Annotated in this window: 52 protein-coding genes (1 of these 52 running past the window's edge); 45 read left to right on the plus strand and 7 right to left on the minus strand. The window is 47.2% G+C overall.

Annotated elements, in window-relative coordinates; translation table 11 throughout:
• The first annotated feature begins 923 nt into the window (after nt 1-923).
• The 12 genes from BLP63_RS06345 (at nt 924) to BLP63_RS06395 (ending at nt 13,539) form a co-directional block, all read left to right on the plus strand.
• Nucleotides 924-1,517 carry a type IV toxin-antitoxin system AbiEi family antitoxin domain-containing protein gene (locus BLP63_RS06345; RefSeq protein WP_170829332.1) on the plus strand — a complete coding sequence of 198 codons (594 nt, stop codon included), beginning with the start codon at nt 924-926 and terminating at the stop codon, nt 1,515-1,517.
• Nucleotides 1,514-1,876, plus strand: a complete 363-nt coding sequence (locus BLP63_RS17180; RefSeq protein WP_278278125.1) for a nucleotidyl transferase AbiEii/AbiGii toxin family protein — start codon at nt 1,514-1,516, stop codon at nt 1,874-1,876. Before BLP63_RS06345 ends, BLP63_RS17180 begins: the two co-directional genes overlap by 4 nt.
• 23 nt (nt 1,877-1,899) lie before the next feature.
• The gene (locus tag BLP63_RS17185) at nt 1,900-2,343 is read left to right on the plus strand and encodes a nucleotidyl transferase AbiEii/AbiGii toxin family protein (protein ID WP_330387118.1); all 444 of its coding nucleotides are present in this window, start codon (nt 1,900-1,902) and stop codon (nt 2,341-2,343) included.
• A gap of 299 nt (nt 2,344-2,642) precedes the next feature.
• Nucleotides 2,643-4,658 carry a sigma-54 interaction domain-containing protein gene (locus tag BLP63_RS06355; RefSeq protein ID WP_170829333.1) on the plus strand — a complete coding sequence of 672 codons (2,016 nt, stop codon included), beginning with the start codon at nt 2,643-2,645 and terminating at the stop codon, nt 4,656-4,658.
• 219 nt (nt 4,659-4,877) lie between these two features.
• Nucleotides 4,878-6,299, plus strand: a complete 1,422-nt coding sequence (locus BLP63_RS06360; protein ID WP_242870822.1) for a YfcC family protein — start codon at nt 4,878-4,880, stop codon at nt 6,297-6,299.
• Nucleotides 6,300-6,369: 70 nt separating this feature from the next.
• Complete coding sequence (locus BLP63_RS06365) at nt 6,370-7,548, plus strand: M20 metallopeptidase family protein (RefSeq protein WP_092590079.1); 1,179 nt, start codon at nt 6,370-6,372, stop codon at nt 7,546-7,548.
• A 350-nt stretch (nt 7,549-7,898) separates the two neighbouring features.
• Complete coding sequence (locus BLP63_RS06370) at nt 7,899-8,693, plus strand: class I SAM-dependent methyltransferase (RefSeq protein WP_092590080.1); 795 nt, start codon at nt 7,899-7,901, stop codon at nt 8,691-8,693.
• 45 nt (nt 8,694-8,738) lie between these two features.
• Entirely contained in the window at nt 8,739-9,323 is a 585-nt protein-coding gene (gene rbr / locus BLP63_RS06375) for a rubrerythrin (protein WP_092590081.1), read from the plus strand.
• Nucleotides 9,324-9,599: 276 nt separating this feature from the next.
• Nucleotides 9,600-9,824 (plus strand): hypothetical protein, encoded by a 225-nt coding sequence (locus tag BLP63_RS06380; RefSeq protein WP_092590082.1) that lies wholly within the window; start codon nt 9,600-9,602, stop codon nt 9,822-9,824.
• Nucleotides 9,825-9,871: 47 nt separating this feature from the next.
• Nucleotides 9,872-10,747, plus strand: a complete 876-nt coding sequence (locus BLP63_RS06385; protein WP_092590083.1) for a sugar phosphate isomerase/epimerase family protein — start codon at nt 9,872-9,874, stop codon at nt 10,745-10,747.
• 476 nt (nt 10,748-11,223) lie between these two features.
• Nucleotides 11,224-12,129: a cysteine synthase A gene (gene cysK / locus BLP63_RS06390; protein ID WP_092590084.1), complete on the plus strand. Its 906-nt coding sequence runs from the start codon at nt 11,224-11,226 to the stop codon at nt 12,127-12,129.
• A gap of 168 nt (nt 12,130-12,297) precedes the next feature.
• On the plus strand, nt 12,298-13,539 hold the full coding sequence (locus BLP63_RS06395; RefSeq protein ID WP_092590085.1) for a glycosyltransferase family 4 protein: 1,242 nt from the start codon (nt 12,298-12,300) through the stop codon (nt 13,537-13,539).
• A gap of 115 nt (nt 13,540-13,654) precedes the next feature.
• On the opposite strand, the gene BLP63_RS06400 is transcribed toward BLP63_RS06395, so the two are convergent.
• A complete protein-coding gene (locus BLP63_RS06400; protein ID WP_092590086.1) occupies nt 13,655-14,950 on the minus strand; it encodes a glutamate-5-semialdehyde dehydrogenase in 1,296 nt (431 codons plus the stop codon).
• 317 nt (nt 14,951-15,267) lie between these two features.
• On the opposite strand from BLP63_RS06400, the gene BLP63_RS06405 reads away from it, so the two are divergent.
• The 18 genes from BLP63_RS06405 to BLP63_RS06490 all read left to right on the plus strand — a co-directional run bounded on the left by BLP63_RS06405 (nt 15,268) and on the right by BLP63_RS06490 (nt 35,809).
• The gene (locus tag BLP63_RS06405) at nt 15,268-16,032 is read left to right on the plus strand and encodes an IclR family transcriptional regulator (RefSeq protein ID WP_170829334.1); all 765 of its coding nucleotides are present in this window, start codon (nt 15,268-15,270) and stop codon (nt 16,030-16,032) included.
• 201 nt (nt 16,033-16,233) lie between these two features.
• On the plus strand, nt 16,234-17,280 hold the full coding sequence (locus BLP63_RS06410; RefSeq protein WP_092590088.1) for a TRAP transporter substrate-binding protein: 1,047 nt from the start codon (nt 16,234-16,236) through the stop codon (nt 17,278-17,280).
• A 149-nt stretch (nt 17,281-17,429) separates the two neighbouring features.
• Entirely contained in the window at nt 17,430-17,858 is a 429-nt protein-coding gene (locus tag BLP63_RS06415; RefSeq protein WP_139159790.1) for a TRAP transporter small permease, read from the plus strand.
• Nucleotides 17,859-19,169 carry a TRAP transporter large permease gene (locus BLP63_RS06420; protein ID WP_092590090.1) on the plus strand — a complete coding sequence of 437 codons (1,311 nt, stop codon included), beginning with the start codon at nt 17,859-17,861 and terminating at the stop codon, nt 19,167-19,169.
• Between the two features lie 62 nt (nt 19,170-19,231).
• Nucleotides 19,232-20,056 carry an alpha/beta fold hydrolase gene (locus BLP63_RS06425; protein WP_092590091.1) on the plus strand — a complete coding sequence of 275 codons (825 nt, stop codon included), beginning with the start codon at nt 19,232-19,234 and terminating at the stop codon, nt 20,054-20,056.
• Between the two features lie 22 nt (nt 20,057-20,078).
• Nucleotides 20,079-20,864, plus strand: coding sequence for a 2-keto-4-pentenoate hydratase (locus BLP63_RS06430; RefSeq protein WP_092590092.1), 786 nt, complete (start codon nt 20,079-20,081; stop codon nt 20,862-20,864).
• 19 nt (nt 20,865-20,883) lie between these two features.
• The gene (locus BLP63_RS06435) at nt 20,884-21,762 is read left to right on the plus strand and encodes an acetaldehyde dehydrogenase (acetylating) (RefSeq protein WP_092590093.1); all 879 of its coding nucleotides are present in this window, start codon (nt 20,884-20,886) and stop codon (nt 21,760-21,762) included.
• On the plus strand, nt 21,755-22,771 hold the full coding sequence (gene dmpG / locus BLP63_RS06440; RefSeq protein ID WP_242870823.1) for a 4-hydroxy-2-oxovalerate aldolase: 1,017 nt from the start codon (nt 21,755-21,757) through the stop codon (nt 22,769-22,771). Before BLP63_RS06435 ends, dmpG begins: the two co-directional genes overlap by 8 nt.
• Nucleotides 22,772-23,246: 475 nt before the next feature.
• The gene (locus BLP63_RS06445) at nt 23,247-23,942 is read left to right on the plus strand and encodes a DUF5058 family protein (RefSeq protein ID WP_092590095.1); all 696 of its coding nucleotides are present in this window, start codon (nt 23,247-23,249) and stop codon (nt 23,940-23,942) included.
• A 21-nt stretch (nt 23,943-23,963) separates the two neighbouring features.
• A complete protein-coding gene (locus tag BLP63_RS06450; protein ID WP_092590096.1) occupies nt 23,964-24,662 on the plus strand; it encodes a hypothetical protein in 699 nt (232 codons plus the stop codon).
• 16 nt (nt 24,663-24,678) lie between these two features.
• The gene (locus BLP63_RS06455) at nt 24,679-25,857 is read left to right on the plus strand and encodes a M20 family metallopeptidase (RefSeq protein WP_092590097.1); all 1,179 of its coding nucleotides are present in this window, start codon (nt 24,679-24,681) and stop codon (nt 25,855-25,857) included.
• A gap of 12 nt (nt 25,858-25,869) precedes the next feature.
• Nucleotides 25,870-27,051: a M20 metallopeptidase family protein gene (locus tag BLP63_RS06460; protein ID WP_092590098.1), complete on the plus strand. Its 1,182-nt coding sequence runs from the start codon at nt 25,870-25,872 to the stop codon at nt 27,049-27,051.
• A 129-nt stretch (nt 27,052-27,180) separates the two neighbouring features.
• Entirely contained in the window at nt 27,181-28,806 is a 1,626-nt protein-coding gene (locus tag BLP63_RS06465; protein ID WP_092590099.1) for a PucR family transcriptional regulator, read from the plus strand.
• Nucleotides 28,807-28,928: 122 nt separating this feature from the next.
• Nucleotides 28,929-30,161, plus strand: coding sequence for a tetratricopeptide repeat protein (locus tag BLP63_RS06470; RefSeq protein ID WP_092590100.1), 1,233 nt, complete (start codon nt 28,929-28,931; stop codon nt 30,159-30,161).
• 412 nt (nt 30,162-30,573) lie between these two features.
• Nucleotides 30,574-31,797: an ester cyclase gene (locus tag BLP63_RS06475; RefSeq protein WP_092590101.1), complete on the plus strand. Its 1,224-nt coding sequence runs from the start codon at nt 30,574-30,576 to the stop codon at nt 31,795-31,797.
• Nucleotides 31,794-33,077 (plus strand): MFS transporter, encoded by a 1,284-nt coding sequence (locus BLP63_RS06480; protein WP_092590102.1) that lies wholly within the window; start codon nt 31,794-31,796, stop codon nt 33,075-33,077. Before BLP63_RS06475 ends, BLP63_RS06480 begins: the two co-directional genes overlap by 4 nt.
• Before the next feature lie 26 nt (nt 33,078-33,103).
• Nucleotides 33,104-34,123 carry a nuclear transport factor 2 family protein gene (locus tag BLP63_RS06485; protein ID WP_092590103.1) on the plus strand — a complete coding sequence of 340 codons (1,020 nt, stop codon included), beginning with the start codon at nt 33,104-33,106 and terminating at the stop codon, nt 34,121-34,123.
• 87 nt (nt 34,124-34,210) lie between these two features.
• Entirely contained in the window at nt 34,211-35,809 is a 1,599-nt protein-coding gene (locus BLP63_RS06490; protein ID WP_092590104.1) for a sodium:solute symporter, read from the plus strand.
• Nucleotides 35,810-35,992: 183 nt separating this feature from the next.
• On the opposite strand, the gene BLP63_RS06495 is transcribed toward BLP63_RS06490, so the two are convergent.
• The gene (locus BLP63_RS06495) at nt 35,993-37,453 is read right to left on the minus strand and encodes a YfcC family protein (protein ID WP_092590105.1); all 1,461 of its coding nucleotides are present in this window, start codon (nt 37,451-37,453) and stop codon (nt 35,993-35,995) included.
• 415 nt (nt 37,454-37,868) lie between these two features.
• Here BLP63_RS06495 and BLP63_RS06500 point away from each other — a divergent pair, with 415 nt between their 5' ends.
• Nucleotides 37,869-38,711, plus strand: coding sequence for a radical SAM protein (locus tag BLP63_RS06500; protein ID WP_092590279.1), 843 nt, complete (start codon nt 37,869-37,871; stop codon nt 38,709-38,711).
• A gap of 305 nt (nt 38,712-39,016) precedes the next feature.
• Here BLP63_RS06500 and BLP63_RS06510 read toward each other — a convergent pair whose 3' ends face one another.
• A complete protein-coding gene (locus BLP63_RS06510; protein ID WP_092590107.1) occupies nt 39,017-39,670 on the minus strand; it encodes a hypothetical protein in 654 nt (217 codons plus the stop codon).
• A 370-nt stretch (nt 39,671-40,040) separates the two neighbouring features.
• On the opposite strand from BLP63_RS06510, the gene BLP63_RS06515 reads away from it, so the two are divergent.
• The 6 genes from BLP63_RS06515 to chrA all read left to right on the plus strand — a co-directional run bounded on the left by BLP63_RS06515 (nt 40,041) and on the right by chrA (nt 45,849).
• Complete coding sequence (locus BLP63_RS06515; RefSeq protein WP_242870824.1) at nt 40,041-41,345, plus strand: MFS transporter; 1,305 nt, start codon at nt 40,041-40,043, stop codon at nt 41,343-41,345.
• A gap of 256 nt (nt 41,346-41,601) precedes the next feature.
• Complete coding sequence (locus tag BLP63_RS06520; protein WP_092590108.1) at nt 41,602-41,949, plus strand: PadR family transcriptional regulator; 348 nt, start codon at nt 41,602-41,604, stop codon at nt 41,947-41,949.
• On the plus strand, nt 41,942-42,580 hold the full coding sequence (locus BLP63_RS06525; RefSeq protein WP_092590109.1) for an ABC transporter ATP-binding protein: 639 nt from the start codon (nt 41,942-41,944) through the stop codon (nt 42,578-42,580). The genes BLP63_RS06520 and BLP63_RS06525 overlap by 8 nt, the downstream gene beginning before the upstream one ends.
• A complete protein-coding gene (locus BLP63_RS06530) occupies nt 42,577-43,353 on the plus strand; it encodes an ABC transporter permease (RefSeq protein ID WP_092590110.1) in 777 nt (258 codons plus the stop codon). The genes BLP63_RS06525 and BLP63_RS06530 overlap by 4 nt, the downstream gene beginning before the upstream one ends.
• Before the next feature lie 44 nt (nt 43,354-43,397).
• The gene (locus tag BLP63_RS06535; protein WP_092590111.1) at nt 43,398-44,642 is read left to right on the plus strand and encodes an MFS transporter; all 1,245 of its coding nucleotides are present in this window, start codon (nt 43,398-43,400) and stop codon (nt 44,640-44,642) included.
• A 34-nt stretch (nt 44,643-44,676) separates the two neighbouring features.
• Complete coding sequence (chrA, locus tag BLP63_RS06540) at nt 44,677-45,849, plus strand: chromate efflux transporter (RefSeq protein ID WP_092590112.1); 1,173 nt, start codon at nt 44,677-44,679, stop codon at nt 45,847-45,849.
• A 178-nt stretch (nt 45,850-46,027) separates the two neighbouring features.
• Here the strand turns inward: chrA and BLP63_RS06545 are convergent, their stop codons facing one another.
• The 4 genes from BLP63_RS06545 to BLP63_RS06560 form a co-directional block, all read right to left on the minus strand.
• Nucleotides 46,028-47,737, minus strand: a complete 1,710-nt coding sequence (locus BLP63_RS06545) for an FAD-dependent oxidoreductase (protein WP_092590113.1) — start codon at nt 47,735-47,737, stop codon at nt 46,028-46,030.
• Nucleotides 47,738-47,777: 40 nt separating this feature from the next.
• Nucleotides 47,778-48,017, minus strand: a complete 240-nt coding sequence (locus tag BLP63_RS06550; protein ID WP_092590114.1) for a 4Fe-4S dicluster domain-containing protein — start codon at nt 48,015-48,017, stop codon at nt 47,778-47,780.
• A gap of 53 nt (nt 48,018-48,070) precedes the next feature.
• Entirely contained in the window at nt 48,071-48,892 is an 822-nt protein-coding gene (locus BLP63_RS06555) for a DAPG hydrolase family protein (protein ID WP_242870825.1), read from the minus strand.
• 459 nt (nt 48,893-49,351) lie between these two features.
• Nucleotides 49,352-50,893 (minus strand): sigma-54 interaction domain-containing protein, encoded by a 1,542-nt coding sequence (locus BLP63_RS06560; RefSeq protein WP_170829335.1) that lies wholly within the window; start codon nt 50,891-50,893, stop codon nt 49,352-49,354.
• Nucleotides 50,894-51,184: 291 nt separating this feature from the next.
• Between BLP63_RS06560 and BLP63_RS06565 the strand changes: the two genes are divergently transcribed.
• The 8 genes from BLP63_RS06565 to BLP63_RS06600 form a co-directional block, all read left to right on the plus strand.
• Nucleotides 51,185-52,777 carry a sigma-54 interaction domain-containing protein gene (locus tag BLP63_RS06565; protein ID WP_242870826.1) on the plus strand — a complete coding sequence of 531 codons (1,593 nt, stop codon included), beginning with the start codon at nt 51,185-51,187 and terminating at the stop codon, nt 52,775-52,777.
• Between the two features lie 266 nt (nt 52,778-53,043).
• On the plus strand, nt 53,044-53,697 hold the full coding sequence (locus BLP63_RS06570) for a CoA transferase subunit A (RefSeq protein ID WP_092590116.1): 654 nt from the start codon (nt 53,044-53,046) through the stop codon (nt 53,695-53,697).
• Nucleotides 53,697-54,362: a 3-oxoacid CoA-transferase subunit B gene (locus tag BLP63_RS06575; protein WP_092590117.1), complete on the plus strand. Its 666-nt coding sequence runs from the start codon at nt 53,697-53,699 to the stop codon at nt 54,360-54,362. Before BLP63_RS06570 ends, BLP63_RS06575 begins: the two co-directional genes overlap by 1 nt.
• Nucleotides 54,363-54,377: 15 nt before the next feature.
• Complete coding sequence (locus BLP63_RS06580) at nt 54,378-54,719, plus strand: cupin domain-containing protein (RefSeq protein WP_092590118.1); 342 nt, start codon at nt 54,378-54,380, stop codon at nt 54,717-54,719.
• 21 nt (nt 54,720-54,740) lie between these two features.
• Nucleotides 54,741-55,529, plus strand: a complete 789-nt coding sequence (locus tag BLP63_RS06585) for an SDR family NAD(P)-dependent oxidoreductase (RefSeq protein ID WP_170829336.1) — start codon at nt 54,741-54,743, stop codon at nt 55,527-55,529.
• 10 nt (nt 55,530-55,539) lie between these two features.
• The gene (locus tag BLP63_RS06590) at nt 55,540-56,469 is read left to right on the plus strand and encodes a 3-hydroxyacyl-CoA dehydrogenase family protein (RefSeq protein ID WP_092590119.1); all 930 of its coding nucleotides are present in this window, start codon (nt 55,540-55,542) and stop codon (nt 56,467-56,469) included.
• A gap of 48 nt (nt 56,470-56,517) precedes the next feature.
• Entirely contained in the window at nt 56,518-57,456 is a 939-nt protein-coding gene (locus tag BLP63_RS06595; RefSeq protein WP_092590120.1) for a cyclase family protein, read from the plus strand.
• Nucleotides 57,457-57,588: 132 nt separating this feature from the next.
• Nucleotides 57,589-57,671: the 5' portion of a BKACE family enzyme gene (locus BLP63_RS06600; RefSeq protein WP_092590121.1), read on the plus strand. 754 nt of this gene lie beyond the right edge of the window; only the first 83 of its 837 coding nucleotides appear in the window; its start codon is at nt 57,589-57,591; its stop codon lies off the right edge, out of view.

Genomic DNA, 57,671 nt, shown 5'->3' on the forward strand with positions numbered 1-57,671 from the left:
GTTGACGAGATCAACGGCTGGCTTTCTGCCTTTTTGAGGCTTGGTGCTTGATATTGTGCTTAAATCCATCCTTTCGATAATTTTGCACGCCAGTCTGACCTTGCTATCTTCTGGTATTAATGTGCCCACACTAAAATTCATAGGCAGTTGCCAAAAGTGGACTTTCGGGGTATTATGATTTAGGGTTATTTGGTTCTGCATAAATCAATTATACCCTATCGGGACTGGCTCTTGGAGCCGGTCCTGATTAATTTTTTTGAACTAAAAAAGACAGATGGTCATCAAAAATTGATTTCCATCTGTCCCTTCTATTGGGGACTATTATGCAACAGCCCCAGGCTATTAACGAAGGATGTAGTGGAGCGGATAATTGTACGTTGTGGGGATGAAAAAGTTATGAAAGTATAAAAACGACGAAAGTTGAATAATTCGTAGAGCGTAACGGAATCCGAGGGATTGTAACTCTGACAAGAGAGCAGGCAGAAATGCATGCGCGCCTTGCTTTTTTATGCCCTTTGGGCATAAAAAACACCAGGCTGGAGGCCTGGTGGGGTCACTCACGAAGGATAGCGCGTAGTGGTATCCGAGGGATTGTAGGTCTTACGAGAGAGTTGGTAGAAAAGGGGTGGACCCTGCCTTTTTCTGTCCGTAGGACAGAAAAACCCACCAAGTTATACTTGGTGGGAGGCTATTCACGAAGGAATCATAGGGGACGGTTCCTTTTGTGCTCCAAGAAGGATTGCGCTGAGTGGAATTTTCTGGAGTTCAGGTTTTAAAGGGATGAAAGATTCATAACAATTGAGGAAGAAAAAGAGTATAAGCCCTGCAGTATCCGAAGTATTTTAACCCCTACGAGAAATGTATTTACAAATATACTTAAGTCGTCTACAATATAAGTATAATTGTAAAGTGAGATGATGATCATGAATTACGTTGAAAAGCTTGAAGAACTCATAAAAAAACAACATGGGACAGTTTTGAGCGCTGACCTCGATTCATATGAAATTCCAAGGGTCTATCTACAAATGATGGTTGCTGAAGGAAAACTTGAGAGAGTTGACCGGGGTGTTTATGTGTCACTTGATTCGATTGAGGATGAAATGTACTCTATGCAGACGAAGTATCCTAAATTGATTTATTCACATGAAACAGCTCTGTATATGCATGGCCTTTCGGATAGGACACCCTTTGAGTATTCAGCTACTGTGCCAAGCGGTTATAAAGTGGTTCGAAATGTCGCAGATCGATTTAAAATCTACTACATCAAAAAGGAGTTGCATGAACTTGGCGTAGTTACAGTAAAAAGTACTCATGGTAATCCGATTAGAGCTTATGACATTGAAAGAACGATCTGTGACCTGATCAGAAGCAGAAATCGCATCGATGTACAGATTATCAATGATGCACTAAAACGATTCGTTAAGTTAAAGTCGGCAGATTTCACGATTCTTATGGATTATGCCAAGAAGTTCAAAGTAGATGCTATACTCAAAAACTATATTGAGGTGTTGCTATGACTGGAAATGCCATGCGCTTGAAAGCAAAAATTAGAAATCTTGCCAGGAAGAAAGATATGTCAGCACAGGTTGTACTCCAAAATTTCATGTTCGAACGGTTTCTGGAGAGGCTTTCCAAATCTGAATACAGGGAAAAATTCATACTAAAAGGTGGAATTCTAATCGCTGCACTCGTAGGCATTGCTAATAGAGCCACAATGGACATGGATGCCACGATCAAAAATTATCCGATAAATGTTGAATCGCTGACAAAAGCCATCAAAGAAATCTGCAGTATTACAATTGATGATGAGGTTGAGTTCACTTTTTCTGGAATTGAAGCAATTAGAGAAGATGATGTCTATGGTGGTTTCGGGTAAGTGTTATCTCTAATTATGATACGATCAAGACCCCCATGCAGATTGATATTACAACGGGTGATGCCATTACGCCGAAGGAAGTCCTGTATCTGTATAAAAAGATTTTCGAAGAAGGAAGTTTCGGAGTTTGGGCTTATAATGTTGAGACTGTATTGGCAGAAAAAGTGGAAACCATTTTGAGGAGAGGAGAGCTGAATACAAGACCCAGGGATTTTTATGATGTTTATATCTTGACTAAAACCCAGAGCATTGATCATTCGATATTCTTGGATGCGCTGAAATCAACGGCTGCGCATAGGGGCACGACTCATATTTTTATAAATATCAGCAATCGACTGGCAGAAATCAGTGAAAGTGAAGCGCTAATATCCCGTTGGTCGAAGTACACAAGAGATTATAGGTATGCTGAGGCGATCACTTTCGAAGATATCATGGATTCTATGACGACATTGGTGTCCACTGTCTAATTTGAGGGCTTGATTTATAAAAATACGTAATGCTTGAGTTGGCCACTCTGGCTTGAAGGGATGGCGACAATGCGCTTGCGCGTCTTTATTAAGATCTCCGGATCGGCAAATTACACATGGTAATTTTTGCGTTTTTCTGTCCAAAGAGCTTGGCACAGTTTGGGCTGGAACTGTGGGGATCGCTTCGTATATTACGTATCATTGGATACGAAGACCCGAGAGTCCTGTAACTACGGTCATGGGTGGTTCAATAAAAATACTATAATGACCAGCAACATTCTAGACGGGAGTAGATGATTATGAAGCTGCATGTCAAGTTTTTTGTATTATTCGAGGAATCAGGCATCCATTATAAAACCCTTTGGAACCGCCTGATGGAGGACAACCTCAACCTTGAAATAATCCAGGTCAGTCAGAATTCCAAAATTGAGCCTTTCAACTGCGACATTGTCCTTTATACGATCCCTTTTATAGAACCTATCGTCCGGGAAAAATGTCTCAACCCAAACGCAATGTTCTTCAACATTGGCTTGCCCTTTGATCCCGAAAAACTTGAAGTCCTCAAGAGTATCGAACGAGGTACAGATGTACTGCTGCTTGGTGAAGGCAAGGCCATTCTTTGGGACTCCAAGCTAACACTGAAGTCTCACGGAATCGACAACATAAATTTTATTCCTTACACTAGTCCAAACCTGCAAGTTGACCATGTAAAAACCGCCGTCTACATGGGCATCAAAACGGTGGACCTGCCTCAGATCGAACGATACATAGACATAGGCGGTCGCTTGATCCACCCCTATGTGATTCGTAAAATCGGCGAAGCCGCGAATCTTTCGAAGGAATACTTGGACAAGAAGCTTAAAGAGTACATCTCAAACGAGAGCAAAGTCATGGATTATACCACCTGCATATCGCTCTCGACCGCCAGCGAATTCACTGAAGAAAGGATTTCTATGCTGAATTTGTTTGACTTCCCGGCGGTCATCCTGGCTAATCAGGAAACTATTGCAGCGATCAACAACGCCTTCAGAAATGAATTTCATTTCAATTACGAGACCATCATTGGGAATAAGATCTATTCCAATGCCTTAATCTCAGAACTGCTCAGTGTTTGCGATCCGGCCACTGGCAACGGCATTTGGCATGCTGAGAGCGGAAAGAGCTACAATGTGCAGCGCAAATGTATCGAGACCATTGGCACTGACATTATACACCGTGAACTGGTCGAGATTGTACCGCTTCGTGGCGACAAGCCGAGCAACACGACCCGTTATGGATTTGACGACATCATTGGCAAAAGCCAGGCCATGAAGTCTGTTCTCAGTCAGGCCCGGAAACTTTCTGCTATTGACGTCACGGTTCTCATCGAAGGCGAATCTGGTACCGGCAAAGAGCTTCTGGCTCAGTCCATCCACTCCGAGTCTCCCAGGGCAGACAAACCCTTCATTGCAGTGAACTGTGGCTCCTTTTCCGAGAGCCTCCTGGAATCAGAACTCTTTGGTTACTCGGGCGGTTCCTTCACTGGCGCGAAAAAAGAAGGCAAAAAAGGCCTCCTGGAGGCTGCTCATGGCGGCACCATCTTTTTGGATGAAATTGCCGAAGCCACGCTGAAAACACAGGTACGGCTGCTGAGATTTCTCCAGGAAAAAGAAGTACAGCCCATTGGCTCCAACATTGTCAAACGGGTTGACGTCCGCGTCATCTGCGCCGCTAATACGGATATGGAAGCGGCCATGCGCTGCGGCACCATCCGAGAAGACCTGTTCTACCGGATCAGTCCCATTACCTTGACTGTCCCGCCGCTGCGTGCCCGCTGCGAAGATATTCTGCCCCTTCTCCGCAGTTATCTGGGAAACGACGTCATCCTTGACAGCGATCTCATCCGCTTCGTAAAAGGCTACGAGTGGCCAGGCAATGTCAGAGAGCTGAAAGGCCTGGCTGAATATCTGCACTATTTCGGGGGCCAAATTCTCAGCTACGTTCATTTGCCTGAACGTTACAAAAAAAAGTACAGCGACTTATTCTGTTCGAATTTGCAGCATACAGCTGATGAGGAACACATCGCTATAAAAACAGGCCTTTTACCGAAAGCCGCTTCACTCGAACAAGCGCTTCTGCAGCTTTTGTCGATCAAGAGTGCCGGACGCAGAGCGTTGGTCCGGTCGTTAAGGCAAAATGGCACACCAACAACGGAATATGAAGTAAAAATATTACTCGACCGTTTCAGGTCATTGGGATGGATCGAGCACAGCAGCAGTGGTAGAGCGGCAAAGCTGACTGAGTTGGGCCGACAGCAGATCACGCGGCCCATTTAAATCAAAAGCGGTATGATCTAAAGTTAAGATCATACCGCTTTTGATTTTATTTTTAACTTCTTCTGACGCTAAAATCTGAAAATTTCGAACGTTCGACGCTGTAACCCTTAATTCAAGCGAATTTGGGAACTCAATTCAGCACTTAATTGAGATTGGCACGCTTCTTGCTCTTTTACATAATCGGAATCATTTACAAACCATTTGAAGGAGGGATTTTTCATGAATAACGAAAACAGTAAACCCGACAAAATGAAAAGATTTAAAGCACCAGATGCACTTGTACTAATCGTCATTTTGATGGTAGTTGCGGCGATCATGTCTTATGTGTTGCCGGCGGGAGAGTACAACCGAGTTGAAAATGCAGCAACAGGAAGAATGGTCGTCGATCCGACATCCTATCACGCTGTAGAAAATTCACCGGTTTCCATTTGGGGAATACTCAAAGCCATACCGGAAGGCATGGGACAGGCGGCGACCGTTATTAATTTCCTGCTGATCATCGGCGGCGTATTCGGTATTTTGGAAGCTACTGGTGCCCTTATGTCTCTGATTGGGTTTACGGTAAAAAAGCTTTCCGGCAAGGAGCGTTTAATCATTCCTGCAGTCTTGATTGTTTGGGGACTCGGCGGTGCTCTAGTCGGCAACTTTGAGGAGTCCTTGGCATTTATTCCACTTCAAATTTCTCTAAGCCTTGCTTTGGGATTTGACTCTGTTACAGGCATGGCAATGGCGCTGCTGGGCGTTGCTTCCGGGTATATGGGTTCAATCATCAACCCATTTAATGTGGGCGTCGCGCAAGGTATTGCCGAGCTTCCGTTGTTTTCAGGCATTGCATTCCGTATTGTCGCTTTTTCCTGTCTTCTGGGCGCTGCGATAATCTACCTTTATTGGTATGCAGGAAGAATTCAAAAAAATCCAAAACTCAGTCCTGTCTATGAAGAGGATCAAACCAGTCCTTATAGACATGCAAATCTTATGGATCAGATAAATTTTACTCAAAAGCATAAGTTTGTATTATTTGTTTTTGTGCTTGGCATCGCTTATATGGTATATGGCGTGACACAAAAAGGGTATTACCTGACGGAAATCGCAGCAATTTTTGTCGCCATTGGCGTTTTAACGGGGATAGTTGGCGGATTAAAGCCAAATACTATCATTGATAATTTTGTCAAGGGGGCAGGTAACTTACTCTATGCATCCTTGGCAGTAGGATTTGCCCGAGGGATTGTCGTTGTGTTGACCGACGGAAAAATAATGGATGTAGTCATACATGGCGCAGCAACGCTCGTCGCAGGACTTCCTGTCAGTGTCAGTGCAATTGGGATGTTTTTAGTTCAGAGTGTAATAAACGTCGTTGTACCTTCGGGCAGTGGTCAAGCGGCTGTGACTATGCCGATCATGGCGCCAATAGCAGACGTTATTGGCATCACTAGACAAACGGCAGTTCTGGCATTTCAGCTTGGAGATGGTATTACCAACCTTGTAGCTCCAACTTTTGGTACGCTTATGGCAGCCCTGGCGTTATGTAGAATTTCATGGGGGAAATGGATCAAATGGCTTGCGCCATTACTCGTTGTATGGTACATCATTTGTGCAATTCTGCTGGTTGTTGCGGTTCAGATAGGATACGGGCCGTTCTAATATAATGTTATTAAATTATCGTATTGAAGTTAGTTACTTATGACACAAAATTTTCATTGGAGGCATCTCTTTGACGAGTTTAGACGACGCAATGAATATAAAAGAAGATATTATCCAGTGGCGCAGGGCACTGCACCGCATCCCCGAAACGGGTCTGATCCTGCCTAAGACAGCTGCTTATGTCAAAGCCCAGCTCGATGAAATGGGCATCCCCTACGAGACCTTCGAAGGTCATTCCGGCATCCTCGCCATGATTGGCGATCCGGCAAGAGGCAAGACTATTGCTCTCAGAGCGGATATGGACGCCCTGGAAATTCAAGAGGAAACCGGCGTGACCTTTGCTTCGGAAAATGACAAGATGCACGCTTGCGGCCACGACGCTCACACCGCTACCCTCCTTGGGGCTGCGAAGCTCCTCAAGAGACGCGACGCTGATCTGAAAGGATGCGTCAAACTCATCTTCCAGCCCGCCGAGGAAGGTCCCGGCGGCGCGGCGCCCATGGTTCGAGACGGCGTTCTGGAAAACCCAAAGGTCGACGCTATCTTTGCCATGCACGTCTATAACCTTGAGAATGCAAAGATTCCCGGTATGATAGGGCTGCGCCACGGTACCATGTTCGCTTCCGATGATCAACTCTACCTAAAAATCACCGGTAAAGGCGGTCACGGCTCTGCGCCCCATGAAACCGTAGACCCAATTGTTATCTCGGCTCAAGTTATTCTAGCCCTCCAAAATATCATCAGCCGGGAAGTCAAGCCATCCAGTCCTGCCGTGCTGACCATAGCCAGCCTGAACGCCGGCCGAGGTACCACGAATATTATATCGGACTCTGCTGAAATGCTTGGCACAATCCGTACACTGAGCTTCGAGACGCGGGCATTCGTCCTCCAGCGGATTGAGGAAATTGTGGCCGCTGTCACCAAAGGCTTCCGTGCAGATTATGAACTGAGGTTTTTTGATTCGTACCCACCTGTCATCAACGACCGAGATGTAACCAATATCTTCCTTGAGTCCGCCCGAAAAGTGATCTCTGAAGATGACATTATCATGCTTGGGGATTCCCTGATGGGCGGTGAGGACGCGGCATTTTTCTTCGAAAAGGTCCCAGGCACTTACTTCCTGCTCAACACCGTGATGCCAATAGACGGCATTGTCTATCCAATCCACAATTCCAAGTTCATGTTGGATGACTCGGTGCTTTACAAAGGCGCAGCTGTGCTGGTTCAGGCTGCGATGGACGCTATGTAGGTTGAATGATTAGAATTGAAGCGTTATGATCATTGGCTGAGAAAGTCTTTGTTACCGAAATATCGCCTTCGAGCTGATGAGGGCTTTTGAGAATCAGGCGAGAGCGTTTGGAAGCTGATTTGGTGGGATTCGAAGACCATCGGCAAAAGTTTTTTTGCTCTCTTAGGGATAAAGCTTTGCCGATGGTGATTTTTATCTAAAATTTAGATTAATCCAAAAGACTATCTTTTAGTTTCAATATAATAGATTTGTTGATACATTCACCTGTTTAGGGTAACCATAAGATGGAATATAGTTCTTGTATAAAGTATTTAACCAGAGGACTGAGATCGCCCAAATGAGGTGAAAAAGTGAAACAATGGTACGAAACACTTTTCGAAAATTATGGGAACCAGTACGACCACGAGCCCTTCACTCAGGGAACCAGTGGGGAGTGCGACTTCATTGAGGCGGAGCTGGGTTATGACAAGAGTCTTAAGCTCCTGGACATTGGCTGCGGCACGGGGCGGCATGCTATTGATCTGACCAGGCGGGGGTATTCGGTCACAGGGGTGGATCTGTCGGAGGCTCAGCTGAAGAAAGCCAGGGAAAAGGCTTTGGAAGAGGGACTTGAAGTGCGCTTTATAAAGGCGGACGCCCGGGAACTGCCCTTTGAGGAAGAATTCGATGCCGCCCTGATGCTGTGCGAGGGTGGCTTTCCGCTCATGGAGACGGACGAGATGAACTTCGAAATTCTCAGGAATGCCGCCAAGGCGTTGAAGCGGCCAGGTAAGCTGATCTTTACCACGTTGAATGGGCTTTTTCCGCTGTTTAATTCAATTGACCGCTTTCACGAAGAGGGTCGGGAACAAAGGGAAGAAAGCAGGCAAGACGATCAAGGCAATGAGATCGCGAGCTATAAAAGTGAACATTTCGATCTGATGACCTTCAGGGATCACAACGTCACGACGTTTACGGATGATGACGGCGTCGAGCATCAGCTGGTGTGCAGTGAACGGTATTATGTGCCATCAGAGATTACTTGGCTGCTGAAGAGTCTTGGTTTTAAAACTATTGAAATTTTTGGCGCCAAGCTGGGCGCGTTTTCGCGGGCGGACAAGCTGACGAAGGATGATTTTGAAATGCTGGTCATAGCAAGTATTTGACATCATTCCAAAGTTTTGATAGATTTTTAGTGGGAGGTGTTTTAAATGCCAAGCTTAAAAGGAACTAAGACAGCAGTGAACTTAATGGCTTCATTTGCGGGAGAGTCGCAGGCAAGGACCAGATATACATACTACGCGTCAGTGGCGAAAAAGGAAGGCTACGTCCAGATTTCAAACATTTTCACTGAAACGGCTGAAAACGAAAAGGAGCATGCTAAGCGTTTTTACAAATTCCTGAATGAGGAGCTTTGCGGGGAAACGATTGAAATCACGGAATCCTTCCCGGTTTCATTTTCGGACACAAAGACTAATCTGAAGTCAGCAGCGGAAGGCGAAAACGAGGAGCATACGAAGGTGTATCCGGAATTCGCAAGAATTGCTGAGGAAGAGGGCTTCAAGAGAATAGCGCTTGTTTTCACGGAGATTGCTGAAGTTGAGGAGCGCCATGAAAGAAGGTTCCGCAAGCTGCTTGAAAACATTGAGAAGGATCAGGTTTTCAAAAAGGATGAGGTCGTGGAGTGGAAGTGCAATAACTGCGGCTATGTCCATAAGGGGAAATCCGCGCCGGTGAAATGTCCGGCTTGTGACCATCCGCAGGGGCACTTTGAGGTCTTTAAGGAGACTTATTAGAGGGGTGCCAGCGCGTTTGAAGCTTGACGCTTGAAGTTATAATTGAAAATAGTATGTACGTGAATAAACATTACCCGTTGTCAGTCCGTTGACAGCGGGTAATTTTGTTTTGGGGTATGACGAAATGTGGCGGAGGGGAGGGGTTTGGGGGATGGGGGACCATCGGCAGAAAAAGCGCGGGGAAGTGAGTTTGCAAATGCTGTATATCAGGTATAAATAGGAAGACCGTTACAAAGCATGATAAGGCGCATAATTGAACGCAGAAGGGGTGTTGACATGGCAGTCTTGGAACTCAATATTGAAGACGAAACACTGTATGAAGCGGAGAGAATTCTTCAGTCGCTTGGATTGAGCAGTGAAATTGCGGTAAGTATTTTTTTAGGCGGTCCGTACCTTATTGGAAAGAGAAGCTGGCCGGCAGCTTTGGAGACAGGGTTGAGGCGTACTGCAGGAAGTATCCGGATTAGGACTAAGCGGGTGAAAGTGAGATTTAAGGTGTGAATGGGGGACCATCGGCAGAGCTCTGCAGCGTTTAAGAGCTGTAAGGTATGCCGATGGTCATTTGGTATGACAATGCTAAAATATTGAAGCTTGAGGTGACCAAATTGATCAAGAGCGTTGTAATTTCTGATGATGTGACCCAGAGCAGGCTGTCGCCGCTGGTGGGCGAGCTGGGGGCGATGATTGCCGAGGCTGCGCGGCTTGGATTTCAAGCGGTGCAGATCGCGGTGAACAACCCCGCGGAGTTGGACGGGAAGAGGCTGCGGGGCCTGCTTGAGGCCCATGGCATGAAGGTTTCTGGGATTGCCACGGGGAAGTCTTTTATTGTGGACGGGCTTTACATGGGCGCTGAGGATGAGAGGATCAGGCGTCAGGCGGTGGACAGGCTGCTGGGGCACATTGATCTGGCGGCCGAACTTGGCGGGGCCAATGTGATTATTGGGGCGATCCGGGGAAGTGCGGACCTGGTGGGCAGCCCTGCCCGGCACGAAGAGAATGTGACGAAAAGCCTTAAGGAGGTCCTGCCCTATGCCGAGGAAAAGGGCGTGGTGATCACAATTGAGGCGATCTGCCAAAAGGATTTGGCGGGGGCTGATAGTTTTTCCGACATCAAAGCGCTTGTGGCGTATATTAAAGCCTTCAATTCCAGGTGTTTGAGACTGCATCTCGATACCTACCATATGCTGCTTTCCGGTCAGGAGCCCTATAGGTCCATCATGGAAACTGAGGGGCTGCTTGAGCAGGTGGATTTATCAGATGCGGACCGGGGGTATCCGAGTGGGGCGCATTTTGACTTTGCGGGCTTGATGAAGGCTTTGAAGGCGATTGACTACCGGGGGATACTGACTTTTGAGTATGCGAACAGTTCCGAGGAGAATACGGCTGAGCTGGGGCTGAGGTATGTTGAGGGGTTGATGGGGTGAAGGGATGAGGGCGTTAAAAACGTGACGGATATCATGCGCGGTGCAGCCCGTCCCAGTCCCGCGTCATCTGGCCCTGTCCCGCACCACGAGTCCCTGTCCCGCACCACTCAAATAATTAAGTGGGTATACAGTACTCAATGAAAAAGACTATTGGCGCTCTTTTATGTGAAGAGATTGCCGATAGTCTTTATCATTCATTTGAGTGGAGATAGGCTGAAAAATGGGGGATGACTGGGTGTTCGTGCAACGAAAAGCTTATCGTTGTATTTTGCAACGATAATTGAAGGATCGTTGCATTGGGGCTTTCCAATGGTCATTTTCGTACGCCTCTTGACAGCCATGGTTTGACGCCATTTCATGATCATAGGTATACCAGATAATTTTATCGACTAAGAGGCTTGGTTTGTGGTATTAATCACATAAATATAAAGAACGCCCAATAACAATGCATGTAAGACCCTAAGGAGTGTATATTTATGATTACGGAAAGCATTCTGGACATTATTGGGAACACGCCTCTTTTGAATATGAGGAAATTGACTGGGTTAAAGATTTACGCGAAGGCAGAGTTTTTGAATCCTGGCGGCAGCATCAAGGACCGGGTCGCTAAATATATGATTGAGCAGGCGGAGTTCAAGGGGCTGCTTAAGCCGGGCATGACCATCATGGAACCAACCTCGGGAAACACTGGCATTGGCATTGCGCTTGTGGGGGTTCAGAAGGGTTACAGGGTCGTCATTGTCATGCCGGAAAACATGAGCGAAGAGCGCAAGCTTATGATCCAGGCTCTGGGAGCGGAGCTGGTGCTGACGAAAGCGGAGGACAGCATAGAAGGCGCTGTGAAAGAGGTTGAGAGGCTGGCGGCAGAAGCCTCCGGGATTTTTGTGCCTCAGCAGTTTAAGAATGAGGACAATCCGAGAATTCACAGCCTCGAAACCGGGCCGGAAATATGGCGTCAGCTTGAGGGTGATATTGACGTTTTTGTATCTGGGCTGGGCAGCGGCGGTTCGCTCCAGGGGATTGGGCAATTTTTGAAAAGCAAGAACCCCGGCATAAAAGTTGTGGCCGTTGAGCCAAAAGGCGCCTCGGCGCTTCTGGGACACAAGGCCAGCGCCCACCGCATACAGGGCATTGGGGACGGCTTTATCCCGGATGTACTGGATTCCAAACTGATTGATCATGTCATTGAAGTGGATGACGAGGCTGCGATTAAGATGATGAAAGCCATGATCCGTGGTCAAGGTGTTCTCGCGGGGATTTCTTCGGGCGCAAATCTTTGGGCTTCTGTGGAAATTGCACGCCAGCTGGGAGAAAAGAAAAGTATTGTCACACTGCTACCAGACCGGTTTGAAAGGTATTTCAGCGTTTGCCTTGAGGAATGATGTGTGGTCCGGCCCAGTCCCCCACCGCGCGTCCCTGTCCCCCACCAGAAATCCTCTTGTTTCCCGCTTTTCATTTTCTCTTCCCCATTAAAAATGATATAATCAATTTGTCCTATCTCGTACAAAAGAACGACTCGCCACTAATTTCAGGCTGGAGTGAATTAAAATATGAACATTGGACTTTTTACAGACTGCTATTATCCGCAGATCAACGGCGTTGTCACCTCGGTCATGGCCCTCCGGGAAGAGCTCACCCGGCGGGGGCACAACGTGACCATTGTCACTGTCCAGGTCCCCGGATACAAAAGCTCCTCAGAGGGCATCATTCGCATAAAGGCAATCCCCAAGGTCAAGCTCCTGGACTTCAGGATGGCCATGCCGCTGTTTTACCAGGATTACCAGCGCATCAAGGAACTGGACCTCGACGTGATCCACACCCATACGGAGTTTACCATAGGCCTTTTCGGCCAGTTCATGGCTAACCGTCTGAAAATCCCTATGCTCCACACCTACCACACCATGTATGAGGACTACACCAAGTACCTCCTGCGGATCCGCCGCGGCCAGGGGCTGGCCAAGCGCTTTATGCGCCACACCAGCAAACGTTACGTCAGACGCTATGACGCCGTCGTGGTGCCCTCCCTTAAGACCGAGAAGGCCCTGCGCAGCTACGGCATTAAAAACAACATTCACATTTTGCCAACGGGCATAGACCTCGAGAAATTTACCCGCTATGAGAAGGACGACCCAAGGCTGGACGCGCTGCGCCTGCGACTTGGGCTCGCGAAAACAACCAAGATCATTCTGTCCCTGGGACGCGTCTCAGAGGAAAAGAGTGTGGATACCATTGTCCTTCAAATGAAGGACCTCATTACACAGGTTAAAGACGCCAAGCTCGTAATTGTGGGCGACGGACCTTTCATGCCAACGCTCAAGCGCTTGTCTCATGACATGGGCCTTGAGGACTGCGTGCTGTTTGTGGGGCGCGTGCCTTGGGAAGAGGTGCCCCTATATTACAGCATCGCGGATGTGTTCGTCAGCGCCTCAAAGACGGAAACCCAAGGACTGACCATCCTTGAGGCCATGGCGAGCCAGGTACCGGTGATTGTCTACGAGGATGACAACGTGGCGGATATTGTGAGGGACGGCGAAACGGGCCGCGTGTTCAAGACGCCGGAGGCGCTGACCCATTGTCTCGAGAGCGTGCTGTCAAATCCTGATGAGGCTAAGCGTCTTGCGGTGCAAGGCTTCCATATGGCGGCGTCCCTGTCTCTTGAAAAGTTTGGAGAAATGGCCGAGAAGCTCTACGTGACCTTGCTGGAAAAGGAAGCTGAAAAAGCCGCTGAGAGGGATGCTGAAAAGTCGGCGTCGCGCTTTGGGAATTTTTTTGCTAACGGAACGAATCGATAATTTGGCTGGGCCCAGTCCCGCCCTGCATCTTCCAACAAAAAATAAAAAACTGCCTCCCGGAATAGGAGGCAGTTTTTTCCGTTCAAACAGTTTCAAAAACAGGTTGCCGATGGTCTTAAAGCGGACAATCCCGATCCAGTGGCGCATGAGTGTAGCTCAGCTTTCCTGACGAAAACTCGCCCACCGTCTGGCCATGGCCAATCAGCTTGTATTTGTATATCATCAGCCCGTCGAGCCCAACTGGACCCCTCGCGTGAATCTTGCTGGTGCTGATGCCCACCTCGGCGCCAAAGCCATAGCGGAAGCCGTCACTGAAGCGGGTGGAGCAGTTCCAGAACACATTGGCGGAATCCACCAGGGCCATAAAGGTCTTCGCTGCAGCTTCGTCCTCTGTCAGAATAGCATCCGTATGGCCGGAGCCGTACGTGTTGATATGCACAATGGCCTCCTCGAGGCTGGAGACGACCTTTATTGAAAGCTTGTAATCCACGTACTCTGTGCGCCAGTCTTTTTCAGTGGCTTCGCCAATCTGGAGGACCTCTCGAGTCTTGGCGCAGCCAACAAGCTCAACATTCTTGGCTTCCAGAGCCGCTTTAATCTCCGGCAGCTGCTGCGCCGCCACGCTCTCGTGAACCAGCAGCGTCTCCATGGTATTACAGGCGGCGACGTACTGAGTTTTCGCGTCCACAAGGATTGGCAGGGCTTTGGCAGCGTCCGCGTCCTCGTGGAGATAAATGTGGCAGACCCCGTCTGCGTGGCCCAGGACCGGAATGCTGGAGTTGTCCATGATATATTTGACAAAGTCGTTGGAGCCCCGTGGGATCAACAGGTCAATGTCGTCGCTGAGCTTGAGCATTTCATTGACGTCCGCCCGGGTTTCAATAAGCTGGATCCAGCCGTCCGGAATGCCGGCCGCCACGGTAGCCTCAGAAATGATCTCCGCCAGGATTCTATTCGTGCTGGCGGCTTCGGAACCGCCCTTGAGCAGCACGCAGTTGCCGCTTTTGAGGCAGAGGCTCGAAATTTGAACCAGGGCGTCCGGCCGGGATTCAAAAATAACCCCTATAACCCCAATAGGGCAGGTGACCCTGTACAGGTCGAGGCCATTATCTAACTGGGTCGCGAGCCTGGTCTGCCCAACCGGCTCCGGCAGCTTGATGAGGCTGCGGATCCCTTCTATGACTTCCGAAAGCTTCTCATCTTCAAAGCGCAGGCGCTTCAGCAGCGGCGCATCCAGCTTTTCAGCCTCGCTGCGGGCGCAGTCTTCACGGTTGGCCGCAATGATCTCCGCTTTTCGCGCTTCGAACTTTAAGGCAATAGCCTCCAGGGCCTTGTTTTTTGTTTCGGCGTCCAGTGCCGCCAGCTGGATAGAGGCGGTTTTTGAAGCCTTGGCACGGTTTTGAATGGTCATGTCCGGATCTCCTTTACTATGATAGAGTTTTTATATGCCGATGGTTGTCCAATATAATTCCTCACAGATAAATTCCATTTTGGGTCGTTAGCATTAGTTAGTACCTCATTTTATCACATCGAATATGGGAATGAAAGTCAGAAGGCTGAGCGAGAGAAATACAGGATCATTGAAAAGTGTGACCGGACGGTTAATATATACAACAAAAACGAGAACGTTGTGCGATAATGTAGAATTTTTTCGGAAAATCTATTTACAGGCATGCTTCTTTGTGTTAATATTCAGAAAACAGCACATTGATGAGGATGTGGCAGCAAATGGATAACGGAAAAAGGGTACAGGCAATAGATCGTGCGGTTATGATTCTCAAACTTTTTTCTGAGAATACACGTGAACTCAAATTAACCGAGATTTCGGAGCACCTTGATTTACATAAGAGTACAACGTTTGGTATTTTAAATACACTTAAATATCATGGTCTGATCCGGCAGAATGAAGAAAACCAAAAGTATTGTTTAGGCACTTATCTTCTTGAACTTGGGAATTTGGTGCTCAATTCAATGGACATTCACCAGATTGCATCACCGGTGCTAAGTGAACTTCGAAATGCTATCGAAGAGACGGTTCACCTTGGTATGCTGGATGGCCTGGAAGTCATCTATATAGACAAACAGGAATCTTACCAATCCATGAGAATTTTTACGACGATTGGGACTCGAAATCCGGCATACTGTACAGGTGTGGGAAAAGCAATGCTGGCTTACCAAGATCCGGAGATCATCACTCATAAATTACCGGATGAACTCAGGGCATATACAAACTATACTATAACCTCTAAAGAGCTCTTGATGCAGAATCTTGAAGAAATTAAAGCTAAAGGGTATGCTATGGATTTCGAGGAGCGCATTGAAGGTTTAACCTGTGTGGCAGCTCCAATATTTGACTATATGGGTCAAGTCAAATACGCGATCAGTGTTTCTGGACCTACCATTCGAATGACGGAAGAAAAGATTGAAAATACAATTGGAATTCTCAGAAGAGCTGCAGATGAAATATCAAAAAAACTTGGGTATAGAGGTTGAATAAAAAGAATTGAATAACTTGGAGGAGCCATGAAAGGATAATAAAGAAAGTGTATTATCCATCCAATCAATTATTAGGGTAGAAATACCCTTTTAATAAACTCAATCGAGAGAACGCTGTGCGACATTGTCGTACAAACGAGATTGAGGGCCTTATATTAGTCGCAAGGGGATTCAAAAAAAGATTAAGGAGTGTGTCAAATGAACAAACGTATGATGTTGGCTGTTAGTGTATTACTTATCCTGTCAATGCTGTTAACTGCTTGCGGAGGAAATGCCGCGCCAGCTGCCAGCGCCCCTGCCGCAAATGAACCTGCATCCAGTGAACCTGCTTCAACGGAAGCCAAAGTTTTAAAATTAGGACATATCGCTGCGCCAGAAACCGCTTATGACAACTTCGCAAAAGAGTTCGCCCGCTTGGTCGAAGAACGTTCAGAAGGCAGATATACCATTGACGTCTATCCTGCCGGGCAGCTTGGGGTTGACAGAGAATTGATGGAGTCGCTCCAGATTGGCAACGTTGATTTTACAGTCATCACCGCTTCAGACATCAATCAATTTGTCCCTGAAATGGCAGTCCAAGATCTGCCTTACCTTTTCAGAGACTGGGATCATGTTGAAAAGTTTCTCGACTCAGAGGCTGCGCAGGAGCTATTTGGGTTGACAGATTCTGTCGGTATGACAACTTTGTCCTTTATGCCGCGGGGCTTCAGACACGTAACGAGCAATATTGCTCCAATCATGACACCGGATGACCTTAAAGGTCTTAAAATCAGGGTCGCAGAAAGTGAAACCTACATTGATACATTTAAAGCGCTCGGTGCAAATGCACAGGCGATGGCATGGAGTGAGGTCTTTACAGCGCTTCAGCAGAAAACGATTGACGCTCATGAAAACACGGTTGTCACAACACGCGATTACAAAATTGACGAAGTTCAGAAATACATGTCTGAGACAGGACACTTCTTTGCCTTCGCAGCGCTTCAGATGAACAGCAATCTTCTGAACGGTATGAGCGCTGAAGATCAGGAGCTCTTCCGTCAAGCAGGTTTGGAAGCTGCAAAGACATTAGGTCTCGAGCAAAAGGAGAACGAAGCCTCGGCTAAAGCGGAGCTTGAATCCAAAGGTATGGTCTTCAATGCTGTTGAAGATAAAGCCGCATTTGAAGCGCTTATGACCCCGGTTTATGACAAATTCCTCAAAGATCATTCCGGTGAGTACCTTGAAGCCATAAAAGCTATTCAATAAAAAAACCTTAAACACAATAGGTGGAGGGGATTCCATTTCCCGAATCACCTCCACTTATTCCTTTTTAAGCAAACCAACACAAGGGAGATGATAACTTGAAAACACTGAATCAGATCAGCGAGTTCCTCAATAAGGTCTGTGGTTGGTTTTTGATTTTCGCCTTTGCTTTAATGACTGTGACTTATTTTGGGCAGATTGTCTTGAGATATGTATTTCAAACTGGTCTGAGATGGACAGAAGAATTGACGAGATATACCAATATTGCACTGGTCATGGTTGGCTCAGCGGTAATGGCCGGGAAAGGCGCTCATATTAATGTCAGCGCCCTTGAAATGGCAGTTTCATTTAAAGCAAGAAAGTGGCTGGTAATTTTTCAACAACTTCTCACGGCTGCGTTTTTCGGATTTGCGATCTTTATTGCTGTGGATATGATGAACTTGGCAGGTACCCAAGTTTCTACCAATATGAGAATACCGATGAAAATCGTTTATGGAATTTTTCCGGTTGCATTTTCAATACTTGTTTTTCAAACCTTTGTATTTATCATGAATCAGATCTTTGGCAAGGAGGTCGAATAAATGGGTGGGCTATTATTTGGAACAGCACTGCTTCTGCTCGTTGTCGGCGCGCCTATAGTAACAGCACTTGGTCTTTCCTCATTAGTTTTCATTTATGCAAATGATATCCAGCATGTTGTTGTCATACAAAAATTATTTGCTGGAATCGATTCAGCTGCGCTCCTCGCCGTCCCTTTCTTTATCCTTGCAGGAGATCTCATGAACCAAGGGGGCATCGCAAAGAGGATTGTCAATATGGCTGCAGTGGCCGTTGGGAATATTCACGGTGGTCTCGGGGTCGTAGCTATTATCTCATGTATGTTCTTTGCTGCAATTTCCGGCAGCGGCATTGCTACAGCTGCAGCAATTGGCGGCGTCATGATGGCTGGTATGCTCAGAGCGGGCTACAGCAGATCCTTCAGCGCAACTATTGTCGCCGCTGCCAGTCCTATAGGGATTATCATTCCGCCGAGCATTGCGTTTATTATTTACGCTGTTTTGTCTAAAGTCGCAGTGTCGGATCTTTATAAAGTCGGCTTCCCTGCAGGCTTCATTGTAGGTATAGCCCTTATAGTGCCTACAATCTTAATTGCAAAAAAACGCGGCTATAAAGATACTGCTGATCAAATTGCTTCTGGTGATCTCGAAGTAATAGGCTTAGCACCTGAAGAACAACGCAAAAAACTTAAAGGGCTGCATTATTTTCTGGATTCTTTATGGGCACTTGGTACCCCGGTCATCATAGTTGGCGGTGTCTTTGCCGGAATTTTTACACCGACCGAATCTGCCGTAGTTGCAGTCATCTACTCCATTATCATTGGGATATTTGTCTATAAAGAGATGACGTGGAAAGACATCCCGAGGATTTTTCTTTCATCGGCAATTTCTACTGCCGGTATTATGGTAATCATGGCAGCCGCCGCATTATTTGCATGGGTCATGGTTTATGTAAAAATCCCACAGACAATTCTGGACAGTGTCTTAGCACTGACCACCAGCAAATATTTGATTCTGTTAATCATCAATGTCATTGTTTTGATAGCGGGCATGTTTATGGAGTCTGGCTCTATTCAGTACATTTTAGTACCAATCGCTTTGCCAATTGCCTTAACATTGGGTATCGATCCGGTTCACTTCGGCATTATGCTGACGACGAACCTGGCAATTGGGATGCTGACGCCACCTTTCGGCATTACATTATTTACATCAGCCCGAGTTTTTGGTGCGAGTATACAAGATGTAACGCGAGAAACATTGCCATTCCTGGCGGCCTTACTGGTGGCACTGGCAATAATTACATTCATTCCGCAATCTGTTATGTGGATTCTTTAAAGAGATAATTAAAGGAAAAGGATTAGCTAAATAAACTTGAAAAGTCAATAGGAGGGTGTTTTATGTCATCAGCTAAACCGGAAATTGCAAATCAAGTTAAAACAGGTGCGTTCCAAACAAATTACCACGACCAAGGTCAAGGCTTTCCTGTAATGCTGCTTCATGGTTCAGGCCCGGGGGTCACAGCATGGGCAAACTGGCGCCTTGTTATACCAGAATTAGCAAAAAACCGACGCGTTATTGCGCCGGACTTAGTAGGCTTTGGTTACACTGAAAGACCAGAACACGCTGAGTACAACATGACAAACTGGACAAAGCAAGTGATTGAATTGATGGATGCACTTAATCTTGAACAAGTGGATCTCGTGGGCAATTCTTTTGGAGGCGGTCTGGCAATAAAGCTGGCCATTGAATATCCAGAGAGAATTCGAAGGATTGTTTTGATGGGGAGCATGGGCATTAGCTTCCCTATCACGCAAGGACTGGATGATGTATGGGGATATAAACCTTCTTTTGAAAATATGAGAAAAATGATCAATCTGTTTGCTTATAACAAAGATATTGTCACAGACAACCTGATTAATCTCAGATACGAAGCCAGCATTGAACCGGGATTCCAGGAAGCCTTTTCTGTTATGTTCCCTGAACCAAGACAAAATGGGGTTGAATCCATGGCTTCAGAGGAAGAAAAGATTAAGAAAATTGCTCATCCGGCTCTAATTGTGCATGGACGTGAAGATGAAGTTATTCCACTGGAAAATGCATATCGTCTGATGACTATGATTGATGACGCTCAGCTGCATGTATTCGGTCACTGTGGTCACTGGACACAAATTGAGCAGACGGCGCGTTTCTGCAAATTGGTCGAAGATTTCCTCGCTGAATAGCAAAATTTGGAGGTTGAAGTTTATGGCAGTTGAGAATGGAACATTCGAGAAAATAGCCTCGGAGCTACTCACTTCAGAAAGAACCTGCAAGCCTATTCAAGCTTTGTCAGCGCGGTATCCGGAATTGACCATTGAGGATGCTTATCAGATTCAGAAAATCAACATCGATGAAAAGCTTGCGAGTGGCGACGTAATCACAGGGAAAAAAATTGGCCTGACTTCATTGGTAATGCAAAAGATGCTAGGCGTCAATCAGCCGGACTTTGGTTACCTTCTTAAAAGTATGGAAGTTAAAAATGGCGCAACAGACCGAAAAACGATGCTGCAGCCTAAAGCAGAAGGTGAAATTGCCTTTATTTTAAAAGAGGATTTGATGGGCCCTAATCTTACACCGCAAGACGTTATAAACGCGACAGATTATGTGGTTGCCGCCATTGAAATCGTGGATAGCCGCGTCGAGAATTGGAAAATTAATATAATAGACACAGTTTCTGATAATGCGTCGTCTGGCCGTTATATACTCAGCGATATTAAAGTGGATCCTAAAACGGTTGATCTTAAAAGCCTAAAGATGGAGTTTTGGAAGAATGGTGAAAAGATTAATGAAGGCAAGGGTGAAGACGCTTTGGGTGATCCAGCCTATGCGATCGCGTGGCTGGGCAACACGCTCGGGTCGTTTGGTGTGCCTTTAAGAAAAGGTGAAGTTATATTTTCAGGCGCATTATCCGCGGCGCTGAATGCGGAATCTGGTGATGTGTTTACAGCAAAATTTGAATCTCTGGGTGATATTGAGCTAAAGTTTGAATGACAGAAAAGCGGGGTGTATTATGGACAAAATCAAAGTTGGTGTAATTGGGCCTGGGAATATTGGCCTGGACTTGCTGTATAAAATAAACCGCAGTCCGTACCTTGAAACTGCGTTGATTGTCAATATACGTGAATCCAAAGGTTTGGATCATGCCAGAAAATTAGGTGTAAAAGCATCCAGTAATGGTATAGCAGATATTCTCAAAGAAGAAGAAATTCAAATCGTGTTTGATTGTACAAGTGCAACCGCTCATTTGGAGCATGCGCCTTTGCTGAAAGAAGCAGGTAAATTCGCGATAGATCTTACGCCAGCTGCCATTGGACCGTTTTGTGTACCAGCGGTAAACTTAACAGAAGAATTTTTGGAGCTGGATAACGTGAACACCGTCACATGCGCGGGCCAGGCAGTAACACCTATTGTGGCGGCAATCAACGAAGTCGCGGATGTCTATTATGCTGAAATTGTTTCTTCTGTCAGTAGTAAAAGTATTGGACCAGGTACAAGAAAAAATATTGACGAGTTTACTGTGACGACAAAAGAGGCTTTGGAAAAAGTTGGCGGTGCGGATGAAGGTAAGGTCATCATCATTGTTAATCCTGCCGAACCACCCATTTATATGAGAAATACAATTTTTACAAAAGTAAAGAATCCAGATCTCGATGTCATTACAGCAGCTGTTCATAAAATGGTTGAAAAAATCCGTACTTACGTACCAGGCTATGAAATTATTTTAGGTCCAATTATCCAGGATGATACGGTTACGACAATGATGCAGGTAGCGGGTTTGGGAGATTACTTGCCTGTTTACTCAGGTAATCTGGATATCATCAACAGCGCAGCGATCAATATTGCTGAAGCTTATGCAAAAAAGCTGATGGGAGGTGAGGTCAGTGTCTAAAATCTTTCTGACAGATACAACATTAAGAGATGGCAGTCACACTGTATCCCATCAATTTACACTTGAAGATGCCGCACAGATTGCAGGAGGCCTTGAAGCCGCGGGGATTGACATCATTGAAATTGGACACGGTGATGGTTTGATAGGCTCCACAATCAACTATGGTTTTGGAAGACATGATGATTTTTCGTTGATTAGCGCAGCGGCTTCGCAGCTGACAAAATCAAAGCTTGCAGTTCTGCTGCTCCCGGGGATCGGGACGGTTGAAGCGCTGAAAATGGCTCAAAAAGCGGGCGCAAAAGCGGTTCGTATCGCAACGCATGTGACTGAAGCTGACATGGGAGAAGAGCATGTCAAAGCTGCCAAGGATATGGGATTATTTGTCGTAGGCTTTTTAATGATGGCACATATGACAGATGCTGAACGATTGACAGAAGAAGCTTTGAAATTTGAGTCTTATGGGGCGGATGTTGTCTATGCGACGGATTCTGGTGGCGCCATGCTCCCAGAAGATGTATTTGAAAAGATCAGTTCGCTAAAGAAAAATTTAAAAATTCCGGTAGGCCACCACGCGCATAACAATTTGGGGCTGGCGGTTTCGAACAGCTTGACAGCTATTGAAGCAGGCGCAACTTATATTGATGGTTGTTTGTCGGGCTTAGGTGCGGGTGCTGGGAATACGCCAACGGAAAGCTTGATCGCGGTTTTGAATAAGATGGGCTATGAGCATAATGGAGACTTATACAAAGCGATCGATGCAAGCGAGAAGATTTTGATTCCTTCCTTAAATAACAAAGGACTGAAAGTTAACAGTCAATTAGATGCTATGATTTTAGGCTATGCAGGTGTTTATTCAAGCTTCCTGCTCCATGCGAGACGCGCAGGTCAGCGCTTTGGCGTCGATGTCAGGGATATCCTGATGGAGGCGGGCAGACGAAAAGCAGTGGGTGGCCAAGAGGACTGGCTGATTGAAATTGCTGTAGAGCTGGCGAATCAAAAATCGAAGTAAGCGTAAGTTAATTAATGAATGATTCCAATCCCCCAATGGATAGATTTAATATTTTCTCCCTGGTTCAGGTGCTTTGAACTGGGGAATTTTTTTGCGAATTAGTTATCACGGCAGATAGAATAATATGCTTCACCTGATGCACAGTACGGAGTATTCATCAATTCAGGAGTATGTGTTTATGCTCAGTAACTTGAGGTGAGAGTGAAAATAGGAGATCATCGGCAAAATTCCTTGAACTTTAATTGAAGCGAGAGTACATGCCTATGGTCTCTTGTCATCAACATTAAGCACTATTTTGTATTTGCAATAGCCAGTTGATTTCAAAAGGCATACCATTTCACCTTGCTACAAAAAACCTTCTAATTTTTGTAGTATTCTACTATCAAACAATGCATTTGTTCATTTTTATACGCCGATTGAAGAATAAATATGACAAAATCAAAGTGAAAGAATTAAGAGTAATGGAGGGAGCAGTATGAGTGATTATTTACAAGTAGCAAATGATCCGATGCTTTGGTTAATGGCACTACCCGTAGTATCACTTGTTGGAATCCAGGCAGCACTATTTTCAAAAAAGGCTTATAACTCAATACAATACGCAGATATGACTGCGAAAGAAGCAAGAAAGGCATTGAAAGTCGGGGCCATCTCCGCCATTGGACCAGCGGTGGCAGTATTTATAGTCATGCTGGGGATGATGGCTGTCGTTGGAGCGCCTATTACTTGGATGAGACTTGCGATTATTGGATCTGCTCCGACTGAGTTGACGGCAGCAACCATGGGTGCCCAGGCGATGGGCGTTGAATTCGGATCGCCGGATTATGGGGTTATGGAATATTCTGCATCTGTTTGGACCATGACACTAAATGGTATTGGCTGGCTCTTATTCTGTGGTCTTTTTACACACAAACTGGAGGGTATCAGGGATAAGGTTGCAAAAGGTGACGCCAGACTTACCGTCGAGATTGGTGGCGCTGCAATGCTTGGCGCATTCGCATACCTGGTTGGAGGACATCTTGTTGCGGGTGGCGGAAGGTTGATTGCTGCAATAGCTTCAGGGGCTGCAATGATCGCTTTGGTTTATCTATCAAAAAGAATGCCGAAGCTCCTTGAGTATAACCTTGGAATTGCAATGGTTGTGGGAATGATCGCGGGTGTAATGTTTAAATAAAATGTTTAAGGAGGCAATCCTATGGAAAACGCGGTTAATAATCCGAGCAAAAATAAATCACCAGACTATGAAAGAAGTTTCAGTAGACCGATCATAAAAACAGGAAGATGGACCTTGTTGATTGCAGTGCCACTGTCATTTTTACCAGCTATTTATTTGTATTTTAAATATGGTGCCATTCCACCTCTTGGCAATATTTTGACGGGATGGTTTTTGATCGCATCCATCTACGGATCTTACTATGTTATTGAACCAGTCTCGTTTTTCCCGGTGCTTGGCGTATCAGGTACATATATGTCCTTCTTGGCAGGTAATATTGGTAATATGCGACTTCCTTGCGCGGCAGTTGCCCAAGAGGCATTAAAGGTTGAGCCAGGCAGCCATAAGGCAGAATTGGTCGCAACGTTGGGCATAGCAGGTTCCATCATAACCAACTTAATCGTTGTCACCATTGCTGCTGTGGCGGGCAATCAATTGTTTTCTTACTTTCCGCCAGCTGTCGTCGATGCGTTTGCATTCGTACTTCCGGGGATCTTTGGATCCATGTTTGCAATGTTTGCCCTAAAGCATCCAAGATATGGCGCATTCGCACTCTCACTTGTGCTGATCATGCTTGGCATCATCAAGGTATTACCTGTCTATGTCGTAATCCCAGTTTCTGTATTTTCAACAATAGCATTTGCGGTTACTGGATATAAGATGAAGAATAAAAAAGCATAATGATGGAGGCACAAAGATGGTTGATAAAAAGGTACATGATTACATTAATAAGGATGAGGCAATAAAACTCCTTCAAGATATGATCAAATTTAAGACTGTGAATGCACCAGGTGATGAATTGCCGTTGGCAGAATTTATTAAGGCAAAGCTGATAGAGATGGGTGTCGAGGAAAGTTATGTAGACGCCTTTGGTGATAACAGAGGCAATGTTGTCGGTAGGATCAAGGGCACCGGAGAGAAAGCAGCTTTGTTCTTCAACGGTCATTTAGATACCGTACCGCCTGGAGATATAATTTGGGAACATGATCCTTATAGTGGCGTATTGATGGACAATAAGATTTATGGCAGAGGATCGGCGGACATGAAGGGTGGATTAGCCGCTATGCTTGTGGCCATGAAGGCTGTAAAAGATGCCGGTTGGAAGTTAAAAGGGGACCTGATTTATACGGCGACCGCTGGTGAAGAAACAGACAGTATAGGCGCGGTTAAATACACAGATGAAGGTGGCCTTGACGGTGTAGGGGCAATTATCATTGGTGAGCCAAGCTCTAACGGTGTAAATGTCGCTGAAAAAGGGGCCTTTTGGGTAGAAATCACGACTTACGGCAAGACAGCCCATGGCGCATTTCCACATAAGGGCATTAATGCGGTTGTGCATATGAATGCGCTGGTAAGCGAGCTGGTGAGTTACAAATTCAAATATGAGGAAAACCCAATTGTGGGACATCCAACGCTCAATATTTCTACCATTAATGGTGGGGTTAAGACCAACGTCGTTCCTGACAAGTGCTCCGTTACCATTGATATGAGAACTGTGCCAGGTCAAGTGCATTCAGAAATCGTGAAAGATTTTGAGGACATCATTGAGAAGCTGTCTTATGAAATCAAGGATTTCAGGGCTGAAGTCAAAGTGTTAAATGACAGGCCTGCCGTTGAAACGAAAGCTGCCAATCCTTTCGTCAAGCTCGCAGTAAAAACGATTAAGGAAGAGTTTGGAAAAGAGGTTGAAGCAAAAGGCGTTAACTTCTACACTGACGCATCTGTCTTCTTGCCGGGAAGAGACCTGCCGTGTATCTTCTATGGACCTGGTGACGCGGATATGGCGCATCAGCCGAATGAATTTGTTCCTGTGGATGGTTATATGGAGTGTATTCATTTCTATATCGCAATGATCCAAAACTATTTGGTTAAATAAGGTGGTTATCAAGTGAATATTCAGGAGTTGGCGAAAGCCTTGCAAGAAGATGTTGTGAAATGGAGGAGAGACCTTCACAGGATCCCTGAGGTAGGGATGGATTTGCCTGAAACCTCTAAGTATATCGCAGAAAGACTGGAAGAAATGAGGATTCCCTATAAGAAAAATGTAGGTGGCTCAGGCATAGTTGGGTTGATTGAAGGTTCGCAGAATGGGAGGACCATTGCCTTAAGAGCGGACATGGATGCTCTGCCGATTGTCGAGGAAACCAGACTTTCATTTGCATCAATCAATGGAAATATGCACGCGTGTGGCCATGATGCACATGCTGCGATCCTATTGGGTGCTGCTAAGGTATTGAATGACAACAAGGAAAGCTTAAAGGGTAATATTAAGCTGATCTTCCAGCCTGCTGAAGAAGGCCCTGGAGGCGCAAAACCCATGCTTGATGAGGGTGTTTTTGAGAATCCTAAAGTTGAGGGCGTACTTGGTCTTCACATTGGGGGCTTGACAGAAGGCAGCAGAGATGGAGAAGTTTTGGTGTCTTATGGGAGTATGATGGCATGCCTCGACAGGTTTAAAATGACAATAAAAGGGAAAGGTTGTCATGGTGCATATCCTGAAAATGGTATAGACCCTATATCCATTGCGGCTCAAGTCATATCCAATGTTCAAACTATCATCAGCAGAGAAATCAGTCCAACGGATCCTGGTGTTGTGACATTTGGGATGATCAATGGGGGTTTTCAATACAATATCATTCCTGATACTGTCGTGGTCGAGGGAACGGTGAGAGCAGTTGATCAAAAGGTAAGAGAATTTTTAGCCAAAAGACTTGAAGAGATTTCAAAGAATGTTGTAGAGGGGATGAGAGGCTCGATTGACATTGAGTATACTTTCGGATATCCACCTCTTGTCAACCATCCTGAAATAACAAAACAATTTGTTGAATCCGCAAAGAAAATTGTTGATGGAAAAGATATTATAGAAATGAAAAAGCCTGTCATGGGCGGAGAAGATATGGCGTATTTTATCAATGAAGTTCCAGGAACCTTTTTCTTCCTAAGCTCTCATCTGCCAATCGATGGTGTTCTGTATCCGCATCACAACAGTAAATTTGCATTAAATGAAGCTATATTTGAAAAAGGTGTTGCCTTAATGGTTCAGGCAGCTACAGATTGGTTGGACAAATAAGCAAAAATCCCGGTTGAAATGATCAATCGGGATTTTTATCTTTAGCAATAAGTGTTAGATGGAATTAAGATGAGAATTATTCTATAATAAGGACATTCGTTGTGATAAACATTAAAAAGGTGTGATTTGATGGGCGTAAGTATAAGAGAGATCCTCAAAGATAAGTATTTCAAAAAGTATCAGGTTCTTGCCGGCGAGACGGGTCTTGATCGAGAAGTACAAGCAGTTGCTCTTTTTGATGCGCCGGATGGCTATAAGTGGTTTAAGGGTAAAGAACTTGTTATTACTACAGGCTATTTACTGCAGGATACTAAATATTTCATGGATGTATTGAAATTTTTGCATAGTCATAATTCTGCTGGTGTGGGAATCAAGGTGGATCGATATCTTAAAAAGATCCCAGAAGAGGTCATACAGTTATGTAATGAGATAGGTATGCCTTTGATTGACATACCTTTTAATGAGGCGTGGATAGATATAATCAATGCTGTCAACTCAATTGCGGTCAATAGATTTATCAGCAAATTGATAGATGTACCGGAAACTCATGGTCAAGTTAATCCCAGATATCTTCAGAATAAGATCCTTTATATACTGAGCAAACTAAGTAATGAAATTAACAAGCCAATCACTATTGTTCAAGCTAAAGACAATAAAACAGTGACTTATCCTGAGTCCTATGAAGTTGATCAGCAGATCAATTATCACGGCGACGTTGAAGACTTGGGGTTCAGTTATATTCGAGAAATTATTTGTGATAAATTAAATATAATCAGAATTCAAGCTGTTGATGAAGATATAATCCCTTGGCTGATGATCCCAATAAGAATCAGGGATTTTCAAGTTGCTAAGATGATCATATGGGAAGAGAAGGAAAGCATTGACTACTTTGATCTTTTTGCGATAAGAATGACATCGACGCTATTAATGGAAATCTATGAACAGATTTATATCTTTTATAATTTTGAGGGTAGATACTATGATGATTTCATAAAGGGACTAATTTCCGGTGAGCTTAATAGCTATTCCAAAATCCGAGAATTTTCTCAAGGGATTAGAAGGGTAAGAATTTCTTTGGACAATGTCTATACCGTCTCGGTCATAAAAGCAACTCAAGAAGGCTTTAATTTACATACTTATAGAGACAGAATCTATAATAGTGTATTATCCAATTTGGACATCCACAAGAATATATTTGGAATCATTTCCAAGGTGCTTATGGTTGTCATTACAGACACAAAGGGCGCTGAAGCTGACCGGAAATCCATACATAAAAGCTTAGAAAAGGTTTTGCGTGAGTTAAATGAGTGTATCAGAGAATCTGACTTCATCATGGGGATTGGGTCGGAGGTGAATGATGTAATCTCTGTCAGAAGAAGTTATATCGAGGCTATTAAGGCATTGGAGGTTGGGCAGATTCTTTACGAAAATGTGCCAGTCGTTGCTTTTGAAGACTTAGGTCCATTTGGGCTGCTTCGACTTGAAAATATTCAAAAACGTGATTTTGGGAGTAATTTTGATAAGATTCGGCCTTTGATGGAGGATGAAAATGGTGAAGGCCTTTTGGAAACATTGAAGGTTTTTCTTGAATGCGAATCGAATTATAATATTGCAGCGAAAAAGCTATTTCATCACACGAATACCATCAGATACAGAATTTCCAAGATCCAGCAAATGTGCGACATAGATCTCAAGGATCCTGTGGAGAGGCTGAAGACAGAGATTACTCTTCGATTTTTGGATTTGTTGGAGTAGGTTTCACCATTGGATATAGTTGGTTAAAGTTTGATGTATGGTGTGGGGATATTAAGTTGAACGGATTGTGATTAGCATTTAAAATGCGACTAAAGTCTGACAGGAATGGCGGGGGTGATGTATTGATAAAATTCGAATTGAGCGAGATTGTCATAAAATCACCCGGTATGCAAATCAGGGATAAAATTGTTGAAAAGTTCGGATCTGTCGAGAGCTTTGCCAAGGAAATCCAATTGTATGAGACGTCCATCAATCAGTATCTTTCAAGTCGAAATCTTGGGTCAACAACCTTCAAAATCAGAACGATGCAGGCGTTTGGCTGCAATTTTAATGATCTGTTCATGACTGAAACCGAGCAGATCAGGTATTTCACCAGCACAGTGTCCTGGTACATAGAAAGCTACAATCAGTTGAAGGATATTGAAATACTTGAAAAGCTCAAGAAGCTCACAATTGAAAAAGAGCTTATGGAAGATTATGCAATCATTTGCCGGTGTTTCGCTTATTATTACCGTAATCAGGGCAAGCATGACAGGGCACTTTCGTATATTGAGCTTGCAGTCAATTATATGAGGGGCAAAAAGAACATTGACCGTTTTGGTCTTTACCTATCTGATCTTATGGTTATGAAGCTGCCTTTTACCGGAAGAAGCGGTATGGTGAAATTGCTCGAAGAATTTTATTTAACGCTGGACCGTGTCGAAGGTCCGCTCACCAAAGGCCATATGTACTCCAATCTTGCTCAGACTTACTATGAGTTTGGGGATTATACAAAATGTATCGAGAACCTGACTAAAGCCCTTGAGTACCTGAAGGATCCGCTGACAGCAGCAAGAATCAGGATTAGGATAGGAGATGCTTATAAGAGGCTTGGAAAGTGGGAGTCGGCATTTAAAAATCTTGAAATGGCTGAGGCGCTATTGGTTCCAGAAGATGAGACCATTAGATTTGTCTATGAGGGGTACGCACTTTATTATTTGGAAAATGGCAGTTTAGCTCTGGCGGACAAGTTTTCGGATGCTATCTTCAATAATGGGTCGTGGTTCATTTCGTCGTCTGAAAATCATTTTATCGAGACGGTCGCTGCTGTTAAAGTATCTGTTTCAAAAGAAGAAGATTTATTGGCGATATTTGAAAAGCTCTTGAAAGAGCTGCATCTTGGCTATCTTTATGCCCTGCATCATTTGGCGCACTTTGACGGTATTTTGGAGAAATATGAGTTCAGCGAAATACAGCTCAGTAAAATGCGCGAAATGATTATTAAGAAAATCCTGAAAAAACGTCTTAATGAGGATCATAAAAACATGCTGAAGCAAATTCTGGGGACAATCACCATTAAATTGAATCCAATTTAGAATGACCTATAGTAAATGTAAGTTAGATTTGCACCCATCTGTGATAAATGTCGCAGATGGGTTTTTTTATATATGATTATGGAAAATAATAACATTCAGCAGAGCGGTTAAAGATCATGCATTTCCAACGTTCCAAGTTGTTTGAAATTTAGTAGTGTGAAGTCTAAATATTTTGTCAGAATTGTTTGATGGATTTATTGCTTCTTAAAATTAAGTAAAATACACAGTTGAAGGGCAGGGATTAAGAATATTCTGAATGGCGATCAATTTTTATATACGAAAATAGAAAAAAGTGGAAGATGCATCCGTTGTTAAAAGCAGACCAATCCGAATATAATAAGCTCATTCAAAGAATAAGCCCTGATCAGGCAGTTTTTCAAATCTCTTAAATAAGCAGTAAGGAAGTGGTGTAATGAGTGAAGCAAATATCAAGGATCTGCCTGTGAAGCAAACAAAACTGGCAGAAACGGATACCGTTCAATTTGAGGAAGCCTATGCGACAAAGCATAATGACACTTCAGTCACCTGTAAGGCTCTGGACTCGGTGATCTTCTATGGGGAGACTTCAGAGGTCAATGCTGTGGGACATCATGATTATAATGACTTTCTGAAACTGACCAGAAGCAAACAGATTTTGACCGGATTTGATCCGCAGTACCATGACTTTGTGGACTATATCATGAAAATCACGCATCAAATATGGGAAGAAAAAGGTATTGGCATCATCTATGACACCTATCACAATAATGTGACGATGCATCTGGGTTCATTTAATCTGAGCGGTATTCAATCCGTCATTTCTGGAACGCTTCAGACGCTGCATGCCTTTCCTGACAGGAGACTGATTGGACAAAATGTCATCTGGTCAAGGCATGGAGAAAATGGGTACCTTTCATCCCACAGAATTTTATCCACTGCCACAAATCTCAATGACAGCAGCTTTGGCCCTGCAACCGGGAAGCGCATCAGCTTTAGAACAACTGTTGACTGTGCGGCAGAAAATAACCGGATCTACGAAGAGTGGCTGGTCAGGGACAATCTGTGGATCGTCAGACAGCTTGGCTATGATCCTCATGAAGTTGCCAGAAGAATGGCAAAACAAACAGTCGCTGCAGGCGTACAAGTGACGCATTTTGGTTTGGACGAAAATATGAGGGGCCAGATTATGCCTGAGAAATATGTGGCAAAAGATCACGACATAGGCGAATGGGTCCTCCAGGCAATGAGTGAAATGTATCAGTGCAGATTGTTTAATAAAGTCACGCAGTATTACAATGAGAACTCTGTGGTGCATTACATCTGTGATAAAGATCTGACGGGTCACCTTCAAATTCAGGGAATGTTCATCCATTTCTTTGCCTCTTTCCCAAATGCCAACTTTATTGTCGAACGCGTCACCTGCAATGAGGGGATTGAAAGAGAAACTTATGATGTCGCAGTCAGATGGCGACTTTCTGGTATGCATGAGGGGTATGGCTATTTTGGGAAACCTTCATTCAAGCCGGTGGAAATACTTGGAATAACACATTTCAGCATTGTGGAACGTAAAATTGTTGAGGAATGGGTAACCTTTGACGCGCTGGATGTTTTGAAGCAAACCTATGCTGGAGATTTTGAGAGGGAGGATCAACAATGAGTACTGCTGAAAACCTGAAAAGATCAGAAGAGGATAACATTATCTTAGGAAAAGAAAGAACCAATCTCCAAAGGAACATAGCATTCTTATCCATCCTCGTGATCTATTTCTTTTACTGCTATAATTTTATGGTAGGTACTTTTGTTAAACCGACTATGATTTATACGATTGCTGAAGGTGGTTTTGGGTTTACGCTGAAGCAGACGGAATCCATCTTTGCCATTATGTCTTTTGCTACCATACCTGGAACGCTGCTATTCGGATGGATGTCCTCAAAGCTTGGAAAGAAGTATACTTTGATGATTGTGGCACTGACGATCACCGCGACAACGTACCTTCCAATGCTTTCGCCTATGAATTATACGCTTTGGCGGATCGCGAGATTCACTACGGGCTTTGCACTTGGTGGTGTTTTCGGCACGGCGGTGCCTTTGGTCGCAGAGATGTACAAGCAAAAGTACCGCGGCAAGCTCGCGGCCATCATGACCAGTACCTTTTCGGTTGCGATGATTTTCGGCGGCAAGCTTTACGGTCTTCTTGGAGACGCAAACTGGGATATTTTAATGTACACAGCTATTATACCTCCGGCAATTGGAGCGATCCTGGTTTACTTCTTCGTACCAAATGATTATGAATACACGCGCCAATTAATAAGCAGCGCAAAAGAAAAAGGTGAGAAGATCAATTACCTGAGTATGTATAAAGGCAAATACTTATGGATTGGTATTGGTGTCATCCTGCTTTCAGGTGCTAACTTTACAGCCTATTCAAGCTTCTCAAACAACTCGACAACCTATTTGAAGACTGTCCTTGGCATGAGTGCCGCTGCAGCCGGCAGTATCTATAGTATGCAGGGTTGGGGTCAGCTCATTGGTTACAATGTCTGGGGCACTATAGCAGACAGATTTGGCAGAAAGGTTCCGGCTATAGGCATGGGTCTCAGTGCAGTCGCTGTCTTTATCTATATGCAGCTCAGCTCGAGTGATGTCAGTATGTTTAAAGTCATTTCACTGCTTCTTGGATTTTGTGTTGGCTTCTCCGGAGCATGGGGTGCCTATTACACTGAGCTATTTCCAAAACGTTTCAGCGCACTTGCACCAGGGATTTCCTTCAATGGCGGCCGCTTGATTTCGACTTATGCACTGCCTATGATAGCAGGTGTTGCAGCCACCTCCGCTGGTATGCCGGGCATATTTAGAATTTCTATGATCGTGTTTGTGATCGGTGCGGTGGTATGGTTCTTACTTCCTGAAACATTAAACAAAGCGAGAGAAGACTAACTGAACCTTTAGACAGGAGTATGATCATGGGAAAGTATCAGGAAATAAAAAACGTTGTCAGCGCATATTTTAATGCACTTGAGGCTTCAACGTGTGATAATGTTGAAAATGTCTTGAAGACGTTCATGTCGGAAGATTATGACTGGCGAGGGGTCTATCCCTTCAGGGAACAATCTGGTGCCACGGCAGCGGCTGAAGTTTTCTGGAAGCCCCTCATGAATGCGCTTAAACATTTACAGAGGCGGCAGGATATTTTCATTGCGGGAACGAATGAAATTGGGCATGAGCCTTGGGTCATGAGCATGGGCCATTTTGTGGGGCTCTTTGATGAAGACTGGTTAGGCATTAGAAAAACAGGAAAGATGATGCATTTAAGGTACGCTGAATTCAATTGTGTCGAGGATGGGAAAATCACCAAAACGGGACTCTTTGTAGATCTGATAGGGTTTATGCAGCAGGCAGGCGCGAATCCATTACCGCCTTCCACAGGTCAATATTTTGTTTATCCCGGACCAAGATCCCATCAAGGCTTATTGTTTGAAGATGCCCCGGAAGAAGAAGGCATAAAGACACTTGCGCTCGTCAACGCCATGGTGGATGATCTGACAGAACTCAATAAGAGTGGCGCAGGTGGCTGTCCGCCTGAGGTGCTTCAAAAGACATGGCACGACAATATGATCTGGTATGGCCCTGCCGGAATTGGCGCCAGCTATACAATTCCACGCTATCAAGCCCAGCATCAGCTGCCATTTAGAAACAACTTGAAGGACAAAGTCTTTAACGGCCATGTTTGCAGGTTTGCAGAAGGAAGCTTCGCGTGTTTCTTTGGCTGGCCCAATCTTTCAAATACACCAACTGGAGGGTTCCTTGGTTTGCCAGGGGGTGAAATCAGGGCGGATATGCAAGTCGTGGATGTCTACTCCAGACAAGGTGATAAGCTCTCTGAAAACTGGGTGTTCATAGATCTTCCATACTGGCTCAAACAGCAAGGTCTGGATGTTATTGAGAGAACCGCTTCCATTTTTAATCCGGAGTGCGCTAAGTAAACATAAGTTTTTAGGATTATTTTGATGCCGTCGTGAACCGGCGGATCGATATAATCCTTTTTCCACATACCAGAGAGGAGGAAAATTATGCTTTCGATTCTGGACACCGGGATTATTATTGTCTATTTGATCAGCATGATCGTCATGGGCTACACCCTTGGAAAAGGGAACAAAACTTCAAATGACTATTTCCTTGCGAATCGCGCCATGCCATGGCTTCCGGTAGGCTTCTCTGTCGCGGCCACCATGATCAGCGCCAATGGCTTTGTAGGAGGTCCGGGATGGGCGTATCAAGATGGGATCCGACCTTACATGGTCAATATTGGCGTGCCCTTAGCCATATTTTTTGTGATGCTGACCTCTATGCCCATCATTTATCATTTAAAGATTACTTCAGTGTATGAGTATGTTGAAATGCGCCTTGGTGTGAAGACAAGAGTTTTAACCGTGATTGGTTTTCTCAGCAATTCCATAATTCAAATCAGTTCAATGGTCTTCATCCCTGCCCTCATTCTTAGAACATTCACGGGTTGGAGATTGGAAGTTATTGTGCCTGTCATTGTTCTGGTGGCAATCCTGTATACGCTGCTTGGCGGCATTAAAGCGGTTATCTGGACAGATTTGATTCAAATGTTGGTTCTGTGGGGTGGTCTGTTTATTGCAATGGCCATAATTCTTAATGGATTAGAATTAGGATTTATGGAGACCGTTCAAATTGGCAAGGAAGCCGGAAAGCTTGCTGCATTTGACTTTTCATTGAAGCTTAGCAGCGCGAATACTTTTTGGGCGACTTTGATTGGTGGTACTTTTATGTGGCTGCGTTACTTTGGCTTTGACCAGGGGCAAGTGCAGAGAATGCTGACTTCAAAATCTATGAAAGGACTAAAAAGATCGTTCTTATTCAGCGCAGTAATGATGAACGTTATGTACTTTACGTTTATGATCTTAGGCGTTTTATTGTATGTTTATTTTGAAGGTGCGACGTTTTCGAATGCGAATGAAATTATGATCACTTTCATTCAAAATAACTTGCCGGTTGGTTTGATTGGGCTGTTGATTGCCGGCGTTTTCGCGGCCGCCATGTCAAGCATTGACTCGTTGCTCAATTCCATGACCACTGTCTTTGTAAAAGACATTTACGAAAGATTTTTTGTAAAAGCTGAGAGGGAGACGACCCTGAAGTTTTCCATGACCATATCTTTGTTATGGGGGATCTGTATCATATTTGTTACACTCTTTAGCTTTTCAGGAACGACCAGATCAGTGCTGGATACGGTCGGAAGCTATATTTCTTATATTTCAGGGCCAATGTGTGGGGCGTTTATCCTGGCAATGGCAACGAAAAGAGCAAACGACGAGGGTGTTACCCTTGGAGTCGTAATTGGATTTGCACTGACTCTATATTTTGGAAAAACGGCAGGAGCGAACTGGCTTTGGAATCCGGCGGTTGGTGCGGGATCCACCATGCTGATAGGGTATCTGGCCAGCTTGGTCTCCAAACCTAAAACTGAATCGGCTGCGACGGACCAGTTTACAATTTTGGGGATGCGCGAATATCTGATTCGGAATAATCATAGTACAGAGGACGGGGTATCATGTCTTCCGCTCCACATGGATCGTTATACGTGGCTGGTTCTGATGTTTTTTATGGCGCAATATGTTGTGCTGGCTGCTTTACAGTATTAAGTGTGAGTTGAAGTTTCGCGTCCAATTAAGTGGGCTATAATGGGTTTAAATTTGGCTGCGCTGCGAAAAAGAGACCATCGGCAAATTCCTACAGCTTTTAGGAGCGGTAGAAACGTTGCCGATGGTCTCTTGTCATCATGGGTGAAACTTAACTTAAAAGTTATGCCGCGTCACTTTATTATATTAGAACGGGCCGTAATTCGTCAGATGCGCAATGTAAACCAGGATGAAGGCTGCAATGTGGAGCACGATCTGGAGCTTCCAGACATACTTGAACCATGCTTTGAAATCGATCTTGACCATGGCGAGGCCTGCCATGAGGGCACCGCTGGTTGGCCAGAGCTGGTTGCTGATGCCGTCGCCAAACTGATAAAGGGTTACCATGACTTGCTGGTTGATCTTAAGGATTTGTGCCAGTGGGCCCAGGATTGGCATGAGCATCATGGCCTTGCCGCTGGCGGAGACGACGAAGAAGTTGAAGGCGACGACGGAGAGGAAGACCAGAAGCAGTGTGACAATGGCGCTTTGGCCCTGGAGTGAGCTTGCGAGGCCATGAACGGCGGTGTCGACGATTTTTGCCTGGTTCATGAGGAGGACAACGGAGCGGGCAAAGCCAATCGCGAGAGCCGCAGGAAGTATGGCGCCAGCGCCCTTGCCAAATTCAATGGCGGTTTGGCTTGGGTTGAGCCTCAGTATGAAAACGAGGACGATGGCAAACATGACCCAAACTGCAGACATTTCCGGGATGCCCCACTTGAGTTGAACTGGGCCATAGGCGTTGATAATGAAGGTTGCTGCAAGGCCGAAAAGCGCCAATTTTCTGCGGGTAGTGAACTCGAGGCTGGCACTCGCATCTTCTTGTGCATGTTTGACGGTTGCGAGCTGTTCTTTATAGTCCTCTGCCATGACGCTCTTGTTAGGGTCTTTTTTTATTTTTTTGGCGTAGCTGACCAAATAAACAGCTGTTATGACAAAGAAGACGAGAAGGCTGATAATGCGGAAGGTCATGCCGGAGTAGAGCGGGAGGCCTACCAGCATTTGGCTGATGCCTGTGGAATAGAAGTTAGCTACACCTGCGGTGAAGCCTGCCATCATACCGGCACCATAAGTCGCGAAACCGGTGACTCTGTCAAAGCCGAGTCCAACAGCCACGGAAACGACGAGTGGAATGAACGGTATGCCACCTTCTCCAAGGCCAATAGTGCCCATGAGGGTGAAGACAAACGCGAGGATCAGCATGATGCCAATTTCTTTGCCGCCGGAAACGCGGATCAGGGCCTGGATCCCAGCGCCCATTGCGCCGGACTTGTTAAGTAAGTGGATGGAGCCTGAAGCGAGTAATAACATAACAATGATTCCTGCGGATTCTACAACGCCGTTATGAAGTGCCTTGAAATAGTCAAATACAGTGATGGGTTTGGCTTCAACGCCTGATGCGAATTGGGTTGGATCGACGATCATGGCGCCGGTGTTGGGGTCGGCGACTCTGGCATACTCACCGGATGGTACAATCCATGAAAGTCCGACCACCAGGAGCATGACAATCAAGAAGATGATGTAGACGTGAGGGAGTTGAAAGCCTTTCTTCTTGCTTTTGGGTTCTTGGGACTGATCGAGTTTCAAATTCTTTGCGGTTTCTGACATGTGTTCTCCTCCTCAAAAGAGTTGTTTTCAGGGTGGCTTGTTGAAATCACTGAATTGCTTAAATAATTAGCAAATTTCTCGCCAGTTTGGAGGTTTTGTAATTAAAATTTTATTTTTATTTGAGGAGAGGTATGGAAGTGTTGAAAAAACACAATTTGAGTTTTTAGATTTATAGAATTTCTTTTGAAAGAGAGGTTCAATATGAGTTTACTATAGGTTGACGTAAAAAATGTCATGCTTCTTGTAAAATTTATTTGGCGTTTGTAAAAATATATGGGGGAGCTTTGGAGGGGAGAGGGTGGTGATTAATGAGACCATCGGCAAATGCTGTTCTGAGGCTTTGATTTTTGTATGGACGAGATTGGATATTAAAGGCGAGTTTTGGGGAATAAGTTTAATAAAGGAGTGGATCATTATGTACGACAACCATGCGATCTACTTTCCGCCGGACGAATTGGCGTCCGTTTTGCTGCCGGTGACCACGGGCTGCTGGTACAACAAGTGCGCATACTGCTCTATGTATAAGGATGATGACTATAGCGAAATTTCGCTGTGGGATATTGAAAAAGAATTGCTCAATGGACCGCCTTATACGGAGAAGGTGTTTTTGACAGGTGCGGATCCGTTGTGGGTGGGCTTTGATAAGCTGAGGAAGATCTTGGCACTGATTCGTCAGTATTTGCCTTACTGCGCCTGTGTGGCCTCGTATGCTTCGGTGAGGAGTGTTTCGAAATATACGGTTGAGGAGCTCGCGCTGCTTCATAACGAAGGGCTCAGGCTGCTGTACATTGGCTTTGAGACGGGGCGGGACGAGGCGCTGAGAGTCATGAGAAAGGGGCATACTGCGGTGCAGGCTGTGGAACAGGCCCGGAAGCTAAACGCGGCCAGGCTGCCGTTCAACACCATTGTAATGTATGGGATTGCAGGGGAGGGTAATGGCGAGGCGAATGCCGCTGCGACGGCTGATATGATCAATCAGTTTAAGACAAACAGAGTCATTACCATGAACCTGACGATTTTTTACGGAACGGAGCTGAGTAAGATGGTGGAACGGGGGGAGTTTGTGCCTCCGAACAGCAAGGAAAGACTGGTGGAAATCCGGACGCTGCTGGAGAAACTGGAGACGACGGAGCGGATGATCTTTGATACGACGCATCCCACGAATATCATCAAGATCAAGGGGACGCTGCCGGAGGACCGGGTGCGGTTGATTCGGGAGGTTGAGCGGTATATTTCGAAACGGATGGTTTTTGTGTGATGTTTGGTGGGGGACTGGGCCCAACCAAAAAACGAGAAGCGGGGCGGGATTTGACTGCACTTTCGCAGTCAGACTCCCGCTCCGCTTTTTTCAATGTTCAATTTGAATTTCACAGCCACTTATATCATCTTTTTCGCAGATTAAACTTCTTTGCCTGCCTTACTTCCTTCAATGATGTCAGCGGCTTTTTCTGCCCAGATTGCCAGTAATAATGACAATCCTATGATGACAATGGCACTGGTGGTAAACGGCAGATAGTCAATGCTGGCCTGGCCGTCCTCGTGGAGTACTTCGAGCTGAATCCCTTATTTTTTAATGCCGGTGATTCGGAAATACAGAAATCCAATATTGCCGTCTGCCTTGGTGGCTTCACCCTTGTCGACCCCGAGGCCCACATACAGGAATTCTTCTCCTGGTCCCTCGAAGCTGTAGCCATAGCCGTTTTCTGGGTTGACAAAATTTATGTTAACCATCTTATCCATGACGTCGTGCTGGCGGAGCTCAGTCACATAAAGGCCATTGATCACAAGGGTAGGGTTGCCGTAGGTGCTTGTGTCGGCATGGAAGAGTTCTTCGTCACGCTCGCCGTCATATTTCAGGGTGATGTTGGATTTGAGGGGCACGGTCTCGCCAGAGTCATGGACGAGCTCAAGGTCAAGCGCGACGCTTATGCTGCCGCCTCTTTCAAGGATGAATTCGCCGCTTTGTGGCACTGTTTCATAGTACGGTCTGTAATAAAATACTGGCTCAAGACGGATGGCTTTTGGCGGATCCTCACTCATTGCGCTCGAGAGCCAGTTTCCTTCATTGTAGCTCTCTTCCCGTACAAGGCCATAGGCCTCATAGGGATCCTGGAAGGTGCCGGAGCCGGCTGAGGAACCTGCACCGTCATCCCCGCAAGCGGTCAGGCCAAACAGCGACAAGCTTGTAGCCAACAGTAGAAAAAGAAGTTTCTTCATTTCAAATGCCTCCTTGGGTGGGTGATACAATTTTCCTCTATTATAACTGAGAATTGAGCTGTGAATGGAGCCGGTGGAAGAATTGTCAATGACAAATTATTGTCACAGATTGTGACAACAAAAGAGGTGCGTTGGTTGGGGACAGGGACTCGTGGTGGGGGACTGGGCCGCACCACACGTGTTGGTTGGGGACAGGGACATCCTGAACGCATTTTAACGAACATCCAATTATTGTATATGAAAAATATTTCACGTGGATTCGAAATCCTTTAAATATTTTGAAAAATATTGCGTTGAATCCAATAATCCTTTTATGATATTTTTATACTACTTAAATCCACAGCTTCAAGCTTTTAAGGAGGTCAATTTAATGATCCAAACAAGTCAAGGTATGGCAATGGACAGGCCCGACGTCAAAAAACTAGAGCGTTACCGATGGGTCGTATGGACCATCCTCGCACTCATGTACATATTCGTGACCTTTCACAGAATGGCAACCGGCGTTGTCAAGGCGGAGCTCCAGGAAGCCTTTGGCATAGGCGCGGCGCAGTTCGCAAATATTGGCTCCATGTATTTTTACGCTTATTTCATAATGCAAATCCCGTCGGGCATCCTGGCGGACAAAATTGGCCCGAGAAAGACCGTCACCTGGTTTTCGCTCATGGCCGCCGCAGGCTCAGTCATCTTTGGACTGGCACCAACGCTCGCGATCGCCTATCTGGGACGTTTTATGGTAGGGATTGGCGTTTCCGTCGTTTTCATCTGCCTGATCAAAATTCAGTCCAGATGGTTCTACTCGAGAAACTTCGCGCTGATGATTGGCTTCGTGGGTCTTTCCGCAAATTCCGGCGCGCTCCTGGCGCAGACGCCTCTTGTCTACGCGACCAGCCTTCTGGGGTGGCGCATGACCTTCGTGGCCCTTGGCGTGATGATGCTGTTTTTCGCCGGCCTGACAAAGGCCTTCGTCAAAGATGACCCTTCTGAGATGGGACTGCCGGGCATGGATGAACTCGAGGGCAGACCTACAGTCAAGTCAGACCTTAAAGTACTTCCCTCCCTTAAATCCGTCCTTTCGAATCCTCGCACCTGGGTGGTTTCCCTGGTCAACATAGGCATGTATGTAGGCTATATTGTTTTACTGGGCCAGTTTGGCGTCCCGTACCTCATGACGAGCTATGGGCTGGAGCGCATCCCGGCGGCGAATATGATCATAGCGGCTGTGCTTGGTTCGGCTGTAGGGGCTATGACAATTGGCTACATCTCCGACAGGATCAAACGGCGCAAACCTGTGCTGGTGGCCCTAAGTGTTTTATCCCTGGCGGGCTGGCTGCTGTTTGTCTACGTAAAGATGCCTGTGTCGGTGCTGCCGGTGTTCCTGTTCCTCCATGGCTTTGCCATCACGAATTTCACCATGACCTGGACGATTGCCAATGAAGTCAACGACCGAAGGCTTGCGGGCATTGCGACGGGTGTGGTCAACTGCATTGGCTTCGCCGGGGCAGCGGTTCTGCCTGTTGTGATGGGAAAAATCCTGGATGCGTACAGTGCCGCGCCGCAGCTGGGATATGAAAAGGCGTTCCAGGTGCTCATCGCGGTCGTGGCTGTCAGCGCGCTGGTGTCGTTCTTCGCGACGGAGACAAAGGCGGAAAATGTGTTTGTGAGCTCGTCGAACTAAGCTGGGACGCGCGCGCTGACGTGTGCAGCTCCTAATAAAAAAGCGAATAAGAGATTTTTTTGAAGATGACCATTGGCAAAAATCCCCCCGGATTGCCGATGGTCATTTATATTGCCCCATTTTATCATCTGCCCCCCGCGATACAGCTTCTCTTGACGTCAGAATGGACACCGTGTTACAATAATATCGAAAAGCGATAACGAAAACCGAAAAAGAATTAAAAGCTTTAATCTGAGCTTCCGAAAGTGAGGTCCACATGAGCGGATACGTCAATAAACGCCTGTTTCAAGGCTTCATCATCCTTCACATCCTGCACCACGCCAGCGAAACGCCTGTGTTTGGCAGCTGGCTTATTGAAGAGCTTTCCGAGCACGGCTACAAGCTCAGCCCGGGAACGCTGTATCCCATTTTGCATCATCTTGAAAAGGAGAAGCTCCTCGAGCAGTACGAGGAAAATGTCAACGGGAAGATAAGAAAATATTATGTCACGACAGCCGAGGGGAAGGCGGAGCTCGCAGCTTCAAAAAAGTATCTCGCCGAACTGATAAAGGAAATTGGCATCGAGAAATTTGACACCCAGGAGGTAAGCCGTCAAAATGTTTGAAATCCAGAACCTAAAATATGAAGAGGTCCTCGATATCCCTCAGCTCAGCATAGGCGAGGGTATCACAGTTATTGTAGGGGCCAGCGGCAGCGGCAAAACCACATTGCTGCGGCTGCTCAACAAATCCATATCGCCCACGGCGGGGAGCATTCAATATAAGGGAACAGAGCTGAGTCAGCTCTCCTCCGTCAAGCTGCGCCGGGAGGTGCTGATGCTGTCCCAGCAGCCCGCCATTTTTAAAGGGGATCTCAGGCACAACCTGGAGATTGGCTTCAAGTTCCAGCAGCGGCCGCTGCCCACCGAAGCGGAAATGCTCGACATGCTGGAGCGGGTGCATTTGAACAAAGCCCTGGACACCCCGGTGGACCGGCTGTCCGGCGGGGAGAAGCAGCGACTGGCCATAGGCCGGGTGTTCCTGCTGAAGCCGGAGGTGTATCTTCTGGACGAGCCGTCCTCGGCGCTGGACGACGCCACGGAGGAATCCGTCATCAGCCTGGTAGTTGAACAGGCCCGAAAGGGCGGCCAGTCCATTGTCATGGTGACCCACTCCAAGGCGGTAGCGGCGCAGTTCGCGGACGAGATCATTGAATTCGACGCCGGTCGGGCACAGGTCAGGGGGGCGACATCATGAGCGGCGTGATTACTCTATCGGTCTGGCAGGTCATGCTGTCCTACGTCTTTGTGCTGGTCGTCCTGAGCATTGTCATCAAGCGCGGGATTCGCCGGGAGCGGGAAATTCTGCTGGCGTCCCTCAGAATGACGGTGCAGCTGATCCTGACAGGCTATGTCCTTACCTTTATCTTCAGTAAACCCAATCCCTTTATAACGCTGCTGATCATTACCCTCATGGTCTCCTACGCCATTTTTACGGTGTTTCAGAAATTTAGGGGCAAGCTGTCGGCGGGCCTGAAAAAAACCATTGCCGGGGCCATGGCAGCAGGGACCTTCAGCTGTATCTTTTATTTCATCCTGGTGGTAGTCCAGATTGATCCCTGGTACCAGCCCCAGTACTTCATCCCCCTGGCGGGCATGATGATAGGCAACTCCATGACGGGCATCTCCCTGGGGGTCAAGTCCCTGATCGATGGCATGACGACCCAGCGGCAGCTGGTGGAGGACGCGCTGAATTTGGGGGCCACGCCCAAGGTGGCCACTCACGACATCATCAATTCCACCTTTGACGCGGCCATCATGCCATCCATCAATTCCATGCTGGGCATGGGCGTGATCTCGCTGCCGGGCATGATGACCGGCCAGATCCTGTCCGGCACGGCACCCACCACTGCGGTGACCTACCAGATTGCCATCATGATGGGCATCCTGGGGTCGGTGTCCCTGACGGTCATCCTCCTGCTGCAGTTTGGGTACAAGACGTTTTTTAATGATCAGGACCAACTGATTTAGGGATTTTTTGCCGATGGTCCCACGCCACCAAAGGAGGCGTTTCAATGGACAAACTGAAGCGTACCAGCCCCGCCATGAAGGTCATCCTGCTTTTCGGGATCATCAGCCTGCTGGGGGACTTGGTTTATGAAGGCGCCCGCAGCGCCAACAGTCAGTATTTCACGCTGATAGGCGTCAGCGCGGCGCAGATTGGCCTCGTCTTTGGACTTGGTGAATTTCTGGGCTATATGCTGCGGCTGTTTGCAGGGATTTTCTCGGACAAAACCGGACGCCACTGGGCATTCATGTTCGCAGGCTACGGCATGCTGCTTTCCGTGCCCCTGCTGGGCCTAACCCAAAACTGGAATGCCATTGTCGTGCTCGTCCTGATGGAGCGCATAGGCAAGGCGCTGCGCAACCCCGCCAAGGACACCGTGCTTTCCGGCGTGGCTTCCGGGGCGGGCGCAAGGAAGAATGCTTCTGTTGGCATTGGTCTGGCCTTCGGCATCCAGGAGGCCCTCGACCAGCTGGGCGCTTTTGGCGGCCCCCTGATTTTCACCATGGTCTTCTTTCTGGTTGGGGACAGTCCCGCACCAAACGACTATCAATTGGGCTACCGGTTGCTGGCCATTCCTTTTGTGCTGCTGCTCCTTTTTTTGAGCTTTGCCCGCCGCGAGGTCGAGAGGGCGCAGCTTCTGCCGGAACCGAGTCAGACCCGGCAGCCGAATGGGCAGCCGCTTCAACCGGTATTTTGGGTCTATACGGCTTTTACGTTTTTTGCCACTATAGGCCTTGTGAATTTTAGCGTCGTTGGCTATCATCTCAAATCCCAAGGACTGTTTGCCGATGGTCACATCACCCTCCTCTACGCCGCAGCCATGGCAGTTGACGCCTTGACGGCCTTGATTTCCGGGCGGGAATACGACCGGCTGAAGCGCAGAAGAGGTGCAAAGAGCGGCGGCCTGATGCTTTTGGGCGTTATTCCCATTGCCACATTGGCACTGCCGTGGCTGACGCTGAGTCATGTTCACTGGCAAATCATTCTCGGAATGCTGATCTTTGGTGGCATTCTCGGTCTTCATGAAACCATTATGCGCTCAGCAATCGCAGACATGACACCTTATAATAAACGGGGCACCGGCTATGGCATCTTTAATGCGGGTTATGGTCTGGCTCTGCTGGGTGGTGCGGCACTCATGGGGTGGTTTTATGATCTTGGGAGGACAGACTGGATTGTGACGCTGGCCATCACTGCGGAGCTGGTGGCAATGGTTGTTTTTTTCAAACTGAAGGCCATTGCCGGACGTTGATTAAAGGGGTGCGGACCCTTAAACAGGAGGTCATATGAATAAAGTCAGTCGAGCAACGTTTCTGAAAGATGTTTTAATCTGTTCTCTTGGCGCTTACGGTGGCCCGGAGGCCCATATTGGCGTCTTCATTGATCAGCTGGTGACAAAAAAACACTATCTCAGCGAAGAGGAGCTCATTGAGCTCGTGGCACTTTGCAGCATTTTACCTGGTCCCACCAGCACCCAGACCATAGTGTCTATTGGCTATAAGACGGGAGGACCGGTACTTGGCTTTCTCACCATGCTGGTCTGGGCGCTGCCGGTCCTGGTGCTGATGACGCTGCTGTCGTTTGTCTATCAGTTTCTCGACATGATGAACCTTTCAAGCGACAGTCTGCGCTATATAGGGCCGCTGGCGGTGGGCTTCATTGTCGTGGCCGCTTACCGGATTGGCAGGAAGGTGGCAATCAACCGGCTGACAGTGCTGCTGCTTGTATTTGGCGCGGTGACCACCTATTTTATCCGTTCCCCATGGGTATTCCCATTGGTTTTATTGGTTGGCGGCGCGGTAAGTGTTCTGGCTTCTCAGGAAAAGGACGTCTGGAACCGGGTAAAGCTGAACCCGCCTTGGCGGTATTTAGGTATTTTTGCAGTCTTTGCGGTCGCCAGTATTGTTTTGACGCTGACCTGGGACAATATCATTGTCCATCTCTTTGAGAGCTTTTACAGATATGGCTATCTCGTCTTTGGCGGGGGCCAGGTGGTTGTACCTGTTATGTACAGCGAAATGGTGGACATCAGGCAATATATGAGCAATCAGGAATTCCTGACGGGTTATGGACTCGTCCAGGGTCTTCCGGGGCCTATGTTCAGCTTCAGCGCTTATGTGGGCGGCATGGCAGCTCGCAGCTATGGTGCGCTGACACAGGTAATGGGTGCGGCAGTGAGTGGCGTTGGCATTTTTTTGCCGGGGCTGCTGCTGATCTATTTCATTTTCCCTATATGGGAGCGGCTCAGACAGATCCGCGGGATCAAGATTGCGCTGAAGGGCATCAATGCTGTAGCTGGCGGTATGATTGCGGTGGCGGCAGTGATCGTTATGCAAAAGAGCGGTTTTCAACTGGATAATCTTATAGTGTCAGCGGTGACCATTGCGCTTCTGGTGACAAAGAAGGTGCCCGCGCCAATTATTGTGTTGATGGCGCTTGCGGCGGGATTTTTGTTGTAGCTGATAAAGGAAAGAAAGAGGATTCCAAAGGTCATTTTCAAAAAGAAAAGAACCATGAATTATCAGCCTGCTGGCCTGAAATTCATGGTTCTTTTTCTTGAATTTTGACGCAGTGGATTAGGGCGCGCATAAGCTGCGGCTGCAGATTTTTTTTGGCCGCGTCGCCAACCTTGAATACTTATCTCGCCGGCACAAACGGCGGCTTGATCTGCCACTTTTCAACAGGGACATCTTCTGTATTCAGAGCCATTTCGCCGTTCACATTTTTCACGACAATATATTTCAGCCAGTTCTCATTGTCCATCTGAGGGTAGTCCTCTCTCAGGAACCAGCCGCGGGACTCCTTGCGCATGGAGGCAGCCCGGAACTGCATTTCCGCGGACAGTACCATAGCCTCCGCCTCGTGGCAGCTGCAAAGGTCGTGGAAATCGGTCGCCTTCAGCGAAGCCAGCTTGGCCTTGGCTTTCAGGACTTTTCGAAGCCCAATATCCAGGCGGTGCTCACTCATATAGACACTGTATTCAACTGGACCAATCGCTTCCCGGACATCTTCCATGACCTCTTCAGCGGAAATGCCGCTTGCTCTGTTAAGCGGCGCGAAGGCCCGCGCTTTCAATGCCTCAATCTGAGGTTGCTCCGGTTCGACCAGCTGCAAATCAGACGCTGATTCCGAAATTGAAGCGGCCGCTTCGAGGCCGTTGAATACGGCGTTGAGAATGCCGGAGCCGCGGTTTCGTCCCGGAGGCGCTGGAACCGCACCTGGAGAGCCTGACCCGGTGTAGCTCAAATCGCCAATGGCGTACAGTCCAGGGAGCGTCGTCTGCATGTTGTGGCCAACCTTGACCGGGGACTGCTCGCCCACCAGGCACATGACGATTTCTTTGTTGTCGCCATCTGCCTCAGCGGCCTTGCCATAGATTTTCTGCCAAATTTTGATGCCATAAGGCCTGTTCCAGACATACGGCGTCGTAAACATGGCATCGCCATGCGCGGTGACCTCGTATTCCTCTGGGCGAATGTGAACCGGACCTTTTCCTGAGCACATCTGATGATACCATTCTGCGACGGCCTTCGAACTGACATCCGCCTCCGGAAAGCGTCTGAAATTCTTGGTGATGTTTTCGCCCAGGGCGTTGTACATGACGTTTTCGGTAAACACGGCGTCGTGGTGGCTGATCGCCTTGTACTGCTGCGCGAAGTTCCCAAACTCGGGGTTGCGCATTTCTGCGCCGGCGCGATAAGCCATGGCAATACCGTCACCGCGGCCATTCCACATAGACATGATCTTGTAGTTCTGACTGCCGGTGGCTAAAATGACCGCCTTGGCCTGAACGACATAAAAGGTGCCATCCAACAGACTGTAGCCAACCGCGCCAGTGGTCTTGCCACCGCAGGTCATCACATCCGACATGACGACTTTATCAACGATCTTGACGCCGCGCTTCACCGCAGTTTTTCTGACTTGCAGCGTAATATCCAGATCGACGCCTATGATGCCAACCAGTGGGCCGGTCGGAATGACCTTGAGGGAGCCGTCTTCGTTGTATGGAATTTTGACCCCCCAGTCCACCAGCTTGTCAATCATCTCGTTGTTCATCCTTACGTACTTCAGAAGCAGGTCCTGATCCCCGAGATAAGCGCCCACATTGTGGACGTGGTAGGCCACGAATTGCTCAGGGCTGCACCTGTTGAAATCAAAATACTGGAGGACACCACCGCCGCGGTTGGCTTTGCCGCTGTAGCCGGTGGTGTTCTTTTCAATGATGGTCACATCCAGGGTGGGATTCAGCTCTTTCAGGCGAACCGCTGCGGATAGTCCCGCGATCCCTCCCCCGACTATGAGCACGTCGGTTGTAAGGCTTTGCTGTTTCACTATTTGGTCGTTCATACGTTCCTGCTCCTTCCTTTTGGGCTTTTCGGATCAAGCCCTATCTGTATTGGTCAAAATTCTGGTAGAGACGTTCGCCTTCAAAGTCAATTTTCACCTCAATGCACTGAGCGGGGCACAAAGCCTCGCAATAGGTGCAGTGAACACAGTCTTCGGGATAAGCAATAATGGGCTTTTTCGCGGTCTCGTCCCAGCGGATGACATCCACAAAGCAGGCTTTGTAGCAGGTTTTGCAGCCGCTGCATTTGTCAAAATCAACGTTAATTTTATGATTCGCCATGTTAGGTACCTCCATAATCTATGATCTGCGACCAAGAACCTGGATGTCAGATTCTAAAATCGATCCTTTTCTTCGGCGTAAATTTTTGGCAGTAATGTCGCGAGGTTGGTGAATTCTTTGATGTTGTGCAGCAGCAGTGCCATAGGTCCCATGGGTGGGATTCTGATACCATCGGGCAGCGCTTTGATCTCTTTTCCGTCTCTGACCGTCCAGCCCATCCAGAACCGGGTTCTCAGCTCGACGCCGCCTTCAACATTGCGAATGAAGTGGCACATGATTGTATCCGGAGAGGCGAAAGGTGGGTGGCCTTTGCCGTAGCCATTCGCGCAGACAATGGTTCCGCAGGCGTCGGTACCGAGCTGGTTCACACTAAAGCCCAAATCCCCTGGATATCTGAAGTGAATAAAGAGCCCCTCCGGACCCATGCCTACATCCTCCAGAACTTCGTGGGTGGTATCCCAGTAGCGTTCGCGAAGGGAGAGATCGGTGTCCAAGGCGCGGGATTTTTGCATGGAGGAAGCGCTGAAGTGATCCTCGTGGTCCCAGATGGTATATCTTAAATTGTCCAGGCCGTGCCAGGCGAACCACCAATCGAACATTTCAGCGGTGACGCCGGGCATCTCCGTCAGGTTGGCCACGAAGCCGGTGCCATCCTCCATAACGCAGTAGCCCACTTCCACATCCAGGTAACCCGGTTTGAAGAGATCATTTCTGTCTTTGAACTTCAGCGCTTTTCTTGGATCGACTGGACCTCTGAGAACCTCTTCGTAGCGTTCACGCGGCGCGGGTGTCATTTCGTCGTGATAGTACTTGAAGTAGCTTTTCAGCGTGTCTTGTTCCGTGACGGGGACTTTGCCTTGCTTTGGCATTGCCATAGAAGCACCTTCCTTTTTATGTATTCGGTATGCCCTATAGTATTGCAAAAGCAGTGCCAAATTATTAACAATCCATACAGTACTTTGGTGCCGATGGTCTTAAGTCCCTCAATTCAGCGGCTTTTGGATGCTTGAATTAATTTGCGCGTGCAAATGGAAGCGTGATGCTGGCCTGGCACGGCGCATAAAGCGAACCATTTTTGAATCGTTTTTATCCCCATGACGCTTAATATGGTGTAAGAGCTCATATTAATACTGATAAAATTGGGTTCCTATTCAAAAAAAATGAAAGCTCATGAGTCGTTTTGCAGACTTGTCATGAGCTTTAAATAGACTGAAGTAGCTTGGTTAACATAACGTACAACCCGGTGCGGAGCAAATGCTGTAGGGGTGACAAGCATTATTTTAGATGCATAAATCAATTAAATTCAAATTCAAATCAATAGATTCAATAATGGATCACTCTGTCAGAATCCCCAGCTCTTTTGTCTTGCGCACAAGGGTCGGCTGACTGATGCCCAGTGCCTTCGCAGCCTTTCTGGTACTGCCATGCTTTTTCAGTGCTGCCTCTATGGCAGCTCTGGCAGTGGCATCCATCCGCTCCTTAAGGGTAGACGTTTCGGATAAGGGCGCTTGAAACTCGGATTTCTCCTCAACCTTGTTGCCAAAGAGCTCAATATCTGAAATGACAGGTGCTTCGCCAATAATCACCAGCCGTTCCACCAGGTTTTTCAATTCCCTGACATTCCCCGGCCAAGACCGCAGCAAAAGCGCTTTGTAAGCCGAGCTGTCCAGAGATTTCGCCTTGGAATAGCGTTGATTGGCCGTGCTGAGAAAATGCTCAGCCAGCAGCGGGATGTCTTCACGCCGTTCCCTCAGTGGCGGCAGCTCTATATGCACCACATTTAATCTGTAATAGAGGTCCTCCCTGAAAGCGCCTTCGCTGATCCTGCTGAAGAGGTTTTGGTTCGTAGCCGCCAGTACCCTGACATCCACTGGGACGGCTTTGGTGCTCCCAAGCCTGAAAATCTCCTTTTCCTGCAAGACGCGAAGCAGCTTGGACTGCAGGTGAAGGGGCATTTCTCCAATTTCGTCCAGAAGGATGGTGCCGCCGTGAGCCTGCTCGAAATAGCCAGCCTTCCGACCGCCATGGGCAGAAGTGAAAGCCCCTTTTTCATAACCGAACAGCTCGGCCTCAATAAGTCCCTCCGGGATGGCGGCGCAGTTGACTGTCAGATAAGGCTTTCCTTTTCTCAAGCTCTTCTTGTGAATCTCTTTGGCGACGATTTCTTTGCCCGTCCCCGTTTCGCCGGTGATCAAGATCGTCGCATCCGTTTTAGCCACATATTGGATGAGCTGGCGGATCCTTGAGATGGAAGGCGCATTGCCAAGCAACGCACTTTTTCCGTCAGCGTCAGGAGGGTTTTGAGCAGCGGCCCTGCGCTCTGCGATTTGCCTGGTCTCAGCGTCGTTGAGCCTCATTTCAAGATTGGACATACTGCTCAGCTCTCTGATGACGGTCATAACGAAATTAATTCGACCCGCCTCATCAAAAACGGGAATGCCTACAAACATGACCTTTCTGGATTTGTTTTGTATGCCAATGGTCGCCAAAGCATAAACTTCCTTACCGGATTCCAGCACCAGAGATGAAATAGCGAAAGGTTTTTCCGATTTTTTCTCGTCAACGCTGTCAATTGTACCTGGTGCGTCGCCATTTGCATAATGAGGCAACGTCAAAAGGTATTCACCAAAGATGTATTTGTGGTTCAATACCTCTTGAATGGGCTTGCCAATAATATCTTCAGCAGGGATGCCGGTTAACTCCGTATACCATTTGTTGGCGGAGATTACAACGCCACTGTTGTCAGTCACATAAAAACCATCAAATAAAGCTTCTGTCAAAGCGAAAACATCAAGCTCCGTTGGCATGCCAGAGGCAGCATACATAGGGCCAATAATTTTTGAGATATTCATTTTGACTGATTTTTTTGTGTCCATAGAATAGCCTCCTTCAGGCTGATACTCTCTACGTTCATTATATACTATTCTTTTTATTATCGCAGAGTAGTCTGCCGCAGTCTGTGGAAAAGTGGATGCCATTATTCTGCCTGGTGAACATGAGATGGAAGCCCTGGCGTTTGTCGCTCACTGGCCCGCACTGAAAAATGCCTTGCTTCGGATTGGGCTTAGCGATACAATTCAATTATGAATTATTTGCTGTGGATGCGGCTGTGGTGCCTTGGGGATCTCAAAGTGCCACGCCGTTTTGCATAGAAAAGGGGTGACACCGTGGCGGGTAAATGGTTTGGGTTGAATGATAATTTGAAGCGAAGACTGGAAGGCGCGCCTCTACAGGAGGTATTTAAAGCGCTTGAGGGTCTCGAAGTGGATGAGCTCACCTATGAACTGCTGACAACGCTGGAACAGGCGCTGCAGGACTCAGAGCGCAGGATCTTGGAGCTTCGCCGCTATGAGGAGCGTGAGATCGATGCGTTCGCTATTGGTGACGCTGTTTCAGACGGCATCTGTATGGCGGATGGGCAGGGTATTGTGCTGGCAATTAATAGAGTGTACACAGAAATTACCGGGATCACGAAAGACATGATTGTGGGCAAGCCCATTCAAAAACTGCTGGATGAAGGCTATTTCAACCGGGCTGTCACTTACATGGTCATTGAGCAGAAAAAGCGGGTGTCGCAGTTCTCGACCATTGCCAGCAACAGGAAAAAGGTTTTAATTACCGGCAATCCGTTTTTTAACGAAGCGGGCGAGGTGACGCAGGTACTTACTGTTATGCGGGATTTGACAGAGCTCCTCAGCATCAAGGACAAACTGGAAAAAGCGGAGCGAGAGAGTGAGCGCTACAGAAGTGAGCTGGACCGGTATAAAACGCTGCAAAAGAAGCATTCCCACCTGATTGGGGAAGCGCCTTCCATGAAGCAAATTAAAGAGTTGATCAAGTATGTAGCCGGAACGGACGCTACGGTACTGATCACCGGAGAAACTGGCAGCGGCAAAGAGGTCGTTGCCAGGGAGATTCATGAAAACAGCGGCAAGAACGGCGCGCCTTACATCAAAGTGAACTGCGCGGCTATTCCGGATTCGCTTTTGGAATCAGAGCTGTTTGGTTATGAAAAAGGCGCTTTTACAGGGGCGTTAAATAAGGAAAAGCCCGGCATGTTTGAATTGGCAAACGGTGGAACACTGCTGCTTGATGAAATTGGCGAAATGCCAATGCTGCTCCAGTCCAAGCTGCTTAGGGTTCTGCAGGAAAAAGAGATCATGCGGGTAGGCGGCACAAAGAGTATAGCCATTGACGTCAGGGTGATCGCCTCCACAAATCAGAATTTGACCAGGCAAATTGCGGAGGGTAAATTCAGGGAGGACCTTTACTATAGGCTGAATGTCGTGCCCATCCACCTGCCGCCGCTTCGGGACAGGCTGGAGGATCTGCCTATGCTTGCCCACGTCCTGCTTGAGAAATACAATAAGAAATATGAAAAGAGTAAAAGCCTCGACCTTGGGGCGCAGATGGCAATGGAGCAATATCATTGGCCTGGAAATATACGTGAGCTTGGAAATATCCTGGAGCGACTGGTCGTTAGTGATGATGAACCTATGATAGGTTATGACAGCGTCATGCTGGTGCTGGAGCGCCACAAGGACCATGCGCACAGTAACAGGCGCCACGATCAGCTGGAAGCCACAACACTTGCAGAGGCAGTTGAAAGACTTGAAAAGCAGTGGATAGAAAACGCCTTGAAGCGCCACGGCAGTACCTATAAGGCCGCAAAAGCCCTGGGAACCAGCCAGCCGACGCTGTTTAGAAAAGCAAAGCAGCTTGGTGTACTGCTTGAGAAGCAAAAAGAGTTGCGTGAGTAATATCGTTTAAGACTGATACGTTTATGAATTGTTTAAATCAAAAATGAATCGACTTGGAAGAAGGCCACATCAAGCCTTCTTCTTTTTTTATGCATTTTTAATTCATTAATGAATTAAATTTGAATTGGGTGATTCTCTGTTTAATTCAGAGTTTTTATATGGAGTGAGTGTTTCCAAGGCTTTTCAGCTTTTTTTCTCGTTTGCTTCAGTTTGGCACGGCCCTTGCTTTATAGAGTGGTGTCAAGAACGGAGGTGAAGTCAAAAACATGAATAAGGTAGTAGAGTTACAAAATGCCATAAGCAGCATTCGAGACGGCATGACGATCCTTTATGGAGGGTTTATGGGCGTCGGGACACCTGAAATTCTCGTGGATGCACTGGTGGAAAAGGGTGTACGCGATTTGACGGTTATAGGCAATGACGCTGCTGTTCCTGGGGTTGGCATTGCCAAGCTCATCAGCAATGGGCAAGTGAAAAAACTGATCGCCTCACATATTGGGCTTAATCCAGAGGTTGCACAGCTTATGAACGCAGGAAAACTGGAAGTGGAGCTGGTCCCTCAAGGGACGCTGGTGGAGCGGATTCGCTGCGGCGGGGCTGGCATTGGCGGATTCCTGACTCAGACGGGATTGGGCACAGAGGTGGAAAAGGGCAAGACGATTGTTCAGGCAAATGGGAAGGATTATTTGCTGGAACTGCCCATTAAAGCGGATGTGGCGTTGATCCGGGGCTCGGTGGCAGATACCATCGGCAACGTCTTTTACAGGGCGACGACTAAGAATTTCAATCCACTGGCGGCGACTGCGGCAGAGCTGGTGATTGTGGCAGCCCAGGAGATTGTGGCGCCTGGCGAGCTGGATCCGGAAAGGGTCATGACGCCATGTGTTTATGTGGACTATGTCGTAGGAGGTGAAGCGTGATGGTTTTAAATGATAAGGAACGGATTGCACGGCGTATCGCTCAGGAACTCAGAGATGGAGATGTGGTCAATCTTGGCATTGGGCTGCCTACATTGGTCGCGAATTTTGTGCCTGAGGGCGTTGAAATCATGCTTCAGTCAGAAAATGGGCTGCTGGGCATGGGCGAGCTGGCGGACGGGAACCAGGCGGATCCCGACATCTTCAACGCAGGCAACCAGCATGTGACGATCCAGACAGGGGCGTCGTACTTCGACAGCGCGGATTCCTTCGCGATTATTAGGGGCGGCCATGTGGACATGACGGTTTTGGGGGCGCTTCAGGTAGATGAGTTGGGGAACATAGCCAGCCATGTGGTGCCTGGGAAGATGGTACCCGGCATGGGCGGCGCCATGGATTTGGTTTCAGGCGCGAAGATAGTCGTGGTGGCCATGCTCCACACTGCCAAAGGTGAGCCTAAGATTCTGGGGCGCTGCAGCCTGCCGCTCACGGGGGTTGGAAAGGTCAATCTGATTGTGACAGAAAAAGCGGTGATGGAGGTTACCAGCAATGGCCTGGTGCTCAAAGAGATTATGCCCGGTGCCACGCTGGACGAGATTTTCGCGTCGACGGATGCGAACCTCATCCTTGATGAGGTTTTGGTTTCTGCCGATGGTATCGCAATTTAAAAGGGGGAGCAAGTGATGATTAAACGTGAAATTTCAGAGGTAAAGCCTTACAGCGCGCCACTTCATTTTGACATGAAGGCGTTGAAGCTCCACGGCAAAGAGGAATCTGGCGCAACCAAGTTCTGGATGGGCATGTCCCACTTCCTTCCGGGTGGCGGCGCAGAATGGGCTTATGAAGATTCTCCAACAGAGAAGATCTATTTTGTCCTCGAGGGTGAGGTCGTCGTGACCGCCAAAGACGGTGACTTTGTGCTTAAAACAGGCGACTCGCTGTTTATTGGCCCCAACGAAGGCAGATCCATGCTCAACAGGACCAATCAAGTCGCTACGGTATTGGTAGTCATCAGCAACAATTAAAGAAAGGGTGAGGGGATACATATGATCGACCAGAAGTTTATCGATAAGCTGTTTGAGGTCAAAGGAAAAGTGGCACTGATCACCGGCGCGACTGGCGCTCTGGGAAAAGCAGTTGCTACAGGTTATGGCGCGGCAGGGATGAAGGTCTTTGTCACGGGTCGCGGTGAAGACAAATGCAAGGCGCTCTGCAGTGAGCTGGCGGCACAAGGCATAGAGTGCGCGTATTCTACCGGCGATCCAGCGGTGGAAGCGGATGTTGTTAAAGTCGTCGGCGACGCGGTTGCTGCTTTTGGAGAAATCAATGTTCTGGTCACGGCAGCAGGCTACAACCATGCTCAGCCAATTGTCGAGCAAGACCTGGCAGAGTGGAAGAAAATCATGGACTCGGATGTTCAGGGAACGTGGCTGTTCTGCAAATACGTTGGCAAGCAAATGATCGAACAGGGCAAAGGCGGCAAAGTGGTTCTCGTCTCCTCCGCCCGTTCGAAGATGGGCATGGCGGGTTATACGGGCTACGCCACCGCGAAGGCGGGCATTGATCTGATGGCCCAGTCGCTGGCCTGTGAATGGACTGCTAAGTACAACATCAATGTCAATACGATCAACCCAACCGTATTCAGGTCCGACCTCACGGAGTGGATGTTCGATCCCGAAAGTGAAGTGTACAAGAACTTCTTGAGAAGATTACCTATTGGCCGACTGGGAGAACCAGAGGACTTTGTGGGACCGTGCCTCTTCCTCGCGTCCAGTGCCAGCGACTTCATGACCGGTGCAAACGTGGCAGTCGAGGGTGGTTACTGGGCAAATTAGGGAGGACAACATGGAGATTAAAAATGTAACCATCCTGGGCTCTGGCCTCATGGGGAGCGGCCTGGCGCAAGTTTTTGCCATGGATGAAGACGCCAAGGTTATCCTCAGGTCGAGAAGCCTGAAAGCGGAGCCTCAAAAGGAGATCCGGGCAAACCTGGAGATCATGATCACCCGGGGCGCCATGACAGAGGAAAAAGCCCAGGGGATTCTGAGCCGCATCACTTTTACTGACAACATGGAAATGGCGTGCAAGGACGCGGACCTCATTGTGGAATGTGTACCGGAAGTCATGGATATCAAGCAGGATCTGTTCAGGGATATTGAACCTCTTTGCAAGCCAACGTGTATTCTTGCGACGAACACTTCGGTCATGAGTATTACAGAGATCGCCTCAAAATGTAAGGATAAGACCCGGGTGGTGGGTGCGCACTTCTGGAATCCGCCGTATTTGATTCCTCTTGTCGAGGTTGTCAAAGGGGATGAGACTACTGATGAGACTATGGCGCGGACTTACGATTACTTAAAGAAAATTGGGAAGAAGCCTGTCAAGTGCATGAAAGATGTTCCCGGATTCATTGCCAACCGGCTGCAGCACGCGATCTGGCGAGAAGCACTCTCTATAGTGGAGAATGGTATTGCGGATGCCGCGACGGTGGATGAAGCGCTGCGCTTCGGACCTGGCCTCAGATGGCCGGTGCTGGGCATACTGGAAAACGCAGACATGATAGGACTGGACTTATCCCTAAACATTCAGCGATATATTGTGAAGTACCTTGAGGATTCCCATGAGCCTTCTGCGCTGCTTCAGTCACTGGTTGAGAAAGGTGATCTCGGATTCAAAACCGGAAAAGGCTATCAAGACTGGACGCCGGAGCAGATTTCAGCTTCCAACAAGCGGTTGAGGGAATACCTGATTGATGTGACCAGAGAGTTGAATTGAAGGTGCCAAAGAAGTGAAAAAACTATATAAAAAAAGGAGATTTTAAAAATGGGAAAAAAAGTATTAGTTGATTTGAGCCATCCGTTCCACGCAGACATTCCATGCTGGCCTTACTTCGCAAAACCAAAAATTGATACTATGCACAACCTCGCGAAGAGCGGCGTTTTAACTCAGAAAATTGATGTTGTCATGCACTGCGGCACGCATGCGGACGCGCCGCGACATGTCATGGAGCGCGAGTTCAATGGCAAACGCGCGCGCTATACCCATGAAATGCCTTTGGATGCCTACTATGGGGATGCGGTCTGTCTCGATATTCAGGTTGAGGATTGGGGCTTGATTACAGCGGCACACCTGGATGACGCTTTGGCGCGTGCTGGTGTTAAGCATGAAGAGCTGGAAGGTATGGTCATCTGTCTCAGAACGGGCATGCACTTAAAATTTGATGACACCAGGGATTACTATCATTATTCCTGTGGCTGTGGCAGGGAAGCGGGACAGTGGTTTGCCAAATATAAGCCAAGATGTGTCGCTATGGACATGCAGGCGCTTGACCATCCGCTTCATACGACTATGGGCAAGAATGGCGGCAATGTCGGCATGAATCTGATTGGCAACTCCGGCAAACCGATCACGGAAGAGTATATTGAAAAGTTTGGCATTGAAGCCTACGCGGAATTCAACAAAGAAACGTATATCAACGTCTTAGGCAAAGAAAAGTACATGGAGGCTTACGGCGATCTTGAGAACCATGGACTGGAAGGCACTTGGGAGCCTTGCCACAAGTTCATGATGGGCAATGGCATTGTCGGTGTTGAAAATCTCGGAGGCGACTTGGATAAAGTTGTAGGCAAGCGATTCAAGTTCATGGCTTTCCCAATCCGCTGGTGGCTGGGTGACGGTTCCATGGTCCGCTGTGTCGCTGAAATAGATGAAGACGACCTCAATGATGTGCCTGAAAGGACATACACTTTCGGTGGATTTTAGAACTACATTTTGAAAAAAGTGAAGTGAATGTTTCGGAAATGGATGTGTCTGCGAAGTGGACAGCATTTCCAGTGCTTTGTCGGACACATCCATATATTAAGAGAATTTTTAAAAATGAAAGGGTAGGTTTCTATGTCTGATTTAACCAATAAAGTCATCCTCACGGTTGCGCCGACCGGCGCATGGCCGACCAAGAACGAAACGCCTTTTGTACC

Source organism: Acidaminobacter hydrogenoformans DSM 2784, from assembly GCF_900103005.1.
GTDB classification, from domain to species: Bacteria; Bacillota; Clostridia; order Peptostreptococcales; family Acidaminobacteraceae; genus Acidaminobacter; species Acidaminobacter hydrogenoformans.

Excerpts from the sequence above, each read along its gene's own strand:
- BLP63_RS06345 (WP_170829332.1), top strand. The coding sequence starts at position 924 with ATGAATTACGTTGAAAAGCTTGAAGAACTCATAAAAAAACAACATGGG.
- BLP63_RS17180 (WP_278278125.1), top strand. The coding sequence starts at position 1,514 with ATGACTGGAAATGCCATGCGCTTGAAAGCAAAAATTAGAAATCTTGCC.
- BLP63_RS06355 (WP_170829333.1), top strand. The coding sequence starts at position 2,643 with ATGAAGCTGCATGTCAAGTTTTTTGTATTATTCGAGGAATCAGGCATC.
- BLP63_RS06360 (WP_242870822.1), top strand. The coding sequence starts at position 4,878 with ATGAATAACGAAAACAGTAAACCCGACAAAATGAAAAGATTTAAAGCA.
- rbr (WP_092590081.1), top strand. The coding sequence starts at position 8,739 with ATGCCAAGCTTAAAAGGAACTAAGACAGCAGTGAACTTAATGGCTTCA.
- BLP63_RS06380 (WP_092590082.1), top strand. The coding sequence starts at position 9,600 with ATGGCAGTCTTGGAACTCAATATTGAAGACGAAACACTGTATGAAGCG.
- BLP63_RS06385 (WP_092590083.1), top strand. The coding sequence starts at position 9,872 with ATGCCGATGGTCATTTGGTATGACAATGCTAAAATATTGAAGCTTGAG.
- cysK (WP_092590084.1), top strand. The coding sequence starts at position 11,224 with ATGATTACGGAAAGCATTCTGGACATTATTGGGAACACGCCTCTTTTG.
- BLP63_RS06395 (WP_092590085.1), top strand. The coding sequence starts at position 12,298 with ATGAACATTGGACTTTTTACAGACTGCTATTATCCGCAGATCAACGGC.
- BLP63_RS06400 (WP_092590086.1), bottom strand. The coding sequence starts at position 14,950 with ATGACCATTCAAAACCGTGCCAAGGCTTCAAAAACCGCCTCTATCCAG.
- BLP63_RS06405 (WP_170829334.1), top strand. The coding sequence starts at position 15,268 with ATGGATAACGGAAAAAGGGTACAGGCAATAGATCGTGCGGTTATGATT.
- BLP63_RS06410 (WP_092590088.1), top strand. The coding sequence starts at position 16,234 with ATGAACAAACGTATGATGTTGGCTGTTAGTGTATTACTTATCCTGTCA.
- BLP63_RS06420 (WP_092590090.1), top strand. The coding sequence starts at position 17,859 with ATGGGTGGGCTATTATTTGGAACAGCACTGCTTCTGCTCGTTGTCGGC.
- BLP63_RS06425 (WP_092590091.1), top strand. The coding sequence starts at position 19,232 with ATGTCATCAGCTAAACCGGAAATTGCAAATCAAGTTAAAACAGGTGCG.
- BLP63_RS06430 (WP_092590092.1), top strand. The coding sequence starts at position 20,079 with ATGGCAGTTGAGAATGGAACATTCGAGAAAATAGCCTCGGAGCTACTC.
- BLP63_RS06435 (WP_092590093.1), top strand. The coding sequence starts at position 20,884 with ATGGACAAAATCAAAGTTGGTGTAATTGGGCCTGGGAATATTGGCCTG.
- BLP63_RS06445 (WP_092590095.1), top strand. The coding sequence starts at position 23,247 with ATGAGTGATTATTTACAAGTAGCAAATGATCCGATGCTTTGGTTAATG.
- BLP63_RS06450 (WP_092590096.1), top strand. The coding sequence starts at position 23,964 with ATGGAAAACGCGGTTAATAATCCGAGCAAAAATAAATCACCAGACTAT.
- BLP63_RS06455 (WP_092590097.1), top strand. The coding sequence starts at position 24,679 with ATGGTTGATAAAAAGGTACATGATTACATTAATAAGGATGAGGCAATA.
- BLP63_RS06465 (WP_092590099.1), top strand. The coding sequence starts at position 27,181 with ATGGGCGTAAGTATAAGAGAGATCCTCAAAGATAAGTATTTCAAAAAG.
- BLP63_RS06475 (WP_092590101.1), top strand. The coding sequence starts at position 30,574 with ATGAGTGAAGCAAATATCAAGGATCTGCCTGTGAAGCAAACAAAACTG.
- BLP63_RS06480 (WP_092590102.1), top strand. The coding sequence starts at position 31,794 with ATGAGTACTGCTGAAAACCTGAAAAGATCAGAAGAGGATAACATTATC.
- BLP63_RS06485 (WP_092590103.1), top strand. The coding sequence starts at position 33,104 with ATGGGAAAGTATCAGGAAATAAAAAACGTTGTCAGCGCATATTTTAAT.
- BLP63_RS06490 (WP_092590104.1), top strand. The coding sequence starts at position 34,211 with ATGCTTTCGATTCTGGACACCGGGATTATTATTGTCTATTTGATCAGC.
- BLP63_RS06495 (WP_092590105.1), bottom strand. The coding sequence starts at position 37,453 with ATGTCAGAAACCGCAAAGAATTTGAAACTCGATCAGTCCCAAGAACCC.
- BLP63_RS06500 (WP_092590279.1), top strand. The coding sequence starts at position 37,869 with ATGTACGACAACCATGCGATCTACTTTCCGCCGGACGAATTGGCGTCC.
- BLP63_RS06510 (WP_092590107.1), bottom strand. The coding sequence starts at position 39,670 with ATGAAGAAACTTCTTTTTCTACTGTTGGCTACAAGCTTGTCGCTGTTT.
- BLP63_RS06515 (WP_242870824.1), top strand. The coding sequence starts at position 40,041 with ATGATCCAAACAAGTCAAGGTATGGCAATGGACAGGCCCGACGTCAAA.
- BLP63_RS06520 (WP_092590108.1), top strand. The coding sequence starts at position 41,602 with ATGAGCGGATACGTCAATAAACGCCTGTTTCAAGGCTTCATCATCCTT.
- BLP63_RS06525 (WP_092590109.1), top strand. The coding sequence starts at position 41,942 with ATGTTTGAAATCCAGAACCTAAAATATGAAGAGGTCCTCGATATCCCT.
- BLP63_RS06530 (WP_092590110.1), top strand. The coding sequence starts at position 42,577 with ATGAGCGGCGTGATTACTCTATCGGTCTGGCAGGTCATGCTGTCCTAC.
- BLP63_RS06535 (WP_092590111.1), top strand. The coding sequence starts at position 43,398 with ATGGACAAACTGAAGCGTACCAGCCCCGCCATGAAGGTCATCCTGCTT.
- chrA (WP_092590112.1), top strand. The coding sequence starts at position 44,677 with ATGAATAAAGTCAGTCGAGCAACGTTTCTGAAAGATGTTTTAATCTGT.
- BLP63_RS06545 (WP_092590113.1), bottom strand. The coding sequence starts at position 47,737 with ATGAACGACCAAATAGTGAAACAGCAAAGCCTTACAACCGACGTGCTC.
- BLP63_RS06550 (WP_092590114.1), bottom strand. The coding sequence starts at position 48,017 with ATGGCGAATCATAAAATTAACGTTGATTTTGACAAATGCAGCGGCTGC.
- BLP63_RS06555 (WP_242870825.1), bottom strand. The coding sequence starts at position 48,892 with ATGGCAATGCCAAAGCAAGGCAAAGTCCCCGTCACGGAACAAGACACG.
- BLP63_RS06560 (WP_170829335.1), bottom strand. The coding sequence starts at position 50,893 with ATGGACACAAAAAAATCAGTCAAAATGAATATCTCAAAAATTATTGGC.
- BLP63_RS06570 (WP_092590116.1), top strand. The coding sequence starts at position 53,044 with ATGAATAAGGTAGTAGAGTTACAAAATGCCATAAGCAGCATTCGAGAC.
- BLP63_RS06575 (WP_092590117.1), top strand. The coding sequence starts at position 53,697 with ATGGTTTTAAATGATAAGGAACGGATTGCACGGCGTATCGCTCAGGAA.
- BLP63_RS06580 (WP_092590118.1), top strand. The coding sequence starts at position 54,378 with ATGATTAAACGTGAAATTTCAGAGGTAAAGCCTTACAGCGCGCCACTT.
- BLP63_RS06585 (WP_170829336.1), top strand. The coding sequence starts at position 54,741 with ATGATCGACCAGAAGTTTATCGATAAGCTGTTTGAGGTCAAAGGAAAA.
- BLP63_RS06590 (WP_092590119.1), top strand. The coding sequence starts at position 55,540 with ATGGAGATTAAAAATGTAACCATCCTGGGCTCTGGCCTCATGGGGAGC.
- BLP63_RS06595 (WP_092590120.1), top strand. The coding sequence starts at position 56,518 with ATGGGAAAAAAAGTATTAGTTGATTTGAGCCATCCGTTCCACGCAGAC.